The organism is Mesorhizobium sp. B2-3-7, from assembly GCF_006442695.1.
Taxonomy (GTDB): Bacteria; Pseudomonadota; Alphaproteobacteria; order Rhizobiales; family Rhizobiaceae; genus Mesorhizobium.
The window spans coordinates 277268-334938 of the sequence record NZ_VFVV01000007.1; the positions used below are offsets into that span (position 1 = coordinate 277268).

Genomic DNA, 57671 nt, shown 5'->3' on the forward strand with positions numbered 1-57671 from the left:
CGCGGTCAATTCGCTGTGGCCGATCTCGACCATCGATACCGCGGCGGTGCGCAATCTTCTGGGCGGCGCGACGGTGGCCGCGATGAGCCGTTCGCCCGAAATCATGGCCGATGCCGCGCATGCCATCTTCATGCGGCCATCACGCGAAGCGACCGGCAATTTCTACATCGACGAGGAAGTGCTGCGCGCCGAGGGGATCAGCGATTTTTCGGTGTATGCGCCGGGTGCGGCCGGGCCGCTGGCCGGCGACTTTTTTGTCCCGGACGAGGTGTTTGCCAATTCCGACACGAAGATCAGGACGGCTTTCTAAAGATGTATCGAGGCGCAAATTCCGGATGGAACTCGGTTTCAGACATTCCTGGAGTTGCTCTGAGCAAAAAGCCCCGCCGGAGAGGGCCGGCGGGGCTCAGTGCGTCCCGCTGGAGTCGGGACGGGGCAGGGAACGCCCGATCCTGAATCTGGGGTAGGCCATCTCGCGATTCAATGAGCGGGACCCGACGCCAGGACAATTCTTGTTGAACTTGGGCCGTTGCCGCGATCTCGCCCATCCCGGCGAAACCGGGATGGGCTTTTTACCGATCCGATTCCAGAAGCCTGCTCAAGCGCCTGGAAATGCAGACATTTGTGGACCATGATCTTTTCCGAAAGCCGGTTTCCGGCTCCCGGATCGTGGTCAGTTGTTGCTCGCCACCGGCGCCACCAGCGAGGTGATGCGGCGGATGGCGACACGCCGGTTCTCGCGATTGGGGCCTGAGGTGTCGACCTTCAGATATTCCTCGCCATAGCCCTGCGTGGTCAGGTTTTCAGGCGGTATGCCGAAGGCGTTGGTCAGCGCTTCGGCCACCGCTTCGGCGCGGCGGTCCGACAGAGCGAGGTTCGCCTCCGGTGTGCCGACAGCGTCCGTGTGGCCTTCGATAAGGAAGGTCTCGGCCGGGTTCTTCTTCAACAGCTTCTCCATGGCCGTGGCGACACCCTCGAGCTTCTGCACCTCGGCATCGGAGATCGAGGAAGAGCCGAATTCGAAGTTCAGCGTGTCAAGATCGATGCGTCGGGCAATGTCGCGCACCCGTGCGGAACGCTTGACCTCGTTGATCGAATAGAGGCGCTGCACCTTCTCCACCGGCGGTTGCTCGAGGAAGGTGTAGTAGTCGTCCGGGCTTTCGACCTCTTCGGAGTCAAGGATGTAGTCCCGGCGCGGAATGGTCAGCCGCATCGGTGGTAGGTCGTCGCCCGGATCGCGCCAATCATTATCGTCGTCGTAGCTTCGTTCGTCGACATAGCTCAACACATACTCATGACCGTCGGGCATGATGCGCGACCGCTGGATGATGTCGCCGTAGCGGTTGCGGATGGTGACGATCTGCACGCCGTTGTCGCGCTCGACTGTCTCGCGCGTGCGGCCTTGCGACAGATCCTCATAGTAGACATCCTTGGCGCCGCGGGTCAGGCGCGGGCGGTCACTGCTCTGAACGTATGTCTGATCGTTGAGCTGGATGATGACGCGATCGCCGATCTCCTTGAGCACGTCGACACCCTTGGGGCGGCGGCGGTCGCGGATGTTCTCGTCCGGTGCGCGCTCGAGGCGTTTGCCCTTCTCCTCGGTAACCGGGACGATTTTTTCCGGTTTGATCTCCTGCTGAGCAGCTCTATCGTCGGTCGGAGGCGGACCCTGGTCGACGGGAGCGACCGCGGGCTGGCGGCCCTGAGCACCGCCCTGCCGGGCGTTTTGCCCACCATTCTGCTGCTCGCCATTTTGCTGCTCGCCATTCTGGTTGGCGGGGTTCCTGCTGGCCTGGCCGTTCTCGCCGCGGCCGCGGCGTCGGGCATCCTTCTGGCTGTCGAGAATGGGGGCAGCGTTCTTGTCGGCGGGCGTCTCGGCCTGCTCGGGGTTTTGCCCCTGGACAGGCGCGGCCTTGCCGGCACTGGGCTGTTCACCCGTGGCCGGCTGCTCGCCCGTTGCAGGCTGCCTGCCGGTTTGCTGTTGTTCGCCATTGGCCGGCTGCTGTTCGCCATTGGCCGGCTGCTCGCTAGCCGGTTGTCTGGCGTTCTTTTTCCTCTTGTCCTGGGGTTGTTCGCCCTGGGCTGCCGGCCTCTCGCCTGAGGGTGCCGGTTCTGCCTTGGGTGCTTCTGCGGCAGGTGCTTCCTTCGGTGTCGGCACGGCGCTGGGCTCGGCCTGCTGCTCCTGTTTGCGCTTCTTGCGCTGGTTGTCGTTGGCAGGTTCCGTTTGGCCCGCCGGTGCCTGTTCGGTCTGCTGTTGTTGGTCGCGCTTCTTCCTGCGCGGCTGCTGTTCCTCGGTGGCGGGTGCTGCCTCACTGGCTGGCGCCTGCTCGGTCTGCTGCTGCTGGTCGCGCTTCTTCCTGCGCGGCTGCTGTTCCTCGACAGCGGGCGCGGCTTCACCGGCGGGCGCCTGCTCGACCTGCTGCTGGTCGCGCTTCTTCCTGCGTGGCTGTTGTTCCTCGGCAGCTGGTGCGGCCTGCTGCGCGGGGGCCTGTTCGGTCTGCTGTTGCTGATCGCGCTTCTTCCTGCGCGGTTGTTGTTCCTCGACGGCGGGCGCGGCTTCACCAGCGGGCGCCTGCTCGACCTGCTGCTGATCGCGCTTCTTCCTGCGTGGCTGTTGTTCCTCGGCGGCTGGCGCGGGCTGCTGTGCGGGTGCCTGTTCGGTCTGCTGTTGTTGCTGATCGCGCTTCTTCTTGCGTAGCAGTTCCTGGTCGCTCTGCTGTGCATCGTCAGTCTGGGTGTCCTGGGCCAGGACCAGCGGCATTGCGCTGTCTCGCATGGGGCCGAACGCGGCACTTCCCTGAAGCGGGGATGCGCCCAACGGCGCGGATGCCATCAGCAGGCCGAGTGCGGTGCCTGCCAGAATCCGTGGTTGGCGTTTCATCGAAATTCTCCTTGTGGGGTCCCATCCTTGCCGAAACCGATTTTAACGAAATTGGTTCCGGCGGCTCATGGTTAGGGACCGTACGGGGCGATTGGCCGGCCTTTTGAAGGCAACTTCATGTCTTTCGACGGGGGTGCCGCCCCATTCCAGCCTTTGCCCTGCTTGACCTTCGCGGCGGCTGGGGCCACATGCCGGAGATGGAAACGCCGTTCTGGAAAACAAAGACGCTGGAAGCAATGAGCCCGGCCGAGTGGGAATCGCTCTGCGACGGCTGCGGCAAATGCTGCCTGTCGAAGCTCGAGGACGAGGATACTGGCGACATCTACTGGACCAGCGTCGGCTGCCGCCTGTTCGACGCGCAGACATGCCGCTGTTCGGACTATCACAACCGGCTGGCGCGCGTTCCCGATTGCGTCGGGCTGACGCCGCAAAATGTACGCACCATCAGTTGGCTGCCCAGCACCTGCGCCTACCGGCTGGTCGCGGAGGGGCACGATCTCTACTGGTGGCACCGTCTGGTGTCGGGCAGTGCCGAGACGGTGCATGAGGCCGGCATGTCGATGCGCGGCCGGGTCAAGGCCAACGAGACGGATCTGGCCGAGCCGGAGGATTATTTCGACTATATGCTTGACGACGAGCCATAAGCTCGCATCGGGACGAGGAACCATAGCTCGCATCGGGATGACGAGCCCTGAGGCCGGTGTCCGCAAGGGCGCGCAGGAACCAGGAACCATGCGAGACGTTTGGGGCACATTGTTGGAAAACCGGCAGAAGCTTCCTTTTTCCGCCACATGAACCGCGGATGAACGGCGGGTTCGTAAATAGTTCAGACAGGCGGGTGCATTCTCCCATCATCGATTTCAAGAGGACGGGCGAGAGCCCGCAACAAGGAGAGAAGACCATGTTCAACACGGTGAAAACGGCAGCCCTTTCGGCCCTCGTCGGCCTCGGTACGCTGGCGGCCGTTCCCGCCCATGCCGACAGCCTTTACCTGGGCTTCGGCAACAACAACGATCCGCGCTTCGGCGTCTATGCCGGGGATGACGGCTATCGCCACCGCCGTGATGAACGCCGCGACGACTGGCGCCGCGGCTGTTCGCCCGACTGGGCCCTGAACAAGGCCGAACGCATGGGGCTGCACCGTGCCCGCATCGTCGACGTCAGCCGCCGCACGGTCAAGGTGATGGGCCGCCAGTATGGCGACCGCGTCGTCATCGTGTTCGCCAACGAGCGTGGTTGCCCTATCATCAACCGCTGAGCCTCTTAAGGCGCGACCTTCTGCGAGGGTTGGTAGCGACATGATCCTCTGCGGGATCAGTCGCAGACACCACCCTCTGCGAAGATCCGTCTGGAGACATGATCCTTTCAGGATCAGTCTGGAGACACGACCTTCTGCGAAGGTCGGTCTGGAGTAGTGGAGCCGCTTTCCTTCGGGAAGAATGCGGCTCAAAAAACCCGCGGGAGCGATCCCGCGGGTTTTTCATGCACCACGGCGGACGGTTCAGGGTCGGGCTCGGCCATGGACCATCGAAGACGCTTATTTCAGTTCGAAGGTAACGGTGACCTGGACATTGTAGGCGTTCTCGCCGGCCTGCACCGGAGCAGCACCGACGGCCGCGTCGAAGGCCTTGGCGTTGATCGGCATCGGTGGCGGCGCGATGTTCTGGTCAGTGATTTCGATCACCCGGCCTATACTGACGCCGGCTGCTTCCGCCAGCGTCTTGGCCTTGGCCATGGCATCGGCCACCGCCTTTTTGCGCGCTTCGGTGACGGTGGCAGCCGGATTGTCGTTGGTGAAGACGATGCCGCCGCCCTGGTTGACGCCCAGCGACACCGCCTTGTCGAGGATCTCACCGGTCTTGTCGACGTCGCGCACGCGCACCGACAGTGTGTTGGTTACCTGGTAAGCAATCAATTCGGCCTCCTGGCCGCCGTCGGGCTTGTTTGTGTAGTTATAGCGCGGATTGATCTGGATGCCCGCGGTCTGGAGGTCGCGGTCCTTGATGCCGGCCGACTTCATCGCGGCGATCACGGCCGCCATGGCGTCGTTGTTGGCATCCAGTGCGGCGCGCGCCGTCTTGGCTTCGCGCATGACGCTGAGCGTCAGGACCGCCAGGTCGGGCGCTACAGTCGCCGCCCCTTCGCCCGAAACCACGATACGGGGCGGTGTCGGCGACTCAGCGGCCGCGGCCAGCGTCGGAAAGGCGATGGCGGCGGCGAGTGCGAGGGGCAAAAGAGGTCTGGTCATGAAATCTCCTCGGGTAAGCATATCCGCGCCCAGCGGGCGCACGCGGCTCCTTATGGCGCGATTATGGGCTGATTTGGACGATTGTGACCAGCGGTCCCGGAAAGCCTTGTGCCGCGATGCGAAAAACATTAATCCAGCCCGCGTGGGGCCTGTAGCTCAATGGTTAGAGCCGGCGGCTCATAACCGCTTGGTTGGGGGTTCGAGTCCCTCCGGGCCCACCATCGTCCTCTAGACCCCTTGTAAATCCTACAAACTGCTGTTTCCAAGCGCTTTCCGCCCTGTATGGTTCCAACATTGGCTCCAACATTTGGGTGGTTTTGGGTGGCAAAAGTCGCTGGTCTGATAAGAAAGAAGAGCGCCTATTTTTACGTGCGCAGGATATCCTTGTGTTGAAGCCGCTAACCGCGCGGCGGGAAGGGATCGTTGCCGTAAGAGTTCGAGTCGCGGATCTGCCCGTTGGGGCGATGGAACACCACCTCGCTGTGCTGGTTGATGGCGATGTCTCTTGCCGAGGCGAACGCACCGGCTTGGGTCGGATGAAGCGAAGTGGCGCGGTTATTGCCGGCGCCGAGCACCGCCCACTGACCGTCGCGAGGTACGACATGCTGATTTTTGCCCATGAAAGTCTCCGTTAAGGTTCGTTTGTCCGTCGGCAGGCAGCAGCGGTGCGCCATCATGTGCTCGGAAACGCTTTGGTGGCGCTGCCACAGGAGAATCGTCGCGAATTATCTGATCAGTCGTGGCGAGTCCGCGCCGCCGCGGCATCGGAGACGCGCAAGGTCGGGTGTGTGAGGCGGATGTTCGGCTTGCGCCGGGTTTTGTGCAGTCCTGCATTTGAATAGACGTGCTTTGCCTGCACCAGCCGCCCATCAGGGTGCGGAACTGAGCCAATTCATGAAACCTTGCTGGAAGCGCCGAGGCACTTCGGCCTCTGGCACGTTCCACGAATTGAAGAGACGCTTGCCTGCTTCGGGTCACTGCACGAGCATGCTCGCATCGGTGTGGAGGTCCGATCGACCAGCCGGGCATACTACCAACCGATGCTAGGGATAGCGTCCAAAAAAGCGCCTAAGTTCGAAGTGCTACTGCATCTCTCCACTTCCGCGACTATGTGAGAAGGATTCAATCTCCTCCAAGTCAATCCTGCCATCGCCGTTCTCGTCGACGACGTCAAATATCCTCCCGATCACATCCTGGATCTCGCTCTGCGAAAGTGCTCCATCGCCGTCGGCGTCCATTATCGCAAACATTATTTTCATCCTGGCCGCGTGCATCATGCGAGGCCCCATGCGATCAGGCTTTCGAGCTATCCTGTCCCCATCGTGCGGCCCTTGCCCTATGTCCCGGTGCCAATCTTGCCGATGCGGAGGCCTTTCTTCGGGGCCGCGATCTCCCTGCAGCTTGTCCTGTAACATCTCGTCCATCATCTGCCGCATCATCTCACGCGTCTGGTCTTCTGTCTGTTTGTTAGGGCCTGGCAGTGGTGTGGATCCAGACTGCTGCGGCGGCGGCTTAAGCTCCGGTGTCCCACTCGTCTGGGCCAGCGCCGGCAAGCTTAACATGACCAAAGCAGCGGCAGCTGCCGTCGTCCCACATTGTACTTTCATCGGATTCTCCTTCCTTGAATGGCCATGCCAAACTTCGGCATTCACGGCCAAACTTGCTCCTCAGACTTTGGTTCCGGATGCAAGCTGCACAATAGAAGCTCAAATCGTGAGGTTCGGCAGCTGAAGTACGATGCAGCGATGTCGAGCGACAACATCTTCGGTCATTTGATGGCCGCCTCGCTCACGGCTGCGGGGTACTCACCGTTTGGCGGGCGCCGACGACGCAAACCGCCGCCGAACTGGAAGCGATTGCATCTTCACACGGCTGGACGCCCGAACCCGTGTTGAGGAACTGTCGGCTTCGGAGACTGTCAGTGGCGCGGCCATCAGACGATTTCCAGACTGCCGACCTTCGCTTGGGTGAGACGCGTAAAGGCTATCGAACGCGCAATCGAGGAACACAAACCACGGTGATCGTTGCTGCCGAAATGGTGAGATAGAGAATGCTCGCAGGCTGCTCCTAAAAAGATGATCGAACGCCGCTTGGAATGGAACATGCGCTCCCACCACTGCTTGGCGCTCCGCCGGCATGCATTGTAGAGCTTGGCACAACGGGAACCTGCGTTGCAGTCGAAAGTTCTTGATGCTGGCAACTCGCCCGATCACGAGCGTGCTCACCTCAATTGGCACGTTGACCTCTCGGCCGGCAGCATTCCTGGTGCTGCTGGCTTACGCGGCCCTTTGGCTATTTCTCGACAGGGCGAGTTTGAACTGGCACGGCGCGGCGACCCTGTTCACCTGGGCCATGACACTGTTCATTCAACGCGCAGAACATCGCGACACGCAGGCGATCCATGCCAAGCTGGATGAGATGTTGCGAACGAATAGCTCGGCATCGAACATCACCAGAATCGATGATGAGGAACCAGAGGAAATCGAAAAGCATCGCACTCGTAAACAGCAGGGCGATTGAGATGTGCCATGCGGACTCGCGGCGCTACGGGCGGGTGCGGACCCAGTGAGGTTTGGCGTAAACCGGGGAAGGCTGCTTAAGAGCCTCAAATACGTGGCCCTTGCCGTCATCGCCAGCCTGATCACTTTGCTGAGCATAAACTTGGCACCAGAGCCACGCATTTTGCGAACGCTTGTCCCGCACCGATTCGACGCGTCGGATCCCGAATTTGCAAGGAGCATGAGCAGTTATTCACAAGGACAGCTGTTCGATTCAAACTCGGTACAAACCCTTGTCAACGGAGATGAGATCTTCCCTTCAATGCTGCAGGCAATCCATGCGGCTCGGTCTACAATTGATTTCGAGACCTATATCTATTGGTCGGGGGTCGTCGGTTATGAGTTCGCGACCGCGTTGGCAACCAAAGCCCGGGAGGGTGTCGAGGTCCGTGTGCTCGTTGACTGGGTCGGCAGCCTGCCGTTCGATGAAGACCTGATCGAGATCATGACAAGCGCCGGTGTGCGGTTCCAGCGCTATAGACCTATTCATTGGTATACGTTGGATCGTGTAAACAACCGGACCCATCGCAAGCTGCTCATCGTTGACGGGCTGGTCGCGTTCACCGGCGGCGTCGGTATTGCCGACAACTGGCTCGGAAACGCCCGCAATCCAGATGAGTGGCGCGACACGCACTATCAAGTCAAAGGACCCGCAGTGTCTGCCTTCCAGGCGGCATTCGCGGAAAACTGGTTGGAGACGGCCGGCGAGACATTGCAAGGTGAGAAGTTCTACCCACCCTCCGAACCTGCGGGGTCGCTTAGCGCTCAGCTGATCCTGTCATCGCAGCCAAATGGCTCGGAGAACATGGAACTGATGATGCTGGCGGCGATCGCTGCCGCCAGGGATCATCTTCGCATCGGAATGGCCTATTTCGTGCCTGACGATATTGCCCTGCAGCAGATCTTGGACGCCAGGAAACGAGGGGTAGCAGTCGACGTGATCGTGCCCAACTGGCTCACAGACGTGCCCCTGGTCCGAAAGGGCTCGCGGTACTTCTGGGGCGACTTGCTCAAAGCTGGGGTCCGGATCTTCGAGTTCCAGCCAACGATGTATCATCCCAAACTCCTGATCGTCGACGACGTCTGGACGAGCTTTGGCTCTGCCAACCTGGACGAGCGCTCTTTGCGACTGAACGACGAAGCCACGCTGAATGTCTACGGCCGAGATTTTGCCAAAACGCAGATCGACCTGTTCAGCCAGGATCTTGCGCGATCAAGGCAGATCAGTTTGGGCGAATGGGAAGCGCGCCCCCTGACCGAAAAAATATCGGACTGGCTGGCCAGCAGACTACACTCGCAACTCTAGAGCCTCTTGGTGGGCGAGTCCTCGCAAACCGGCATCTGCGCCCGTCAAATGGCTAATATGGTGCGCCACGCGCAAGAATGGGAGCAACCCCGCAATAACACCGAGCGGATTGCTCAACACGCGTCCTGCAACTTCATCGGTCGATGCATCCCCACCTCGTCGGTCACGTGGGCCCTTTGCGATCATGACAGTGAGACCCGAAAGTGCTCTCAACGATGGTGTATTAAGGTCCGCGCATGGGCGGCTGGAAGCCTGAGCGATCAGAGGCACCGGCATGTCTTAATGAGGACGAATACGCCCACTTGCGTAAGGCAGCGCCAAAAGCCTCAGGGCGACCCAGAAGCCGGGCTCAGCCATTGCGGCGAGATCTGACAGAAGTCGCTTCATGTTGCCCCACCCCTGCCCTGACGAATCCGCGGCCGATCATAAACTCGAGACAAGAGTCCGCTCTTGTGGGAGGAGAAGCGGGGTCTTAGCTGCGACTAAGACCCAGCGGCCGGCGCAAGAGCCGCCCAGCGGACCCGATCGCCAGAAAAAAAGTCCGCCCGCGCCATTTGGGCGTCACCGTTTCGCGGCATCGCTGTCGGCCGCGGCGCGAGACAGGAACATCTGCGTCGTCTCGGCGAGGTGGCTCTTGAGCCAATCCGCCATCGCTTCCTCTTCGCGCAGATTGCTCGAAAGTATAGCTGGCGAGCGAGCCCTTCATCACCTCGTCGCCGGCAAACACGCCGCTGATCGACTGGGCCATGGCGGTGAGCTTGCCGCCTGCGTCTTTCATCGCGGAGGATCCCTCTCCGATCCGGTCAAGACAGCTTTTGAGGCGCGAGGCCTGCTGCCGCGTCTCGTCGAGATGCTGACGGATGTGGTCGCCGAGTTCCGGATAGCTTTCGAGGCGTGACAGTTGCCCGGAGAGCATCGTCTCGGCCTGCTCCTCCATGGCGTGAGCGTCTCTCAGCCACTGTATCAACCAGTCGCGCGATTGTGTCATGAAGCTCTCCCTTTGGGTTGCTCGCCCAAACCGCGAGCGGAGAGGATGGCTCCGCCCGGGCTATGGCAGGCTCGGCCAGAGGGCTGTCGACGCGCGGATTAACCACCGACGCGACTTCGAGCAGCGAGCCTCAACTGGCAGAGGGCCGGAGCCTGTAGCTTCTTTAGACCTCGGATAGGTTTTGGCGGTATCTATCGGGAAAAGGAGCGGGAAAGTTATGACCGAGTTCTGGCAGTCACTCCTCGCCAATCTTGCCCTGGTCTCCATCCTCGTGGTCGCCTGGGATCTTGTGGCGGACTTCACTGGGCGTCTGTCGACGCGGATGCAGTCGCTGGTTCTTGGTGTGGTCATGTGCATGGGCGCGATCATTTCCATGGCGACGGGCTTATCCGTCTCCGGCTTCGTCGTCGATCTCCGCGCCGCCTTCATTGCGGCTGCCGCGTTCTTCGGTGGATGGCCGGCGATGTTCATCGCTACTGCCGGCTCCATTGCCTATCGCATCTATCTCGGTGGACAGGGCGCGAGCGTCGGTGTCGTGGGGATCCTCATCACCGCTATAGTCGGTATTGCGTGGCACCACATCGTTACTGCCCGGTCTCGCACCATGTTCGACATATTCGGACTCGGCGTGTCGGTAGCTTTCGCCGGGCTGATCACGCTCCTGATCATCCCCTCGCAAGTCGTTGCCGACCTGGTGCAGCAGAGCACACTCCCATCACTCGTGTTCCGCTTCCTCAGCACCGTCCTCATAAGCGTTCTGCTGGACCGGCAGCAGCGGCGGCGCGATCTTGCGATGTCCAACATGATCTACCGGGCCATGGTCCGCGAACTCCCGGATTGCCTGAACATTAAGGATGTCGACGGCCGGTTCATCGCCGCCAATCCCGCCACTGCCGAAATGATGCGCGCCGCTTCGGTCGAACAGCTTATCGGCAAGACGGATTTCGATTTCTACTCTAAGGACGTGGCCGAGCGCTTCCGGCAGGATGAGATGGGCGCTCTGGAAGCCGGGCAGACGCTGCGCATCGACCAGCCGGCGGTTTTCCCGGACGGCAGACAAGGCTGGCTCTACACGCTGAAGGCACCGTTCCGCGACGAGACCGGCAAGATCAGCGGCGTCATCACCTACAATCGCGACATCACCGAGCAAAAGCGAAATGCCCAGCTGAAGAACGATTTCATCTCGACGGTCAGCCACGAATTGCGCACCCCACTGACCTCCATCCGCGGCTCACTTGGTTTGATCGCGGCCGGCGTCGCCGGCGAACTGCCGCCCAAGGCCGCCAATCTCGTCAACATCGCCCACACCAACAGTGAAAGGCTGGTTCTTCTCATCAACGACATCCTTGATATGGAGAAGATCGAATCTGGCGTGATCACCTTCAAGATCAGGCAGATGGCTGTCCGCCCGGTCCTGGAACAGGCGATTGCCGCCAGCACCAACTACATGGCCGACAGCCGAATCAGGATCGTCTTGGTCGACGATGCCCCGCGCGCCGAAGCCAACATAGATCCGGATCGCCTGCATCAGGTGATGGCCAACCTGCTGTCGAATGCGATCAAGTTCTCGCACACTGATGGCATCGTCACGGTGAAACTCCATCGTCGTGCCCCCGATATGCTGCGCATCTCGGTCGTGGACCAGGGCGCTGGCATCCCCGAGGCGTTCCGCAGTCGCATATTCGGGAAGTTCGAGCAGGCGGACGCCTCCAGCACTCGCAAGATAGGCGGTACTGGCCTGGGCTTGAGCATCGTCAAGGCCATCACTGAAAAGCTGGGCGGCGGCATCTCCTTCGAAACCGAGGAAGGCAAGGGAACCTCGTTTCACATTGACCTCCCCGAAGCGCACAGGCAGACCGAGAAGCCGGTTTCGGTCGAGCGCCGGGCGCGCAAGCGCGATGGCCGCCTGCGTGTCCTCATCTGCGAGGACGAGCCTGACATTGCTGTGGTGATCGCAGCACTTCTCGATGCAGAAGGCTTTGCCAGCGACGTCGCGCCCGATATCGACACCGCCAAAGCGCTGCTGAGCTCGCGCGACTACGTGGCGCTGACGCTCGACATCAAGCTGGCGGGGGAATCCGGAATCAAGCTCTTCCACGACATACGGGCATCACCGGTGAATTCCGACATTGCGGTCATCGTCATCTCCGCCGTCGCCGACGAGGCCAGGCGCTCGCTGAACGGCAGCGCCGTCGGCATCGTCGACTGGCTGGAGAAGCCGGTGGATTCGAAACGGCTTCACGCCGCTCTTGCCAAGATCGTCGGCCGTAGGGTCGAGCCGAAGCCACAAATCCTGCATGTCGAAGACGATGAGGGCGTGCTTGCGGTGATGTCAGAAGGGCTGGGTTCGGGCGTCTCGATCACCTCGGCGAAGACACTAAAGCAGGCCCAGGAGGCGATCGCCCGCTATCGCTTCGACCTAGTCATCCTGGATATCGCGCTTCCCGACGGATCGGGCCTCGACCTCCTGACCGATCTGCCGCTCGAGACTGCGGTCATCGTGTTCTCGGCGGCGGAACTCGACCAGAAGCTCGGCGATCGGGTGCAGGCGATCATGACCAAGACCAGAGCGTCGGAAATCGATGTGGCAAAGTTGGTACGGAACATGTTGGTTTCGTCCCGCAATGGCACTCGGCCTGCCGCGCACGCCAAGGAGTGATGCTAATGCCCGCAAGGATCCTCTATGTAGACGACGAGGACGATATCCGCGAAATCGCCCAGATGTCGCTGGAGCTCGAGCCGGAATTCGAGGTGCGATCCTGTTCTTCGGGCATGCAGGCGCTGGCCGATGCCGCCGAATGGCGGCCCGACCTCATCCTGCTCGATGTGATGATGCCGGACTTGGACGGACCGGAGACGCTGAGGCGCCTGGCCGAGTCCCGGCCGACGGCGTCGATACCCGTGGTGTTCATCACCGCGCGCACCCAGACGCATGAGGTCGAACGCTATCTGGCTATGGGGGCGGTGGGGGTGATCGCCAAACCTTTCGACCCGCTTGCGCTTGCCGGTGAAGTCAAAAGATTGCTTCTATCGCGCACCTGAGCCGACGTATGGCTTGGCCACCGAGCGCAGTTTGTCTGCACACTGTGCGATGCCGTTCAGGGCTCCTATACCATGTCGCCTTATTCATCTACTGATTGTGCCGAGGTGCAGGCGCAGCGAATCAGGTTGTCTATAATCGCGTGGCATCGGCGGACGTCGATGAGAGAGTCGAGACGAATATTTCTGTCTGCATGGACCGCATTGGCGGATGTCGGTTCATGGGATCACTCCGGGGGGCGACGGAACCGGAGCAAGGCTGGTGAACGGAGCGAAGGCAAGAGTTCTGATTTGCGATGACGATCCCTTGTTGATCGAGCTGATGGAATTCAGGCTCAGGGCAAAGGGATATGAGGTCATCAAAGCAGTAGACGGGGCGGAAGCGCTCTCGAAGGCAGAGCATGAGGCGCCGGACATCATCGTGCTCGACGCGATGATGCCCAAGGCCGACGGCCTGGAGGTCCTTGCCCGCATCAAGGGCGATCCGGCTTTGTCCGAAACCCCGGTCGTCATGCTGACCGCCCGCAAGGGCGAAAGGGACATCGTCTCGGCCCTCGAAAAAGGAGCCGACGACTACCTTGTGAAGCCATTCATCCCCGAGGAGCTTCTGGCTCGGTTGGCGCGTCTGCTCGCGCGAAAGAGCGGGAAACGCTGATGCGGCGCTGCCGGTGCGTAGCCCTTGGCGCATGTCTGATCCTGGCGATCGCTGCGCCCCAGGGCGCGGTGCTGGCGCAGACGGTGGATGAGCTTTACGAGTTCGGCGTCAAGGCCAGGCAAGCGCAGCATTTTGACGAGGCGGTGGAGTTTTTACGGCGCGCCCTTGCGCTTAAACCCGATAACGCCGACGCCTTGGTGCAACTCGGTTTTGCCGAACTCGGCCGCGACAATCTGTCGGCGGCGCGCGACGCTTTTTCCAATGCCCTGTCCTTGGCCCCAACCTATCGGGACGCCAGCTTTGGCATGGCTGAGGTCGAGTTCCGCTCGGGCAATCTGGATGCCGCGCTTCCGCTAGCCGAAACGGCCCTGCGGGCCGAGCCCAGCAACGCTGACGCCGCCACGCTTATCGCGAATATCCAGAAGGCGAAGCAAGCCGCCGGCAGTGAGGTGAGACGGTCTCCCGCGGTTCCGGCGCCGACAAAGAAACCGACTAGCCGGCGGCGCGATCCCGTCGCCGGTCTGATGGAGCAGGGCAGACGCCTGCGAGCGGCGGGAAAGCTGCCCGAGGCGGAGAAAGTCTATCGCCGGGCACTGGGACTAGCGCCGAAGAACACCGACATCCTCGTCGCCCTTGGCCTGGTCGTCGGCTCCAGCCAAAGCTTCGACGAGGCGGGGCTTTTCTTCGACCGCGCGCTTGCGATCAAGCCGGGCCTTCTCGACGCGCGGCTCGGCAAGGTGCGCCTGGCGATCTGGCGGGGCGACGCGCCGAGCGCCCGCCACTTGGTCGATGGCGTGCTGGCCTCAGTGCCAGGCAATGTCGAGGCGCTCGAGCTGGATGCGAGAGTGGCTTTGCTCGAGGCCGATTACACGCGGGCCGGGCAGTCGTTCCAGCGCGTGCTTGCGGCCGATCCGCGCAATGCCGAGGCGCTGGTCGGGCTCGGCGATGTGCGCCGCGCCGAGGGTAAAGAGGAGGACGCGCGGGATGCCTACAGCCAAGCGCTCGCCGTCGAGCCTGGCTCTTTCGATATCGAGCAAAGGCTGGCCGTGCCGCCGCCGCGCAAATGGCGGCTCGACCTCGGCAGCGAGGTGAGCGATCTCACCAGCGGGCTCGGCGACTGGACCGACAGTTCGGCTGGCCTTTCCTATCGGCTGTCGCCGCGCACCACGATTTCCGGTCGCACCCGGCTGGCCACACGCTTCGGCCGCACCGACGTCCAGATCGAAGGTCGTATCGACCAGGCCTTCTCGCCGGCGTTCTCTGCCTATGCTCTGGCGGCGGCAACGCCGGACGCTGATTTCCTCGCGCGCTATTCGATCGGCGCCGGGGCTTCGTGGCAGGTCATGGCGCCGGCAAAGGCGTTCGGCCCGCTTTCGCTCAACATCGACGCCCGCTACGACAATTTCGCCGACACAAATGTCACCAGCATCTCGCCATGGGTGCAGACCTCTATCCTAGACGGCCGCCTGGGGCTTTCCGCCCGCTGGGTTCATGCGCAGGATGATATCGGCACGGGCGCAGACGGTTATGTGCTTCGCGTCGACCTTGCTGCGACACCGCACTTCAACGTGTTCGGCGGTTATGCCGACGCTCCCGAAATCTCCGACGGCACGCTGGTGCCGACGCGCACGGTCTTTGGTGGTGTTTCCTGGGACATCAGCGATCCGCTGACGTTGCGCGCCAGCATCGCGCATGAAGAACGACCGAGATTCGACCGGAATACATTCGGTCTCGGCCTGACCGCGCGGTTCTGACCATGTGGTACATCTGGGATCTCTCCATACTGCTCAGCGCTCTTTCGCTGGTGATCATGCTGTTCCTGATCGCGAGACGCGTCCTGCAGGAGCGCCGGAGCAAGGCTGCGGCCGACCAGCGGCGTCAGCTTCTGACTGCGCTGATCGCCTTCACCGAGAACCGAGACCGCGAGGTGTTGAAAACGACCATTCTTTCGGTATCGGCAGGCGTGGCGATCAATACCGGCTTCGAGTTCATTTCGCTTTTGCGCGGCGAGGAGCACGACGATGTCCTTGCTGCTTTCAAGGAATGTGGCCTGCCGGCCCTTGTCGGCAGGCAACTGGAAAAGGGCAACGGCGCCGAACGCATCCATGCGGCCGAGATGCTGGCGGCGCTGCGCTCGGAAGGTGCGGTGGCAAGCCTGCTTTCCGCGCTCAACCACGACCGCTCGCGCGAGGTCAGGATCGCCGTCGCCATAGCGCTCTGCGATCTGAACAGCCTGCCGCCGCTCGGCATTGCGCTGCGCAAGATCGGCGTGGCCGGGCAGCGCTCGCGACGCCTGATCGAGCTGTTCAGGCGCTTTCCGCACGCGCGCCTGGAGGAACTGGCGGACCATGCCGCGCGCGCCGACGCCGTGCCCTTCATAAGGGCGGCCGCGATCGACGCATTGGCCCGCGCCGGCGGCTTCCGCTTCGCCGATCTCTTCGCCCGCTTGGCCGACGACGCCTCGTCCGAGGTTGCCGCGGCGGCACTGCGGGCGCTCGGCCTCACCGGAAATGCCGACGCGCCGGCGATCCTCTCGACCGCGATGACAAAAGGCGACTGGGAGGTGCGCAGCGCGGCCGCCGATGCCGCCGGCCGCCTGGGCCTCGCCGAACTTGGCCGGCCGCTATCCAAGCTGATGGGCGACGAGGTGTGGAACGTGCGCTATGCCGCCGCCAACGCGCTGCGCTCCTTCGGCCAGCCGGGAGAGCGGTTGCTGCGCCAGATTGCCGACAGTGAGGTCTCGCGCAGCCAGCGCACCGCCTCGCTCATTCTTGCCGAGGGACCGGCCGTATGATCGCCGACTGGAGCGACGAGATCGTTCTTGCCGCCACCATCTTGTCTTGGTTCATCATCGGGGCCGGGCTGGCGCAGACGACGATATACCTCCTGCAGCTCATCGTCGCCGGCTATGCATTGTCCAAGCGCCCACCGGTCGCGCGCTCGGCGCTGCTTTGGCACCGCTATGGCGATGTCGCGCCGCCGATCGCGCTATTGGTGCCCGCCTACAACGAGGCCTTGAACGTGGTCGAGAGCGTCCATTCCATGCTGGCGCTCGAATATCCCAATTTCGAGGTCATCGTCATCAACGACGGCTCGAAAGACGAGACCTTGCTGCGCCTCATCGAGGCGTTCAAGCTGGTAAAGTTCCATCGGCCCTATGAGGAGGCGCTCGCGCACAATCCAATCCGCGGCCTCTATTCGTCACCGACGACCGAGCGGCTGTTCGTCGTCGACAAGGAGAACGGCGGCAAGGCCGACGCCCAGAACGCCGGCATCAATGTCTGTCGCGCGCCGCTCTTTTGTGTCATCGACGGCGACTCTATCCTTGAGCCCGACGCGCTGATGCGTGCCGCCCAGCCATTCATCGACGACCCCGAGCGCACCATTGCCGTCGGCGGCACGATCCGCATCGCCAACGGCTCCAGGATCGAGGCAGGCAGGGTGCGCGAAGTCCGTCTGCCACGCCGTCTGTTGCCACTGCTCCAGGTGGTCGAATACCTGCGCGCCTTCCTGATGGCGCGGCTTGCCTGGAGCCGCATCAACACACTGATGCTGGTCTCCGGCGCTTTTGGCATGTTTCGCCGGGCCGAAGTGGTGGCGGTCGGCGGCTTCACCAAGGGTTCGATGGGCGAGGACCTCGACCTCGTCATCAAGCTGCACCGCTATATGCGGGATAAAAAGCGCAAATACCGCATCCAGTTCATTCCGGAGCCGGTGTGCTGGACCGAGGCGCCGGAATCGCTGAGCGTCCTTGCCCGGCAGCGCACGCGCTGGCAGCGCGGCTCGCTCGAATGCTTCTTCCGCTACCGCTCCATGCTCTTCAACCCGCGCTATGGCCGCGTCGGCTTTCTCGGCTTCGGCCACATCTTCATTGTCGACGTTCTGGGACCGGTGGCGGAGGTGCTGGGCTATATCCTCATCCCCGCCTTCTGGCTGCTCGGTGTCCTTTCGGCCGAATATCTTCTGGCCTTCACCTCGCTCATCTTCACCTATGGCGTCTGCGTGAGCGTATGCTCTCTCGTTCTCGAAGAGGCCGAGTTGCAGCGTTTTCCCCGCGCCAGGGACCTCGCGGTATTGACGGCGGTCGCCGTGATCGAGAATTTCGGCTACCGCCAGCTCAACAATTTCTGGCGCGTGAAGGGCTGGTGGCAATTTCTTCGGGCCGACCAGAGCTGGGGTGAGATGACCAGGACCGGCCTGGGCGGCGCGAAGAAGTGAGCCCCGTCTGCTGAGTCACTTCAGCGTCCGCTCGATCTCCGTGATAAGCGCATCGAGTGCGACGTGCGAGGCCCCATCGTCCGCCTGCTCGATCAGCAATGTCTCCAACGCCGATGCCCGCGCGCTGATCTCCGCAAACCCGAATGTCCCCGCGGCCCCGGCGAGCGAGTGCGCGGTGGGAATCAGGGTGTCGTTGGAGCCCACTGACGGGCCTCTCTGACGCGCCGCCCTCAACTCCGCGAGTTGAGTGGCGCACCGAGCCAGGAAACGCTGTCGTAAGGGGGCGAAGGGATCATTCAGAATGGAAGGGGCCTCCATGGATGGCTTTAAAGGTATTCAAGCAGAAAACTCGGTGGAGTGGAACGAACTGCTTGCGGTCCACGCTCCTGTCAGAGCAGAACTGCGGCGCCCGCTTCAGCCAAATGCAATGGCGATGAGTTTTTGATGTCCAACCGCGGAATGAGCGAGCTGGTCGGCATAGACCTTCTTGAAGGCCGGCGAGCGGGGTGCATTCAACGTATTTTCAAATGTTTGGAGCCTGCTGCGGTATTCGGATAGGCCGACAGGTCGGCGGCCGCAGCACGTCCGCTATCATGCAATTGGTGAAAGTGTACCATCCTGCCGCCATGAGCTCACGACCGGCAATACGGCTTGCATGGCCCAACAGTTTGCCTAGCCACTCGTCAAGCGCGGGACATCTGAAGCGCAACACGATTTCGTCCTTCCGATTTGGCACGAAAAAGAGCCAGATCGGCGGCATTGACGAAATCCTTCGGCGTTTCGTTCTCGGTGGGCACCGCTGTTGCGACGCCAACGCTGATGGTCACGCGATCCGAGCCGTGGGGTATGTTCAGCTCCCGCACGCTCTGGACGAGCTGCTCTGCGATCGCACTGGATTGTTCCAGTAAAGTGTCGACCAGCACGATGACGAACTCTTCGCCTCCGTACCGCGCAGCGAGATCGGTGGAACGGCCGGAACCGCTCTGGATTACGCGGGCGATTTGCTTGAGCACCTCGTCGCCGGCCATATGGCCATAGGTATCATTGTATCGTTTGAAGTTGTCGGCATCGATCATCAACAGCGACAATGGGGATTGTGCGCGAAAAGCACGCTTCCATTCAGACGCCAGATATTCGTCAAAATAGCGCCTGTTGCCGAGGCCCGTCAGGCCATCGATCCGCGTCAGACGTTCAAGCTCGAGATTAGCACTGATCAGCTGTCGCTGGCTTTCCCTTAGCGCTCGGTATGCAGCTTCTCGCTGGACGTGATCCAGATAGGCCCGCGTGTGATATCGAACGCGTGCAATCAGCTCGATACGATCCGGAAGCTTTACGAGATAATCGTTCGCTCCCGCAGCGAACGCTTCGCCCTTGGTGGCTGGGTCTTCCTTGCTCGACAGCACAATGACTGGTACCGCGCGTGTCGAAGCATGCTTCCGGAATTCTCGCACCAGATGCAGCCCATCGACCCCGGGCATGACGAGATCCTGCAGGATGACGGTTGGCTTTACCTCGTCGGCGACCGTGATCGCTCTCAATGGGTCGGTGCAGAAGTGTAAGGAGATATCAGGCTCGCTGGCTAGAGCGCGCCTGACCGCCTCGCAAACCATGATCTGGTCATCGATGAGCAGAACCATGGATGAATAGTTATCTGCAAGTGGTGGGACCAGCTGTGGTTCTAGCGTCATCGGACGAACCCTTTCACCTGGAGCGCTGAAAGGGCTTCGATTATGCGTGAGCCGATCGCACTCAAAGGAAGAATATCAACAGCCGCGCCGACGTCGGCGGCGGCCTTCGGCATGCCGTAGACGGCGCTGGTTGCTCTATCCTGCGCGATTGTGAGATGCCCCTTGTCGCGGAGCTGTCTCAACCCGTGCGCACCATCCCTGCCCATGCCTGTGAGCAGGACTCCAATCACCGAGCCAGGCCACCATTGCGCGGCACTTTCGAAGAACACATCTACGGACGGCCGATAAACGCTGTCCTCGGGGCTAGGCGTATAGCCAAGTTGCTGAGCTGACTTGAAAACCAGATGATCCGCGGAACTGGCAATGAGAACGGTGCCCGCTTGAGGACTATCGTTTTCCCGCGCTGGACGGATCGGGAGAGGCGTATGCTGGCCGAGCCAATCAGCAAGGCCTGGAACGAATTGGGCATCGAGATGCTGTACGAGCACGATGGCGGCGGCGAAATCAACGGGAAACGCGCTCAGGACTGCGGCAACGGCGGCCGGCCCGCCAGCAGAGGCACCGATTGCAATTAGCCGTCGAGTTGTCGGCTCAGCCGCACGGGACATCCTCCTTCTTGCCTTGCCCGGCGCATCGCCGATCAGCTTGCCGATCGTTGCTATCTTGTTGGTCAACAGCCGTGCGGATTGCGAGGACGCATCACCTTCGATGCCTACTGAGGGAATATCGACGGCGTCGAGCGCGCCATGCCCCATCGCTTCGTAGACGCCGGCGACGTTGGCTTCGATACTGGCGGTCACCAGCAAGATTGAACATGGGGTTTCCGCCATGATTCTGCGGGTCGCTTCCACCCCGTCCATCTCTGGCATCGCTAGATCCATGAGTATCAGATCCGGCAGATCACGTCTGCAGACCTCGACCGCCTCACGCCCATTGGTCGCAATCCATGCGACTTGGTGTTCGCCGGTCGACATGACCAGCCGGCGCAGAAGTTCAACCGCCATCGGCATGTCGTTGACTACGCCAATTCTCATTCGTTGGTCGCCAATTTCGATCTCATTCAGTCGCCTCGCCGATCATGTCCACGACGGCATGGATCAGCGCCTCGTCCTGAAAGGTACTCTTGGTCAGATAATAGTCGGCACCGGCGTCAAGCCCGCGCGAGCGGTCTTCTTCCCGATCCTTGTATGAAACGATCATGATGGGTGTGTTCCTGAGATGGACGTCCTTTCTGATCAGGCTCACCAGTTCGATACCATCCATGCGCGGCATGTCTATGTCAGTGACGACGAGATCAAAAGGACCAGATCGGACGGCATTCCACCCGTCCATACCGTCGACTGCCACTTCGACGTCATAACCGTGATTGCCCAGCATCTTGCGCTGGAGTTCGCGAACCGTGAGTGAATCGTCAATCACCAGCACGCGCTTGCGTCTGCTCGGTCCGGGACCGCCCGCGGCTCGCCGAAGGGCTCGAAATCCGCTGGACGACGCAAGCTTTTCCACCGATCGAACCAGATCATCGACGTCGAAGATCAGAACAGGCGAACCGTCCTCCATCAGGGCCGCTGCGCTGATGTCCTTGATCTTGGCAAACCGGGAATCGAGAGGTCTGATCACCAGTTCGCGTTCCCCGAGAAAACGGTCGACGATTACGCCGTAGGCGTCCCCCCGACCCGTTTCCACCACGACGACCGAGAGTTCCTCTGGTTCGGACGCAGACTCTCCTCGATCCAGCACCTCGCGCGCTGTCACCAACCCGATCTGTCGATCGTTCAAGCGAAAATGCGGGCGGCCCTGCAGGAGGTTGATCTCCACCCGCTGCAATTTCATTGTCTTGGAGATGGCAGCGAGTGGAAACGCATAGGGCTCCCCATCGACTTCGACGAGTAAGGTGCGCAGGACTGACAACGTCAGCGGCAGTTGCAGTTGAAACCGGGTTCCTCGACCAAATTCCGAGGAGACGCTCGTGATTCCGCGGACCTCCTTCGTCATCGCCTGCACTGCGTCGAGTCCCACGCCACGGCCGGAGACGTCGGACAGGCCAACTTTCATCGAAAAGCCGGGCAGAAAAAGGAATGCCAGCAATTCCGTTTCGCTGAGCGCGTCGGCGCTTTCCCTGGTTGCAAACTGCCGGGCGACGACAGTCTCGCGCAGCTTCGAGAGCTCGATCCCTCTGCCGTCGTCCACCACGGCTATTTGCAGCAGTCCGGCATTGTGCCTCGCTTCGAGCCTGATGAGTCCCTCTTCGGGTTTGCCGGTTGCGAGGCGCTCATCAGGCGGTTCAAGCCCATGGTCTACCGCGTTGCGCAGAAGATGCCCCAAGGGGGCATCCAGCTGCTCGAGGATATCGCGGTCGATGCCGGTCGAGCCGCCTACGATCTCCAGTCGCACCCGCTTCCCAAGTGTACGACCGAGGTCGCGGACCGTTCTTGCGTAGTGTCTCACCCCGTCTTCAAAAGGTCGCATCCGGCTCGCCAACGTCTCCTCGTACAATCGGTTGGCAAGATCGGTGGCTTTCCGATCGACTGAATCCAACTCATCGAGACGCTCCGCCAAGAAGGCTTGGCTCAACCGAAGCTTTCGCTGCGTTTCAACCAGCGCTTCCACCACAGCCGCATCTTTTGCGACCGGCAGCAGCACTGCATCAAGATTGTCGAACGCACTTGCGATGTCTGATTGAAGGTGCTTCAGCCGCAGCAGCCCGTCAGCGAATGGCCTGAGCCGCCGAGCTTCCATCAGCGACTCGCCGGCCAAACCGAGCAATCGGTTCAGGCTTTCTGCCGTCACCCGAACCATTCTATCTGAGCCGATGCTCCCTCGGGCTTGAGCTTTCGGCTCGACAAGGGGGTTCGCTGACGAGGTTGCCGCCGGCTCCTTTCGGCTATGCTCTGGCGTTGCGAAATCAGCTGCCGAATCTTGGGGTGCGGGCTCGGGGAGGGACAGTTCCTCGAACTTCGCCAGAAAGCTTTCGACTTCCGGGTTGACGCTCTCGTTCGATGATCCCGATGCGATCAATTTCAGAAGGTCAGAGCCTTGCAGAAGCGCATCTATATGCTCCTTGCGTACCCTCAGATGCCCACGTTGCGCGGCGACCAAGCAATCTTCCATTGCATTTGCAACTTTGACGGCGGGCGTCAGATCGATGATGCGGGCTGCTCCTTTCAGCGAATGCGCGGCCCGCATGCATTCTTCCAGTGCGTCGGTGGCGACAGGATCGCGTTCGAGCGCCAGAAGGCCGGAGGTCAAAGCCTGTGATTGCGTCTCCAGTTCGGCCTGGAAAAGGCTCAACATCGAAACCTGGCTGAAGTCCTCATCTGTCATGCCATGCTCCGATCCATCATCGTGAGCAGTTGTCCCGGGTCGAGACAGCCAACAGCCCGTTCCCGCCAGGGCAAAACGGCAACAGTAGCCGCCGACAGCGTCTTGCCGATCGTAGCTGGCACAGCGAGAGTGTCGCGTGCCCGGTAGCGATGTAAGCCGTGGACCTCATCAACCGTGAAAGCAACCCGCTTGTCCCGCTCGCCCACCACGACGAGGCGGCGAAATATCTTGGCTCGTCTGCCTTGTTCCTCCTCCTTGGGTTCGTCGATCCCGAGCAATTCAGCGAGCGACAGGCAAATCAGCAATTCGCCCCGGACATTGGCGATGCCGAGCACTGCACTATTCCTGCGGTGTGGAAGGGAATGAACGGGACGGGATTCAGCCACTTCATGAAAAATGCCAGCTGGAAGCGCCAGCCATTCGTGCCCCAACCGGAAGAGAACGGCCGTCTGCGGCGCTTCATCGTCCGCCGAAACGACCGCTGCACGACCAGCGTCATCAGGCCATTCGCCGCGATATGCCGAGGGCGCCGCACGATCAAGGAGGCGCCGTGCAATCTTCCTATAGGTCGGGCAATTCCGGCAGTGGAGATGCTGCTCCAGTTGGGGACAGGACTTGTCACCCCGAACGCCTATCCGCCGCCAGCAGTCGTCGATTTCAATCTGCTCCACTGGCAGAGCGATCCTTGTCGAAGCCGGCATCAGGTGCCGCTCCTTTTCTGGACCCGGACCAGCCTTCCGGCCAGCGCCTCGGCGCCGCTGTGGTCGCCTTGCTTGCGAAGCAGCAAAGCCAGGTGGACCAGAGCCTCTCGATGATTTGGCGCGAGATAGAGTGCCTTGCGATAGCTTTGCGCGGCCTTGGATGCAGCGCCATCCGCATCCTGAACGAGGCCCAGCAGATAGAAGATTTGCGCGGAAGGACCGAATTTCTCGAGATGGGCGAGGGCGACCTCCTGTGCCTCCTTTACCCGACCCGCATTGGCGATCCGTTCAACCGCGACTAGGCTTTCCGAGACCTGATCAACGGGCTTGGCCAGGGCCGGCGCACTGTTTTCCTTGCCGACGGTCAGTCGTGGCGGAAGAACGGGCTTGCTCTTGTTGAGCTTCGGGGTTGATGTCCGCACCGGGATAGCAGTTGTCGGCGCCGCGGCCTTGATGGGCTCCGATTCCAGGAAGGCAAAGGCCAAGGGCCATTCAGCGGAAATAAAGCCATGCAGCCTTGGAAGTGCTGCTTCCGCGGGACCGACCAGAAGAAGTCCGTCCGTGGCCAAGAGATCTTTCAGGCGGGTCAATGCGCGATCCTGCAGTTCGCGATTGAAATAGATCAGCAAATTCCGACAGAGTAGGATGTCATAGACCTCTTGCCCAAAAATTGCGCGAGTACCGAATAGGTTGCCGACCCTGAAGCGAACCTGTTTCAGCACCGCAGCACTGGGCCGCAACCCACCCTCGACCGCTTCGAAATAGCGGTCCCTGAATTCGAGATAGCTGCCGCGAAAGGAATTGCGCCCGTAGACGGCACGTTCAGCCAACGCGATATTGCGGGTACTGACGTCCACCGCATCGATGTTGAACTCGTGCGCTTCAAAGCCGGCATCGAACATGGCCATTGCGACCGAATAGGCCTCTTCACCGGTTGAACATGGCAGGCTCAAGACTTTTGTCGGCTGAGCACGCTTGTGCACGCGCGCATGCCGCGCCAACATCGTGAACGCTTCTCGGTCGCGAAAGAACCAAGTCTCCGGGATCACCACCGCATTGATCAGCTCCTGCAGCTCCTGCGGGGAACCGGTCAAGTGTTCCCTATAGGCCTGAGGATTGGCAATCCGGCACGCTGCCATCCGGTCTCTGACCGCCTGACGGACCACTGTCGGGCCAACGCTGGCACTGTCCAGTCCAATGGTTTCCATCAGGAGCTTTTCTATTGCGCCGGTCATTAAACACTCATCGCGGCCTGGCGGAGCAATGCGGTACGAATCTCTTCCGAAAGCAGCGCTTCCGCTTTGACCCACTGAATGATCTCCGTGCCATCCGAAGCCACCGGACCAAGATAAGACGGCGTTTCTGGCTCGAGGCCGAACGGCGCGAAGTCGGCAGGGTCTCGCTCGACCGTATCCGTCACCCGTTCCGCGACCAACCCAAGCAGGCGTTGCTCGCCATCTCGCGCCGGGTAGCGCGTAACAACGATCCGGGTGCTCAATAGGCGCTCCGATGGCCGGCCAAGCGCAAGAAGAGTAACATCGATGAGAGGGATGGGTATTCCGTTATAACTGACCAGACCGACCACACCGGTTGGCGCACCCGGCAGAACTTTCACATCGATATAGGGCAGCACCTCTTCAATTTGGTGGACATCGATCAAGTAGCGATCCGAACCCATACTGAAGGCGAGGAATAGCATTATCACCTCCTACTGCCGGCCCGCTATGCTCTCAGCTTGAACCTTGAAATGCTGCTTCGCATGCTACCTGAGACTTGATTGAGCTCGTCGATCGCGAGCGTCGATTGCTGAAGGGACTCGACTGTTTGCTGAGCTGCCTCGCTTAGCTGGGTTAGCGTGTCGCTTATCTGTCCCGCGCCGATCGCCTGTGCTTGCATGCCTTCATTGGCGACTTCGAAACGTGGCACCAACCCCTGGACCTGCTGGATGATGTCGAAGAGTTGCCCGCCGACCTGCTGGATTTCGTGCATGCCCCGGCGGACCTGCTCGGAAAACTTGTCCATGCCCATCACACCGGCAGCAACTGCCGACTGGATGTCTTTGACCATCTGCTCGATATCGTAAGTGGAGACGGCCGTCTGGTCCGCAAGCCTTCGGATCTCTGTCGCCACCACTGCAAAGCCCCGGCCATATTGGCCGGCCTTCTCAGCCTCGATGGAAGCGTTGAGCGACAACAGGTTCGTCTGATCGGCCACTTTGGTGATGGTGGTCACCACCTGATTGATGCTGCCAGCTTTCTCGCTGAGGATTGCGAGTTTGGAATTGATCGCACCCGCCGCGTCCATGACCTGCTGCATGGTTCCTTCCATGCGGGTCAGCCCCTCTTGCCCTCCGCCCGCGACGGCAGCCGTTTGCTCGGCAACTGTCGAGACCTCGTTCATCGTGCGAACCAGCTCGTTTGAAGTGGCGGAAATTTCCTTGGCTGTCGCGCGGATCTCAGTCGTGGTCGCGGCGATTTCAGTCGCTGTTGCCTGCTGCTGCTTGGAGGTTGCAGCAATCTCAGTTATCGACGTGCCGACCTGTATGCTGGACCTTTGTACCTGACCAATGAGAGTTGTGAGATCGTCTGCCATTGCGTTGAAGCCGTCGGCAAGCACGCTGAATTCGTCCCGGCGCCTCAGATCGAGGCGTTCGCTGAAGTCGCCTTGCCGTATCATTTGAACCGCGTCGACCAAACGTGTGAGCGGAGCTGTGACAGCGCGAAACAGCTGGTAACCCAAAAGAAGGGCTAGTCCGAGGGCTATCAACAAGCCCACGCTCAAACCGACTTCCGCCGTGCTAACGATTGAGCTGATTCGCTGCGTCGCGCTGTTTGCCTCGCCTCTGTGATCCTCGAGCATGGCTTGCAGAGCGGACTGCAATTTCACAAAGATCGGCTCTACCGTGTTCTTGATGACCGGACTTTCATTGGGAGTTTCACCTTTCGACAAGGCAGCTCGGCTCGTGTCCAGCACAGCAGTTTCCGCCAGCCGAAATTGGTTGGCGAGTTCTTTGACGACTGCGTAATTCTGCTTGTCGATGTCGGAGACGATCGTTGCTTCATACTCGTCCATCAACCGCCGCACTTGGTCGCGATTGGTCGCGATCGTGCTTTCAAGCGTGCTTTTATCCGACGGGTTGTCCTGGAGGGCATATTCCTGAAGCAGGCTATGTGCCTTCATCTGCCCCATCATGATCTCGGTGCTGTGATAGAGGTCTGGAAGGATGCCCTTCTCGACCTCAGTTGCCTCCCGCTCCGCCTGAAGAAACCAGGCGTACGCGATAACGGCGATCACGGACATAACCACCAGAACGGCAGCGAAACTGACGAGGATGCGGTGGCGTATTGTCAGACTCGTCATGGAACCGGTTCACCTATGGGGGCATCGAGGCCTGCGCGAAAAGCGCTCGTTCCGACGTTTCGAAAAGGTGCGTCGAAAAGCAGCAGTCTTATGCAGAATGGTTTCTTTTCCGTTCCATCGCTAATGATGGCAAAGCGGCTCGCCAGTCGGCGCCCCCAATAAGCGTGGTCAAAGGCATGTCTCGCCGTCGACATAGATAAATCCGACATCGGCTGGGGCGGCACGCACCGTCAAGTGGAGCGTGCATGAGCTGCTTGAGGCCAGGAGTTGAATGACTGCTTAGTCCGCTTGATGCCGAAAGCCGACCTCTCGCTTGCGTCCACTAATTTCACCTTGAATCCAACGCAAAGTAAAAAAGGGCCGAGCTGAGACACATATGGTGTGCGCGCCGAGCGGACTTTGCGCTGCCGCCCGAGAACCATCTTGGAACGAAGCCAAACGTTCTCTAATTGCAGATGCTGGTGACTTGGAAGGACGCGCACAACGGAAATCCAAGGAATTTTCGACGCACTCGCAACATCCAAGCATGAGCGGTGGAGAGAAGTTCTATACTCACCTGTTCGACCCGGGGCCTGATGACCGTCCCATGCCGGGGTTGATCCATATGGCGTGGCGTCGCAGGCGCGAACCTTCAAATTTTCCGTGATAAAGAGAATGCTGGATTCAGTAGGCTGACAATTGTAGTGCCGAGAATAGATGAGGCCCGCAATCGCTTGAAGAAATTGGAGTGAAGCTGGCCGCTGAACCGGAGGCTGACTGCGGAAGGATCGCTACGAGTTCATCTGCAAGGCGTGGGCGTCACAGCCGGAACGCTTCAGACTCAATCCGCTCCAGCAAATGCCGGGACCAAACATTTAGGCGATCAACCGGGGTGGGCAAGATGTGCCGCGTGCGCAGATATCAGGGCCCTGAATCTGCCGCTCAACAGGCACCTCGCCGCTGGCCAATCGCTCGCCGCTGGAAAACGCGGCCGCGCTGGCTGAGGAAAAACATCTTCGGCTGGGCCGGCGACTCTATGCCATGAAGCCTCCGGCAGGCTTGGACCGCGCGAAAAAAGGCGGCGTCGCCCGGCTGGGTCTGTCACACTACACCACGACGGACGAGGTCGACCAAGCCATAGAGGCCGTTGCCCGGCTCGCGGTCCGACGGGGGGCATTAAGTAGGCAAAAAGGGGACCGGCTGTGGCTGCTGTGGATAATGGGTCCTGGTGTCTTGCTGATTGGGCCAGCTAGCGCGCACTCTCACAGCTATGGTGGCAGAGCATGTCGAATTGGCCTTGTTTGAGCAGTCACTCGGCAACATCGAAGGCCTCAATCGACCGTTCTGTGATCGTGTGGCGGACGCTGCGGAAAAAACCGAAGGGTCGGTTCTGTTCGATGTCCGCGTTGACGGCGATACCTGGGTTCAGCGGATAGCTGCGATTGGGTATGGCGTGATAGGTACAGCCATAATCGTGATGGGGAAGAACGGACAACTTAGATGCGCATCGGTAGACGGGGATATCGCTCTTTTGGTGGCAGAATTGGCTGCCTGGAATGCGTCTCCGCTTGGTGAGCAAGCGAAGATTGATCAACGCGGAGCAGCCAACATCCTGCTGGCGACGCTCCGTAGTTCAGGTCACTTCGGCAGTGGTGGCTGGCGTTCCTGAGCGAGGCTTGTGCAGCCTTCTGGCTAACCACCAGCGGGATAGTCGAGTTCCAACGATCCAGATTTCCAGGGCGGCAAATTGCTTGCCCTGTGACGTCCCGTGACTGACGGTCAGGTCTCCCTGCCTGGGCGGGTTGGCTACAATACCGGCTTCGCCAAAGCGGTCGATCTTGCTGGAAGCTTGCTGCCGCGGTCACGGGTTGGGCCATGCCGCATGGCAGCTACGTACAGGCAGCCTTACAGCAGCAGAATGAAAACCGACCGTCCTATTCCCGCCTGTACGGCACGCCCAGCATAGCCGGTGCGCTGGTCCGCGAGCGACGGATCATCAACGCAACGATCGCCGCAACATAAGGCATCATCAACATATATTGGTAGGGAATGGCGATACCGACGCCCTGGATTTGCAATTGCAGCGCGTCGAGGAAGGAGAACACCAGAGCCGCCACGCAAATCGGGTAGGGGCGCCATAGGCCGGCGATGACGATGATGATGGCCAGCCAGCCGCGCCCGTTGGTCATGTCCGGCACGAAACGCGCCGCCTGGCCGACGGAGAGAAACGCGCCGGCAACGCCCGCCATCAGGCCACCGAAGAGCACGGCGGCATATTGCACCGGCGCGACCTTTACCCCCTTAACATCGAGGGCCTTGGGATTGTCGCCGGCGCAGCGCACGATCAGTCCATAACGCGTCCGGAACAGGAAGAGCCATACCGCCGGCACCATCAGAAAGGCTATGTAGGTCAGCACCCGCTGGTCAAACAGGATGGGGCCCAGCACGGGAATATCGCTCAGCCCCGGCACCGGCACATCGGCGAAGAAGGGGATGGTCGGCGTCTTGCCGTCGCCAGCGAAAGCGGAACGCAACCAGTATGTGGAAAGGCCGGCGCCGAGCAGGTTGACGGCAAGACCGGTGACGATCTGCTCTACTTTCAGCGTGATCACCAGCACGGCAAAGACGAGAGCCATCAGCGCGCCGGTAAATCCGGCAGCGAGGACGCCCAGCCATAACGCCCCGCTTTCATAGGCGGCGAGATAGCCGGTGAAGGCTCCCATCAGCATCATGCCCTCAAGACCCATATTGTAGACGCCGCTGCGCTCGGCGATAAGTTCTCCAAGTGCGGCGAGCAGGAGCGGGGTGCTGATGCGGATGGTGGCCGCCGCCACACTGACCAGGATTGAGGTTTGAAAGAGTGCGTCAAGCACGGCCGACCCTCCGCAGGCGGAAATTGCACGCTGCCCAGCCAGCTAGGAAGAACAAAAGCAGGATCGCCTGGATGGCGTATATCAGCGCCGAGGGCACGCCGGTCTTGATCTGCATGAGCGTAGCGCCGTTGAGCAACGCTCCGAACAGCACCGAGGAAACGACGACGCCAAGCGGATGCAATTGGCCGAGGATGGCCACGATGATGCCGCTGTAGCCGTAACCTGCTATTACGCCTGCCTTCAGGCGGTAATGGACGCCGTAGACTTCCGTGATCCCCGCGAGCCCCGCAAGCGCGCCGGAAACCAGAAGCACAACTATGACCAGCCTTCGAGTATTGGTGCCCTGTACATCGAGCGCGCGCATGTTGGACCCGGCAGCCTTGATCTCATAGCCCAGCGGTGTGCGCGTCAACAGCATGTGAACCAAGCCAGCCGCCACAATCGCCAGCAGGAAGCCGGAATGCAGGCGTGAACCGGAAAACAGCAACGGAAGCACCGAGCCCGGATCGACCTTCGGCGTCTGTTCGAAGAAGGCGCCCGCCTCGCTCCATGGGCCGCGCAGCAGCAGCAGCGAAAGGACATAGACGATGATGTAGTTGAGCATGACGGTCGAGATCACCTCATCGACCGAGAAGCGGGTCTTCAGCACGCCCGCAAGGCCGGCATAGAGTGCGCCGCCGACAATGCCACCGACTATAACCACAGGAATTTGGATGAAAGGCGAAAAGCCGGTGAGATTGTGCTGCGCCCAATAAGCGAACATGGCGCCGGCAAAAACCTGGCCTTCGGCGCCAATGTTCCAGATACGCGCGCGGAAGGCGACACAGGCAGCAAGACCGGTGAAGATCAGGGGCGTTGCCTTGACCAGCGTTTCGCCGGCGGCGCGCAACGAGCCAAAGCTGCCTTTCAGGAGAGCCGTGAAGGCGGCACCCGGGCTGGCGCCCGCGGCGGCGAAAAGCAGACTGCAAACCAAAACCGCCGCGATCGCCGCCAAAGCAAGTGCAACGATGCGCGCGGTCGGCCGCGGTTCCAGCCGGCGCTCGAGGCGCCACTCCACGAGGTTGAAACCGGTCACGCCGCAGCCTCGCTCCCATGGCCGGCCATCAGGCTGCCGATTTCGTCATAGGTGGTTTTTTCCGTATCGAGCACCGCAAGGACGCGGCCGCGAAACATCACACATATACGACTGCTGAGAGCGAAAAGATCCTCCAGTTCCTCGCTCGCAAGCAGGATGGCGCAGCCTTCGTCGCGCTTGTGCAGGAGTTGTCGGTAGACGAATTCGATGGCGCCGACATCGAGGCCGCGCGTCGGCTGGTTGCACAGCAGAAGCCGCTTCGCTTTGGCGAACTCGCGGGCGAGGATGACCTTCTGCGCGTTGCCGCCAGACAATTTGCGAGAGGGTGACGACGGCCCGGTTGCGGCAATCGAATAGGCAGCGATGACCATGCGTGCATTTGCGTCGAGCGCCGCGGTGTCGATAAATGGCCCATTGCGCCAGCGCGTTTGCCATTGTTGGCCGAGTACAAGATTCTCGCCGATATCGAGATCGGCAACGAGCCCGTCGCGGAAGCGGTCGCTGGGCACGTAGCCAATGCCTTTCGCAGCAATCGTCGCCGGTGAGTACGCCTGCAGAGTTTCGCCATCGAGCAAGACCGTGCCGCCGTCGGGCGCGGCGAGGCCTGCGAGGCACTCGAACAGCTCATCTTGGCCATTCCCGGAAACGCCGGCGATGCCGACGATCTCGCCGGCTGCGATGTCGAGCGATGCGTTGTCCAGCACGGGCCTTCCATCGCGCAGGTGCGTGAGCCCACGCACCGAAAGCACCGTCTCGCCGGTCGCTTTCGCATCTGCGGCGCGCGCCGGCGCCGCAACGGAGCGGCCGACCATCATGGTGGTGAGTTGGTCGCGGCTGACGTTCGAGGTTACGACCGTTCCGACCAGTCTGCCCTTGCGAAGCACGCTGACCCGGTCGGATTGCATCACTTCCGACATCTTATGGCTGATCAGCACGACCGACAGATCTTCACTGGTGAGCCGCCGCACGATCGCAAACAGGCGGCGCGATTCCTCGGGCGTCAGCACCGCCGTCGGTTCGTCGAGGATAAGCAGTCTGGCGCCAGTGTAGAGCGCCTTGACAATCTCGACCCATTGCTGTTCGCCGACGGAAAGGTCGCCGACGTGCCGGTGTGGGTTGAGCGAGATGCCGTAGGTGGAGCAGATCGTCTCGATCCTGGACAGAGCCTCAGCCCGGCCGAGCCGCCAGCCGGAGCCCGTGCCTACCGCCACATTCTCCAGCACAGTGAAGCTGGGCACTAAGACGAAATGCTGGTGCACCATGCCGATGCCGGCGCGGATGGCTTCGCCCGGCGAGCCTAGCTGGACGGTCTTGCCGTCCACCCGAATTTCGCCGGCGTCTGGCTGGTAGAGCCCATAAAGGCAGGACGACAGTGTCGACTTGCCTGCGCCATTCTCCCCCAACAAGCAATGCAATTCTCCGGGCATGACGTCGAGCGAGACGTCGTCATTGGCGGCAAGCGCAGCGAAACGCTTCGTCAGGTGCCGAACCGACAGGCGCGGTATCTTGCTCATCTCGGATCGGCCCGGCTTGGCACCACCTCCGGCGTCAGTCCGATTTCGGCTCGTTCACATTGAGCTCGATTTTCTTCTCGCCGCTCTGGATGGCCTTGGCCGTTTCAGCCGCAAGCGCCTTTACGTCATCGGGCATTTTGGCTTCCCAAGCAGGATTGAGGATGAGGTCGCCCGAACCCTGCTGCCAGCTGAACCACCTTGGTTCCTTCGGCGCGTCGAATTTGGCGTTCATGGTCTTTGCCTTCCACCATTCATCGATGATCCAATTAATGTGCGGATCCCATTTGACGATGGTGGAGGCGACGATCGACTTCGGCGCCACTTTCGACATGTCCACATAATTGCCGAAGCAGCCTATGCCGCGCTCCTCACAAACCTCGAAGGCGCCCGACATCTGGTAGATCATGTCCGCGCCGGCGGCGATCTGCGCCGAGGTCGCCTCGTTCGATTTAGCCGGATCGAACCAGGACTGGATGAAGGTGATCTTCTGTTTCACCTTTGGGTTCGCTTCCTTGGCGCCGGTGAAGAAGGCATTGATCTGATCGTTGGTATCTTCGGCCGGGAAGGTGGAGATGGCGCCGATGACATTCGACTTCGTGAGTTTGCCGGCCAGTTGCCCCATCACGTAGGCAGGCTCGTGCGCGTGGACGAATATCCAATAGGCATTGCCGCCGAGTCCGCGATTGCCCGAACCGCTCATGACGAACATCGTATCGGGGAATTCGTCCTTCAGCTTCTCGATCGCATCTGCATAGGCGGTGTCGCCGAACAAGATGTCGTAGTCGCCGGTCTCAGCATAGGTGCGGAACACCTGCTCGGCATTGTCGTAAACGTTCTCGGTATAATTGACCTCGATGTCGAGGCCGTGGGGCTTGGCGGCGATGATCCGGTCCATGGAACTCACGAAGGATGATTCCCACGGTGCTTCCTTGCCCGCCGAAAGAATGCCGGCGATCCTGAGCTTGGTCGGCTCTTCGGCTTGTACGCGGCCGCCCCACAGCCACGTCGCGGCCACGAGCGAAACAGCGACAACAAGGTTTTTCAGCATGGTTCCCTCCCTTTTCTAGCGTTCCCAGTCATGAAGCCGGCTTAACGGATCGACCACCGTCAGGTTTATGCAATCGATCAGGCCGAGATCGGTTATCGCGAAATCGGGAATCGCGGTGATCTGCAGCACGAACATGTACATGAAAGGCCATGGCAGCCTACAGCCGAGCGCGCGCGCGGCCGCGTCGAGCTCCTGCTCTTTCTTCGCCATCTCTGGAGGATCAATGTCCGATACGATTCCGCCGATCGGCAGGGGCAGGAATGACACGATCCGACCGCCGTCCGCCACCGCCTGGCCGCCATTGTTCTCGATAATGTGGTTGATTGCCAACGACATGTCGTGGGGATTGGTGCCCACACAAACGATGTTGTTATCATCAGGCGCCGTCGAAGTGGCGAGTGCGCCGGAGCGCAGTCCGAAGCCTGAAGCGAACGCGACCGGCCGATGGGAAGTGCGGCCGTAGCGTTCGACGACGGTGAGATACTGCACGTCCTGTGATGGATCCGCGTCTATATAGCCGTCGCGGACCGGGAGCACGACATCACGTCGCGTGCGTACGAATATTCTCTCGGGCGTAACGGCGATCGCCAGCACGGCCGCCTTGTCGCCCGCTCCGGGCGCGCGCACCAATAGGTCTTTCTGTGAAACCGGCGCTACCTTGAATGTGTTGGTGACAACGGCGCTGCGGGCAGGCGGCGCAAGATCGTCCACGAGCTTGCCGTCGCGAGCGGCCAGCTTGCCTTTCGCGATGACACCTGAGACATGGAAGTCCGCGATATCCTTGACCAGCAGGATATCGGCGGCGAGCCCGGGCGAGATCGAGCCGACCTTCTGGCCGATGCGCAGCGCCTCGGCGCCGTTGATGGTCGCCATCTGGATGGCGGTGAGCGGCGGAACTCCCATCGCGACCGCCATGCGGATCATGTTGTCGAGGTGGCCGCGGGCCAGGATATCCGAGGCGACCACGTCATCGGTGCAGAAGCTGACCCGGCTCGTCGCGGCTATTCCCATCTCGGTGACCATCCGCAGGTTCTCTTCGAGAAAATGGGAGATCGAAGATTCGCGAATGACGACATGCATGCCTTTGCGCAGCTTCTCCAGCATCTCGTCCGCCGTGTAGCTCTCGTGGTCGGAGCGCACTCCGGCCTGCAGGTAGCTGTTCAATCGATTGCCGCGACACATCGGCGAGCAGCCGAGGATCGGCAGACGGCTCTTTTCGGCGATCTCGACCGCCTGCAGAACGTGCTCATCCATCGTGTCGACGAACTCGCGCACCGTCTCCCATATGCCGACGCATTCCGGCCAGGAATGGGTGGCGCGGTGATCGTCCGGTCCGAAATAATAGCCGACGTTGGAGCGAGGCAGTGTGTAGGGCGTCTTGCATGGTGCGCCCCAGAAGATCTTGAGAGGGGTTGCCTTGGCCTCGTCGAGGAATTCGCGGGCGCCTTCCAGGCCGGACACCACGAGGATCTGGTCCAGGCCCGACACAATCGAAGTGGTGCCGAGCGGCACCACCGCCTTGGCGAAGCTAGTTACCGACATCTTGGAACATTCAACGTGGAGGTGGCCGTCTATCAGGCCAGGGCAGAGGAAATAACCAGTAGCATCGATCATCTCGGTCTCGGGGCCGCGGTACTCCGAGACGTCTCCGACAGCGACGATGCGATCCTTGTAGACGGCGACGTCGGCCGGATAGATCTCACCCGAAGCGACGTTGACTAGTGTGCCGCCGGTGACGATGAGAGTCGATTTATGCTCGGCGCGACCAGCACGGATGAATTCGCGTATGTCGGACAAATTCATCTCCGCTCGTGTGGCCTCGCTCGGGCTTGGGACCAAGCTTGTCTGCGCCAAAAATCCCACCTTGCGCGCTCTGATCCTGTCGTATTAGGGTCGTCCATGCAAATGGCAGTTTCTGGCTAGTTCTGGACGCACCGTTCAAATTCTTGGACGATCGATGGATTTTGAAGCGATCGATTATTTTATCAAAGTGGCGGAGGCGCAGTCGCTCTCGCACGCCGCGAAACTGTATGGACTGCCCAAGTCCAGCCTCAGTCACAAAGTGCGCGCGTTAGAGGATTCGCTCGGTGTCGCACTGTTTGTGCGCGACGGTCGGGAATTGCATTTGAGCGATGCCGGGGCCGAGTTCCTCGACCATGCGCAACGCATCAAGGAAAGTTGCGAAGGAGCCAAGGCGGCGATCGCCGAGGCGGGCCACGATATCGCCGGCACGCTGACGATCGGCTCGACCGGCGAGTTCGGCACTTCCTTCACCTCGGAACTGCTGTTCGCCTTCCGTCAACAGTATCCGCAGGTGAATGTCGACGTGATCTTCCTTTCGCTCGGCTATTTCCTGGCGCCCGAAAAGCACCAGCCTTTCGACGGCATATTCCATTGGGGCGAGCCGGCGAACTCAGACTACATCGCTCGCAAGCTCGGGGAGGCTTCCTTCTGTCTCTACGCCAGCCCGCGCTACATTGAGCAATTCGGGGAACCGTCGACGCCCGCAGACTTGGCGGGCCATGGGGCCGTCGCCTTCCGCCGCCCGAGCGGCGTGCAATCCTGGCACCTCGAGCGCGGCGCGGAAACGGTCGACTTCATGCCGACCGCGCAGTGCATGGCGAACGACTACTGGATGCTGAAATACTTCGCCGTAGCCGGCGAGGGTATCGTCTATCTGCCAGCCTTCTTCACCGAGATCGAGTGCAAGAACGGCGATCTGGTGCCGGTGCTCCCGCAATGGCGCTCGCCACTGGTTCCAATCAATCTGCTCTACATGCGACGCCGGTATGTGTCGCGTAAGTTCGCCGCTTTCCTTGATTTCTGCCTGGACTATTACCGCCAGCGCGCCGCTTACAGTTCGCCAAGATATTGCGTCGAGGTCGTGCGGCCCTTTGCGGGCGCGCGCGCCGGGGGAGAAAACAACAGATGATCCAGAGCTGGTTCGAATGCGCGCCGCAGTTGGTTGATGTCGCCATGGGACGCACGCCGGCCGACATGGTGGTCCGGAACGTGCGCTGGGTGAATGTCCATTCGGGCGAGATCATCCCCGCGACGGACATTGCCATCGCGGTCGGCCGCTTCGCCTTCGTCGGCCCGAATGCCGACCATGCCGTGGGCCCCGAGACGCAGATTATCGACGGAGAGGGCCGCTACGCGCTGCCGGGGCTGTGCGATGCGCATATGCATGTCGAGAGCGGCATGGTTACCGTTACCGAGTTCGCGCGTGCGGTCATCCCGCATGGCACCACCTCGATGTTCATCGACCCGCACGAGATCGCCAACGTCCTAGGCATGCCGGGCGTCAAGCTGATGCACGACGAGGCTGCCGGACTGCCGATCAATGTGTTCGTGCAAATGCCGAGCTGCGTGCCGAGCGCTCCGGGCCTCGAGAACGCGGGTGCCAGCCTCGGTCCCGCCGACGTGCGTGAGGCGATGTCGTGGCCGAACATCGTCGGCCTCGGCGAGATGATGAACTTTCCTGGGGTGGTCGCCGGAAATGGCGACATGCTGGCCGAGATCGCTGCCACTCAGGCGGCAGGCAAGACGGTGGGCGGCCACTATGCCTCGAAGGATCTCGGTCTGCCCTTCCATGCCTATGTCGCCGCCGGTCCGTCCGACGATCACGAAGGCACCAGCCTGGCCGACTGCGTTGCGCGGGTGCGCCAGGGCATGCGCGCCATGTTACGGCTTGGCTCCGCCTGGTACGACGTCGCCGCGCAGATCAAGGCGCTGACCGAGCTCAGCCTGGACTCGCGCAATTTCGTGCTGTGTACCGACGACAGCCATTCCGGCACACTAGTCAATGACGGCCATATGAACCGCGTTGTGCGCCATGCCATCGCCCAGGGATTAAAGCCGATCACCGCGATTCAGATGGCCACCCTGAATACTGCTCAGCATTTCGGCATGGAGCGTGAGCTTGGCTCGATAACGCCCGGGCGGCGCGCCGACCTGGTTTTGACCTCCGATCTCACCGAACTCCCGGTCGAAACCGTCATCGCACGCGGCTGTGTGGTGTCGAACGACGGCAAGCTCGTCGCCGACATCACGCCCTACGACTATCCCGCCTCGACCAAGAACACGGTTCGCTTGGGCAAGAAGCTCTCAGCGGCGGACTTCGACATCGTGGCGCCCGAGGGTGCGAACCAGGTCATGGCGCGGGTCATCGGCGTGCTCGAGAACCAGGCACCGACCCGTGCCCTGGAGGCTTCGCTCGGCGTCTTGAATGGTATCGTTCAGATGGATCGGACCGGTGACGTCTGCCAGATCGCGCTGGTGGAACGGCATCACGGCACGGGAAAGGTCATCAACGCGTTTGTTTCCGGCTTCGGTTACGACAAACCATGCGCCATCGCCAGCACCGTCGCCCATGACAGTCATCACATGATCGTGGTGGGTACCAACAAGGACGACATGACGCTGGCGGCGAATCGGCTGGGACAGGTCGGCGGCGGCGTCGTGCTGTTCAGCGAAGGACGCGAACTTGCGCTTGTCAGGCTGCCGATCGCCGGACTGATGTCTGACCAGCGCGCCGAGATCGTGGCAGAAGAAGCCAATGGCCTGATCGCGGCGATGCTTGCCTGCGGATGCGCCCTCAATAATGCCTATATGCAGCACTCTCTGCTGGCGCTTGTCGTCATCCCGGAATTGCGCATCTCCGACATCGGACTGATCGATGTGTTGAAGTTCCAGCCGACCGAAGTGCTGGTCGCCACGACCACATGAGGAGGCGGATTTAACCTGACATCACCTTCGTCCTGATTATTTTCGGGTCGCTCCTCGTCTCTTCGGCATTCATCCAATAAATCAGAGCCCTTCCTCCCGCGCATAGGCAGCAAGAAGGTCCGGAAAGTCATTTTCGGGTTTCGCTTTCAGCAGTGCACGTGTGGTGATTGCATCAATATGATGGTCCATCAAGGCAGCCGCCTTGTTCCGGTCGGCCGCGGCCAGGGCGGCAATGATCTCGTGATGCTCGGATACGGCGCAGTCGGACGAATGCGGCCGTCCGTAGAGCGACAGGATGAGCGATGAACGCGAAACGAGTTCCGTGACATAGCGCAGCAACAGTTCGTTTCCGGTCAGCGAGGCAAGCAGCACATGAAATTCGCCGGCCAACTGAATCGACGACGCGGCATTGTTGGCTTTGGCCATCTCTTCCGCGTCGACATGAGCTTCGAGCTGTTTAATCTTTTGCGGCGTCAGCTTGCCGATTAGCGTGTCGACCACCAGCGCTTCAAGCGCCCGCCGCACCTCGAATATATTGTGGCCTTCCTCCAGGCTCGGCTGCGCGACGCAGGCGCCCTTGTGCGGGCGCAATTCGACCAGGCCTTCGCCGTTCAGTCTTGCCAGCGCCTGCCTGACAATGGTGCGGCTGACGCCCAGCCGCTCGCCGATCGAATCCTCAGGCAGCTTTGTTCCCGCGGTCAGCGCCTGGTCGAGTATGACGCGCTTCAACGTGCGATAGACCGCGTCGGACTTGGATACGGCGGATTTCGGATTTTTATTGCGAATGTTGATTGTCATGACCGATCCTGAAAATTCATATCCAAGCACACAAGAAGAAAAGCATCCGCAAAGCCGGAGTTTAGAGATGCAAACGGCCCGGCGTCGAGGGCCAATGCCGTCGGCTCGCGTGCCATCAAGGTTTATTCCAATCGTTGTGTGTCGTTTCTGGAGCCCTCATGCCATGAACATCCGATAGCTGGGAGGGAAAATCTCGGCGACCGTCGGATGTCGCCAGGTGCGTTGCGGATAACGCTGGACAAGCCGTTCGAACTGGGCCTGTGCGCGCTGGTGGGCTGCATCGAGATCGAAACCCGGAATGGTTCGGGCGCTCATCACGGTGCGCCCGTCAATGATGACCGTGTGCACATCGCGTCCGCTTGCGGACGTCGTCAGGCAGGCGATCGGATCGAGGACCTGTCCCAGATGGTTGCCGGACAGGTCGAACACGACGATGTCGGCGGCTGCTCCCGCCTGCAGACGTCCCAGGTCCGACCGGCCGAGCGCGTCGGCGCCGCCAATCGTGGCCGCGTCATAGAGATCGGCTGATTTCGGCGTCTCCAGATTGCCCGCCATGACGCGGCCGAGCATCAGGCCGACCTGCATGTTCTGCACCATGTCGGGTGGCCAGGTGTCCGTGCCCATGCCGATGCGCAGACCCTGGCCGCGAAGGCGGGCGAAATTGTCGAGCGCCGCGCCATGCCGCGCCATCACCAGCGGGCAATGCACCAATGTGGCACCCGAACCGGCGATGATTTCGAGATCATCGCCGTCGGCGTGGGTGCCATGCGGCAACAACGCTCTTTCGCTGAGAAAGCCGATGTCCTGGAGCCAGCGGGCGGATGTCGTGCCGAACCGGCGACGCACTGTCTCGATCTCGAATGAAGACTGGCAGCAATGCAGACGGACCGGCACGCCGAGGTCTCGCGCGGCATTGGCGGTCCTGCGCAACAGGTCGGCGGTCCAGAACTCGACACGGTCCGGTGCAAGCATGGTTCGCACCAATCCGCCGAAGCGTCCTTCGTGCTCCAGGCAAAAGGCAACGGCATCGTCCAGACCCTCCGCGCCGCGCTCTTCGTCCACCTCGACGACGATGCCGCCATCCGCTTCGATGACGGAATGGCCGGCGCGAAAGGCAGGCCCGAGATAGACGCGAAGGCCCAACTCTGCGGCGCTTTCGGCGGCGGATGCGAATTCGTCCGATGTCTCGTTCCATGCACGATAAAACAGCGATGCGATCGGCAATGCAGTAGTGATGCCGTTGCGGATGAGTTGCGCGAAGGCATAGTGTTTTTGAAACGCCAGCTCCTCGCGCGCCAGCATTTCTACCGGCCCGGCTTCCACATAGTCGCGCGGCCAGACGCGGCCCTTCTTCCAGCCGGGTTGATGATCGAGGCCGAGCACGCCCGTATCCAGGTCCGAAAGCGCATCCAGATCGATGAAACCCGGGCCGATCAGCGCCCTGCCATGATCGATCCGCCGCTTTACAGGCCCGCCGTAGCGATGGCCGACGAAGACGATCCTGCCGTTCTCATGGACGACCTCGCCATTCTCCAGAAGGATATGGCGCCCGTCCCGGTGGCCGACAACCCATCGTGCGGTGAGCAGGACGGGTCCGTCGTCACGCTGGTTCGTCCGACGACTATGCGACATCGGGCAGATCTCCGGCCAGCGCACCGTCACGCACGAGCACGCGGCCGCCGCGGATGACCGTGCGCTTCCGTGGGGTCAGGGCCACGGCTTCCGCCAGGGTCCGCGCGCAAACCAGCACGACATCGCCGTGGCAACCGGGCGAAAGCCCATAATCCGTCAGGCCGATACCTTGCGCGCCGCCAAAGGTGCAAACGCGCGCCGTCTCTTCCAGATCGGCATCGTTGGTCATGCCGTTGCGCTGCGCAAGATATTTGGCCCGCTCCAGCATGTCGCCATTGCCCCATGGCTCCCAGGTGCCCTGGATGCCGTCGGAACCGGATGCCACGACGAGGCCGGACTGGCGCATCATGCGCAGCGGAACCGCCGGCGCGGATGGGCTGCCGACCGTCATGACGGCGATGTCTTCAGCCGCCAGCGCGTCGATCAACGTGTGCTGCCTATGCGTGTCCAGCATGCCGAGACAATAGGCATGGCTCACCATGACGCGGCCCTGAAGGGAGAGCGCCTTGGTCCGTTCGACGATCAGCTCAAGGCAGAAGGCGCCCAATTCTCCCGGTTCGTGCAGATGAATGTCGACCGGCTTGCCGTATCGATCCGCGAGCGCGAAGATTGCATCCAGGTGGCGAACCGGATCCCGCTCGATCGTTGCCGGGTCGATGCCGCCGACAATATCGGCCCCCGCCTTCAATGCGTCCTCCATCAGCGCCTGCGTGCCTTCGCGTCCCAGCATGCCGCTTTGCGGGAAGGCGACGACCTGCACGTCGACCAATCCCTTGAAGGCTTCGCGCGTTGCAACGACACCCTCGATGTTGGTAATGCCGATTTCCGTATCCACATCGACATGGCTGCGGATATGCGTCACGCCGAAAGCCAGCGTCTGCACGATCTGACGCGCCGATTGCCTGCGCGCATCGATGCCGAGTTCCCGCTTGGCCTTCCTGTCGGCCAGGATCCTGTCGTTGCGCGTGGGTCCCACACGGTTCTGAAACCAGTCCATGCCGACAAGCGTCTTATCGAGATGCGTGTGCGCCTCGACCAGGCCGGGCAGGGCAACCTGTCCAAGCCCGTCGATTTCATGCGCCGCTTTCCCGCTGGTTGCGTGCGCGAACCGACCGTCGCGAATGTAGAGGTCCGTGACAGCGCCGCCCAAGGGCCTGACATCGCGAATGAGAAGGTCTTCGGTCATCTGGGTCTCCCTGTTTGCGCCCCGGAACTCGGCCTATGCCAGCCCGGCGCGTTTCATCATCAGATGGAAGGCTCCTTCGGCGCGATCCAGAATGGCGTCTTCATCGTGATCGACGAGGCGGCGTCCGCGCATGAGGACACGCCCGTCGACGATCGTCGTGTCAACATCCGCGCCGTTGGCGAAGCGTGCCAGCCGCTGCGCGGGGTGCGCCGGCGGCCACAGATGCGGCTGGCGCATGTTGACCAGGATGATGTCGGCGCGCTTGCCCGGTTCCAGCGAGCCGATTTCGTTCTCCATCGACAGGGCACGCGCGCCCTCGATGGTCGCCATCTCCAGCAATTGCATCGGCGGCAGGACCGCATCGTTCCTGAAGTGCCGGGCATGATAGCGGTGCGCCTGGAACATGTTGCGGAACATGTCGAAAGAGCGATCGGGCGCCGCCGCGTCGGTGCCGAGCGACACGGTGACACCCCTTTCCATCAGTTCCGTCGCCGGACAACGGCCCGAGACCGACATCAGAGCACTTGGATTATGCGCCACCTTGGCGTGGCTGCGTTTCAGCGCGGCGATGTCTGCCTCGGTCAGTTCGATGCAGTGCGCCAGCAGCGAATGCTCGTCGAACAGATCCAGCCGTTCCGCATTGGCGGCGATGGAACCGTCGCGATGGCCATCCTGGATGAACAGCACGTTTTTTGCGCGAGCAAGGTCGCGAGCATTGCGGGACAGATTGTATACCGTTTGTTCGTCAAGTTCGCGCCGAGTGAACACCGGGAGAGAGACCGCAATCCGCACGCGGCCATCGCGACCAGCCCAATCATCGATGATTTCCGCGCACACTGCCAACTGGGTTTCCGGCGAAATGGTGATTTCGACAGACGGAACGTATGCGTGGTCCCGATAGACATGGGACGAGGTCGGCCGGTTCGGCCCGACGGCGAGTATCTCGCGCACTCCCATTTCGGCGATGGCGGCAAGATGTGCCCGTGCTGCCCCCGGCGCCTCGGTGCGCATGATGTCCGGCCCGCCGCCAAACAGCAGGGCAGCGGTGGTCGTTCCGCATTTTATGCGCTCAAGGGCCGACAATGTGGCCTCGGCTGCCCAGAATTCCGTATCCGACGCCTCTGCATAGATACGCCCCGCGATAGTCATCCAGGCTTCGGAATCGTCTCCCAGGCCTTTGGTCAGCATGTGACCCGCATGCGCGTGCGTGTCGACGAGACCCGGCATGACAACCATTCCCGAAGCATCGATGCGCGCCACCTTCTGATCTGTGGCGGGGGCCGCGCCGTCGCCGGCGGTGACGATCCGGCCATCCTCCACCAGGACATAACCCCTCGAGAAAATCCGGCGCCCCGCATCCATGGTGACGATGACACCGTTTTCTATCAGCAAGGCCTGGGTCATTCGGAATCCCTTTTCGGAACGGTCACTTGAGCGGTTTTGCACATCAGAAACGAAATCGAACATGCCTGCCTTGATATTGTGCACAATGTGTGTACGATATCAATGGGGATAAATGGTATCCAATGGATCTGAAATTTCGTATACAAGTGGGAGAAGAAAATGAGAAAATGCGTTAGGGTCCTGCTCGCCGGACTTGCGATGGTGATGTCGGTGACAGCGCCTTCGCTTGCACAGACACTGCGCTGGTCATCGGCCGGCGACGTCATTTCGTACGATCCGAATGCCCAGGTCGACAGTTTTACCCAGAGCGTCCAGAACATGGTGTTCGACGGGCTGGTGCGCCGCAACAAGGAAATGGCTATCGAGCCTGCGCTTGCGACCTCCTGGGAGATCGTCTCGCCGACGCGCTGGCGCTTCAAGCTGCGGCAGGGCGTCAAGTTCCACGAAGGTCAACCCTTCAATGCCGACGATGTCGTCGCCACCATCCAACGTCAGATCGATCCCGGCGCGCGCAACCGAGAAAACCTCTCCGCCGTAACCGGCGTCGAGAAGGTCGACGACTACACGGTCGACCTGATCCTGCGCGGACCCTATCCGCTGCTCCTGAACGATCTCGTCGCCATCTACATGATGAGCAAGCCATGGATGGAGGAGCACAATGCCCTCAAGCCCGGCAATGCCTCAACGGGGGTCGTCACCTACGCCAGCAATCATGCCAATGGCACCGGCGCGTTCAAGCTGGTCAGCTACGAGCCGGACTCGCGCTCGGTCTTCGCCATCAACAAGGAATGGTGGGACAAGCCGCAGCACAATCTGACGGGGGTGGAATTCCGCCCGATCGCTTCGAACGCCACGCGCGTCGCGGCGCTGCTTTCGGGCGAACTCGACATGATCGCGCCGGTCCCGTTGCAGGACATCGACCGGGTCGCCAACACCGCCGGCCTGAAGGTTGTCGAGAACCCGTCGCTGCGCGAGATCTTTCTCGGCTTCAGCTTCCGGCCGGAGCTTCATGCAGCGCCCGGCAAGCCCAATCCGCTGCTGAACGTGAAAGTGCGCCAGGCGCTTTGGCACGCGGTCGACCTGAACACGATCCAGAAGCGTTTGATGCGCGGAAAGTCGCGCACCTCCGGCACACTGGTCGCGCCACAGGTCACCGGCTACGATCAGTCGATCGACGTAGCGCTGGACTATGATGTCGCGAAGGCGAAATCCATGCTGGCGGAAGCCGGCTATCCCGACGGCTTCAAGGTTGGACTGGCCTGTTCCAACGACCGCTACATCGCCGACGAACAGATCTGCCTGGCAATCGCGTCGATGTGGGCCAAGATCGGCGTCGAGGCCGACGTGCACGTCGAAAGCAAGACGACCTATTTCCCTCGAATGGATAAGGGCGATCTCGATATCTATATGCTCGGATGGGCCTCGCTACCGCCGATGGATGGCTACAGCGTGCTGCAAGCCTTGCTGGCGACCAATGACGGCAATTATGGCGGCAGCAACCCCAACGGGCTTTCCAACGCCAAGATCGACGAATTGGCCCGTTCGGCATCGACCGAACTCGACGAGGCCAAGCGGGTGGATATGCTGAAGGCGGCCTTCAAGATCACGCATGATGAGGCCCTCTATCTGCCGCTGCACCAGCAGCCGGTCGCCTGGGCGATGAGCGACAAGGTCGACATGCCGCAATTCCCCGACGAGTATGTGCGTCCCTGGTTCGCGCATATGAACTAGGAAAATACGCCGGTAAGGCGTGCCCGCGCTTGCGAGGGAGCTTTCGCGGACACGCCTGACTCGGTTGGAGCGCCTGCTATCCGTGGTGGATCGCGAGCTGCTCCAGCGGTGGCGCAAGCCCCGCCTGTCTCGATCCGCGCTTCTTGAAAGGTTTTTCCTGATGATCCGGATTCTATCGGTGCGGCTGTTGCAGGCCATCCTCGTGATGGTTGCCGTAACCGCCATCGCCTTCATCATGTTCCGTTTCGTCGGCGATCCGGTCGCCACGATGGTGCGCGAAGGCGCGAGCCAGGCTGAGAAGGATGCCTTGCGCGTCGCTCTCGGACTCGACAGGCCACTTTTCGTACAGTTCCTCGAATTCGTCGGGCGCGCGCTTCATGGCGACCTCGGCACCAGCTTTCGCTACCAGGAGCCTGTCGTCAGCCTGCTGTTGACCAGGCTTCCCGCAACGCTGGAACTGGTCGTGGTCGCGACCCTCCTGTCGCTGTTCATCGGCATCCCGACGGGGGTTCTCTGCGCCCTGAAGCCGAACGGCTTTCTGTCGCGGCTGATCCAGTCGCTGACCCTCGTCGGGATATCCATGCCGACATTCGTCACCGGCCTGCTGCTCATCCTGATCTTCGCCGTCAGTCTGCGCTGGCTGCCGTCCTCGGGGCGTGGCGAGCTTGTCGATCTCGGCTTCTGGAAGACAGGCTTCCTGACGGCCTCCGGCCTCAAATCGCTGATCCTGCCTTCGATCACACTGGCGCTGTTCCAGTTGACGCTGATCATGCGCCTCGTGCGCTCCGAGATGATCGACGTGCTCTCTTCGGACTATGTCCGCTTCGCCTTCGCGCGCGGTCTGCCCCGCCGCTACATCTACGGCCGTCTGGCGCTGCGCAATGCCTTGATGCCGGTCGTGACCGTCACCGGGCTGCAGATCGGACAACTCATCGCCTTCGCCATTGTCACCGAAACCGTCTTTCAGTGGCCGGGCATGGGGCTGCTTTTCACCAACGCCGTCGGCTATCCGGACATCCCCGTCCTCGCGGCCTATCTGCTGTTCGTCGGCTTCCTGTTCGTCGTGATCAACATGGTCGTCGACATGCTCTACGCATTGATCGATCCGCGGCTGAGGACAAAATGATGGCAACGCAGGTATCTCTGTCGCGCAGGCTTCCTCCCATCTCGGTCATGATCGCTGGCTTGATCCTGGTGACCATGCTGGTGCTGGTGATCTTCGCTCCGTTGATTGCACCCATCGATCCGCGCGATGTCTCCTCATATTCGCTGATCGACATGGAAATCCCGCCCGTGTTCATGGACGGTGGCGATCCGCGCTTCCTGCTGGGCACCGACAATCAGGGACGCGATCTGGTCTCGGTCATCCTCTTCGGCCTGCGCATATCGATGCTGATCGGCGCCGGGGCGGTATTGTTGGCCGCTGCCATAGGCGTCACGCTGGGATCGATAGCCGGCTATTTCGGCGGTATCATCGACAGCATCGTGATGCGGATCGCCGATGTTCTGGTGAGCTTTCCGACGATCCTCGTCGCGCTTCTGATCAGCGGCATAGCCCGCGCGCAATTGAGCGCCGATACGGTCTCGAGCTGGGCCCCGGTCATCCTGATCTTCGCGATCGCCGTCAACGAATGGGTGCAATATGCCCGCACCGTGCGGGCCTCCAGCATGGTGGAAATCTCCCGCGACTATGTACGGGCCGCCAAGGTCATCGGTCTTCCGTCCCGCCGCATCATGATGCGGCACATCCTGCCCAACGTGATGAGCTCCGTCATGGTGATCGCCACCATCAATCTGGCGGGCGCGATCCTGACCGAGGCGACCCTCTCGTTCCTCGGCGCCGGCATGCCGGCCACCTATCCCTCGCTCGGCACGCTGATCCGCATCGGCAACGAGTTCCTGTTCTCTGGCCTGTGGTGGATCGCCGTTATGCCCGCCGTCGTGCTGGTCGTCCTGGTTCTGGCAGTCAACATAATCGGCGATTACCTGCGCGATCGCTTCAACCCCAAACTGATGGCGAACTGATGGAAAACACAACGCCACACGCACTCGATATCAGGAACCTGCGGGTCGAATATCCGCTTGCCAACGGCAGCATTCTCGCTGCCGTCGACAACATCGACCTGACGATCCGGCCCGGCGAGATACATGCACTGGTGGGAGAATCCGGTGCGGGAAAAACCACCGTCGGCAATGCGCTGATGGGCTTGTTGCAGGCTCCCGGCAGGATTGCTTCCGGCACCATCACCATAGCGGGCAAGCCGATCGACATCCGAACCGGTCGCACCAAGGGGATCATTCCAGGCCGTGACGTCGGCGCGATCTTTCAGGATCCCATGACAAGCCTGAACCCGCTTTTCACCGTGGAAAGCCAGTTGTGCGAAGGCATGCTGGCGCATCTGAAGATCGGGCGCCGCGAAGCCAGGGCCCGCGCGCTCGAATTGATGAGAGCCGTCGGCATTCCCGAGCCGGAACGCCGGCTGGGCAACTATCCGCATCAATTGTCGGGCGGCCAACGCCAGCGTGTCGTCATCGCCACCGCACTTGCCTGCGACCCAAGGCTGATCGTCGCCGACGAGCCGACGACGGCGCTCGACGTGTCGGTGCAAGCGCAAATCCTCAAGTTGATCCGCGAACTTGCCGATGATCGCCGCGTCGGCGTCCTGCTGGTTACCCACAATATGGGCGTGGTTGCGGAAATTGCCGACCGGGTCACGATCATGCAGAACGGTTGCGTGGTCGAGAGTGGATTGACACGCGATGTGCTGACGGCGCCCAAGGCGCCTTACGCGCGCACGCTGATCGCCGCCGTTCCGCCGATCGACATTCGCCTTGACCGTCTGCCGGTCCCAAGCGAGGAAACGAAGACGACACTGGAGGCGCGCGAAGCCGTGCGCTCCAAGAACACCGGCACCGCTGCGGGGAGCAACGGCGAAGCCGCGCTGACTGTACGCAATCTTTGCGTGGAATACGGCCAGCGCTCGTTCATCCCGGGCCGCAAGGCATCGGTCTTCAAGGCCGTGAAGGACGTCTCCTTCGAGGTGCGCCGCGGCGAAATCTTCGGGCTTGTCGGCGAGTCCGGTTGCGGCAAGACCACGGTCGCCAACACCATTGCCGGTCTCGTGACGCAGAGTTCGGGAACCATAGAGTTTCAGGGCACGGCATTGGCCGCCCGTCGCGACAAGACCGTGCGCCAGTCACTCCAGATGGTGTTCCAGGACCCGTATTCGGCCCTCAATCCAAGGCTGCGGATCAATTCGGCGATCGCGGAGCCAATCCTGTTCTACAAGCTTGCCTCCAGCGCGGCGGAAGCGCGGCTGGACGCCGAGACATTGCTCGAGGCGGTGGGCCTGCCGGCGCAGGCCGGCTCTCGGTTCGCCCATGCCTTTTCAGGCGGCCAGCGCCAGCGCATCGCGATTGCGAGGGCGCTCGGCCCCCGGCCATCGCTGCTGATCTGCGACGAGCCGACCTCGGCGCTCGACGTGTCGGTGCAGGCGCAAATTCTCAACCTGTTGAAGGACCTACGAGATCTTGCCGGGCTGTCGATGCTGTTCATCAGCCACGACCTCGCGGTGATACGGCAGATGTGCGACCGGGTCGCCGTGATGAAAGGCGGCGAGATCGTCGAACTCGCGGATACCGAAACATTGTTCTCCGCGCCCACTCACGAATACACGCGCGAACTCCTGCGCCTCGCGCCTTCGCTCGACCGCATCCTTTGCAGCGAAAAAAGAGAAGCGAGCCTGTGATGGCAGACATTCTGATCAGAAACGGCACCGTCATTGCTGTCGATCCCGATCGGCGGATCATTCCCGATGGCGCCGTAGCCATCGAGGGAGACCGCATCGTGGCCGTCGGCGCTTCGCAAGACGTGGCGCGGGACCATCCGGCGCGCGAGACGATCGACGCCCGCGGCATGGCCGTCATGCCAGGCTTCGTCGACAGCCACGCCCATGCCGGGCACGGGCTGATCAAGACGATGGGCGGCGGCCGCAGCGACCTCTGGTACAGGGCATGCCAAGGTGCCTATACGGTGGGTTCGACGCCGGAATTCTGGCATGCGGAGGCGCAGCTTGCCGCGCTGGAACGCCTGCGTTTCGGCGTGACGACCGGCGTGTCCTTGCTGGGCGGCGGCGATTCGGTCATGCGCACCGACGATCCGGCCTATGGCAACGCCCATATGGAAGGCGTGCTTGGCATCGGCACGCGCTCAGTGGTCGCCGTCGGCACCACGCGCCCGCCGCACCCCCTGACTTATGCACGTTGGAAGGGCGCCAGCCGTACCGATTATCCGGTGTCGTTCGACCAGCAGCTTGCCACCTCGCAAAAGCTGGCCGACCGCTGGCACGGCACCCACGAGGATCGTCTGCATCTCGCCCTGCTGACGCCGACCATGCATCAGGAACATCTTGATGGTCCCGGGGCAGGGGACGCCATCGCGCAATCGCGCAAGGTCAGGCAGATCGCCGAACAGCGCGGCCTGATCTTCACCCAGGATGGTCATACCAAGGGCAGCGTGAAGATCGCCGGGGAGATCGGCATTCTGGGGCCGCGCACACTGCTGTCGCATGCGACCGCCCTGACTGACGAAGAAATAGCGATCTGCGCCGAAACCGGCACGAGCATCGTGCACAATCCGAGCGCCGTGGCCGCCATTCTCGCGCGCTGCCCGGTCACGGAACTTCTCGACGCTGGCGTCGTGGTGGCCATCGGCTCCGATGCGACCGCGCCGGACCGCTCCGCGGACATGTTCCGTCACATGCAGCAATGCATGCACTATCATCGCACTCATTTCCACGATCCGAGCTGGCTTCCGCCGGGCAAGGCCCTGGAGATGTGCACCATCGACGGCGCGCGTGTCCTGGGCCTCGACCATCAGGTCGGATCGCTGGAGCCCGGCAAGAAGGCCGACGTCATTCTTGTCGACCTGCGGCGCCCGCATCTCTACCCGGCCAACATGCCGGAATTCCGTGTCACCTATTTTGCCAACGGCAACGACGTCCACACCGTGCTGGTCGGCGGACGCGTGCTGTTGCGCGACCGCAAGCCGGTTCATGTCGATCAGGATGCCGTGCTCGATGCTGCGCAACGGGAGACGGAACTGATGATTGAGCGGCTGGGCTTGCGCGATCTGCTCAGGACCCCGGACCGGTTCTGGCGGCACAGCCGCGACACGGATCTGATCGAATAGGCTTCAATATCGAGACAGGCCACCGGTGATGCGGAACGGCAGCGATGCACGTTCGGCCGGGCGGCGGCTTCAGGAATTTTTCCCATGGTACGCATCGGCATCATCAATCCCAATTCGTCCGCGTCGATGACGGGATCCATCGCCGTCGCGGCGCGGCGAACCGCGCAGGCGGGCACCGAAATCATCGCCATGCAGAACGACAGCGGCCCGGCTTCTATCGAAGGCGCGATCGATGGCGCGAAGGCGGTCCCAGGTCTTCTCGACCGTATCGAAGGGGCCGAGCGCAGTGACGCCGTGGACGCCTATATCATCGCCTGCTTCGACGATACCGGACTCGACGCCGCGCGGATGCTGACGCGCAAGCCGGTCATCGGCATAGGCGAGGCTGCCGCCCGTGTCGCCAGCATCGTGGCGAGGCGCTTCACGGTGATTACCACCTTGCCGGTTTCCGTTCCCATTCTCGAGGACAATCTGGTTCGCTACGGCCTTTCGCCATTCGCCACCGTGCGGGCGAGCGGCATTCCCGTCCTGGCGCTGGAAGCTAATGGCGAGGCGGCCTTGTCGATCATCAGCGAAGAAATCCAGGAGGCGCTGCGGGTCGATCGCGCCGACGCCATCGTGCTTGGCTGCGCCGGCATGTCGGATATGGCGCGGCGACTGGCCAGCCTTCACGGTGTCCCGGTCGTCGAAGGAGTGTCGGCGGCTGTCAGGCTCGCGGAATTGCTCGTCGGCCTGGAACTTCATCCCAGGCAGGATGCTTTCGCCACCTCTCGGCGGAGCATGACGGCTTCGCTCGCCGCAGCAACCCGCTCGGCTTCCACGCACAGCGTGTCGGGGGGCTGATGCCGATGGTCAAGCGCAGACTTTTGCTGGGCGTCATCGTCGCCTGCATTCCATTGATAGCGTTGGGGCAGAACATGAATGAGACAAGGCTTCACTCGGCTGCGGCAAATGACGATGTCTCCATGATCAAGATGCTTGTTTCCGAGGGGGCCCGGATCGACGCGCGCGACGAGAACGGCCGCACGGCTCTTCTCGTCGCGACCCACGGCAACAAGGTCAGCGCTGCCAGGACTCTCATCGAGGCTGGCGCGGACGTCAACGCCAAGGACGATATCCAGGATAGTCCATATCTCTACGCCGGCGCACGCGGGCATCTCGAAATCCTGAAGATGACGCTTGCGCACGGCGCCGACCTCAAGAGCACCAATCGCTATGGCGGCACCGCGCTCATTCCGGCCGCCGAACGCGGACATGTCGAGACCGTCGGCGCGCTGATCGATGCCGGTGTCGATGTCGATCACGTCAACAAGCTCGGCTGGACCGCGTTGCTGGAGGCCATCATCCTCGGCGATGGCGGGCAGCGTCATGTCGAGATCGTGAGGCGGCTGATCGAGGCCGGCGCCAACGTCAATCTCGCCGACAAGGACGGGGCGACACCGCTGCGGCACGCGCGCAGGAACGGCTATGCGCAGATGATAACCCTGCTGGTGCAAGCGGGCGCCAGATGAACAGCGCGAAAATGTCGATGACCGCGCAACCTGCAACCGACAGGCAATGGACCCTGCTTGCCCTCGTCGTGCTAATCGGGATCAACCTGCGTCCCTTCCTGACGGCCCCGGGACCGATATTGGCTGATATCGTGGCCGACACCGGGATGGGCTATGGCAGCCTGGCCATGCTGACGCTGTTGCCGATGCTGCTGATGGGCCTCGGTGCGTTCGTTGCACCGGGCATCCAGGCGGCCGTCGGAACGCGCCGGGGCCTGCTCGCGGCGCTAATGGTGCTGACAGCGGGCTCGCTGCTCAGGCTTGTCGTGCCCGGCGGCCTGTCGTTGATCCTGACGGCGGCACTTTGCGGGGCGGGGGTGGCCTTCATCCAGGCCGCGTTTCCGGGGATCATCAAGGCAAAGTTCCCGACCAGCACACCCGCCGTGACCGGCCTCTATTCCTGCATGATCATGGGCGGTGGGGCGCTTGGCGCACGTCTGGCGCCCCTGCTCGTCAACAACGGATACGACTGGCGGGCAGCCCTTGCCTGGCTCGCGGCTCCCGCCGCCATCGCGCTGTGCGCCGCATTCCGCGTTCTGTCCGACGCCAAGGCTTCAAGACCCGATCGCGCCTTGACTGGCTTTCTGCTTCGCCGTCCACGGACCTGGGTCCTGATGGCGGCCTTCGGCCTGGTCAACTCCGGTTATTCATCTATGGTCGCCTGGCTTGCGCCCTACTACCAGGCGCAAGGATGGAGCAGTGCCGCCAGCGGCAATCTTGTGGCCGTGATGGCCATTTGCCAGGCGGCTTCGGCCCTGGTGCTGCCTGTCCTGGCGCGCCGGGGCATCGACCGCCGTCCCTGGCTCTGGCTGACCCTGCTGTTGCAGGCTGCGGGCTTTGCCGGACTTGCGGTTTTTCCCGCACTGTCGCCCGTTCTGTGGGTGGGGATATGCGGGGCCGGTCTTGGCGGAAGCTTCTCGCTTGCAATCGTCACGGCGCTCGATCATCTGCCGCGCCCGGAGCAGGCGGGCGCGCTGGCTGCGCTGATGCAGGGCGGCGGTTTTCTGATCGCCGCGCTTGGTCCATTCGCCACCGCGCTCCTGCATGGCTGGAGCGGGAGCTTCAGCAGCGGATGGATCATGCATCTCGGCTGCGTGACCGTCACAGCGTTTCTCTATCTGCACTTCAACCCAAAACGGTACGCCGACGTCATGAGGGGCTCGGAACAAGAGCAGTGCGAAATGGTAGTTTAACGAAGCGGAATGCAAGTTCTGAACTCAATGACGACGTACGTCTCCGCGGGGTGAGCAGCAGGCGCTTGCGCCGCATCTCGGCCGTGGAGATCGGCTCTGCCGGATCATCGGGGCCGGGCTGGCGCAGACGACGATATACCTCCTGCAGCTCATCGTCGCCGGCTATGCGCTGTCCAAGCGCCCGCCGGTCGCGCGCTCTGTACTTCCCCTCCTCGGCCGACAGTTCTCCATCCGCCAAATCGCAATTGGGGTTGCAGGCGCCCAGACAACAGCCGGGCCGATAAAGTCACACGCCATCGTTGCGAAACTACACAAACATCATCACGATGATCGCTCCGATAACTATCAGGACAAGCCCACCGATAAGCATCGGCAGCAGAGTGTTGTCCGGGTCGATATCAGAATCAATGTCCTTTGTGACCTGTTGATCATTCTTCTTTGGTTCAGCCATGGCCCATCTCACATCCGAGCAAAAACAGCGCGCGTCGAAGCCGCGCAACATTATACGGTCTTGCGTGTCGCCCCGGTGCGAACGGGTGGTATCTGACCGCCGAGGAAGTCTTCGGGCATCAGTGTGATGTCGGCGAGCGTGTAGCGGTCAAGGACGTTCAGGAAGGAGGCTGTCGCTTCGTCAAACATGCCTGAAAGCTTGCAGGAGGCGGTTAGCACACACCGGTTTCCGGTCGCGAAACATTCGACCAGCGCGAAATCCGGCTCGGTTAACCGCACGACATCGCCAATCCGGATCATCTCAGGCCGGCGCCCGAGAATGAGACCACCGGAACGGCCGCGGATTGCCTTCATATAGCCGCCACGGGTCAGGGTGTTGGCGACCTTGTTCAGATGCGTCTTCGACACGTTGAAGGTGCGGGCAACCTCCTCGATCGTTATAAGCCGGCTACCGGCGGCGGCAGTGTACATCAGCATCCGCAATGCATAATCCGAAAAGCTGGTCAGCCGCATGAATCACGGCTTCCTGTTGATCGCTGTGCATTGTAGGAACCACTCACAAACCGGTCGTGCATCACAAGTCTCTCTCGACGATAGGTTCGATGCCGATCGTGGTCTCGCCGCGGTTGAAGGCGATCGCGAGACGGAAACTGTGAGCAATTCGCAGCGCGCGATCCATAAAAAGCGTCGCCACCTCGGCCGGGCAAATGCGACGCACCGTTGTCCGAAACAATATTAGCCAGCGACGGAAATGCGCCGCGCCGAGGCCAGCTATGACCAGGTGCGGCGGCAGTGGCCTGCCGTCGTATCGGGATGTCCGAAGTAGAGTAGCGGACCAGAAGTCACACATCTTCGCCAGATGCTGCGGCCATTTATCTGGCTCGATCCGATCGTGGAAAATGGGACCGAGAAGGTCATCACGGCGAATTTCGTCATAAAACCCGTGGACTACACCGCGGATCATTGCCTCGTCGAGTATGTTGGGCAATGGCACGCCGTCGACCACGATTGTTCTCTTGCTTCGACCGTTCGCGGTCATTCCGAAGCTCCTGTTTTCTCCGATGCAAGCTGGCTGAAGCCTTGGTTCGCTCTTCGATGTGATCCTCTATATAAGATATATTATCAATCTATCTTATTGCGTGGCAAGACGCCGTGATGCCGCACCAGAAATGGGTCTGTCCGACCAAGCGGCGAATGACGAGCCCTTAATCCTAGGCATTTCCGAACTGCCTGGACATCACCCCAGGCCCGAGGCCGGAAGTATATAAATTGGCGGGGAATTCCCGATGTGGCTCAGTTTCGAGAGTCGCCAACGCCTCATCAGATGACCGTGCCAGCCGGAGTCGCTCCCGAACCTGAAGTGCGATCTACGACAACGGCAAATCCTTCACGACGGAAATCCTGGCGTCCTCAATTCGCACTCCACTCCATGTCAAACAGGCGGCGATCGCAGGCGCGGATGTCGCGACCGTACCACCAGCGATACTCAGAAACCTCGCCAGACATCCACTCACCGACAAGGGCCTCAAGTCGTTTCTTGCCGACTGGGGAAAGACTGGGCAGGCGATCTTGTAGTTGTGCGCAGTGGAATCGCGGAGGGAAAGCCATCATGAAAACTGCACTCAACTATCGATTAAATTCGTTTGCATGATGTCCGCGAGAGCGGGAGACTGCGGTCTGAGCCACTCAGCCCAGTACATGACGCAGTCGGAATGTCGGCGCGGATAATGCTGAGAATCTGAAGGCGCACTAGCCAGGCAGAAGGTACCCCGAAGCAGTGTGCCGCCTCGCCGCACGAGCGGTTTTGACACGGATCGCGAAGGACGAGAATATGGCTGAAGCTGATACCAAATCAAACGGACCGGATCTGGTCCAGGGGATCGCGCTGTCCGACCTTCCCGATGGCGGAAAGCTTGTCGGCCATTGCGGCGACGAGCAGGTGTTGCTGGTGCGCCGCGGGGCCGAGATCTTCGCCATCGGCGCGACATGCACACATTACGGCGGGCCGCTCGGTGACGGTCTTGTGGTGTCGGATTCCATTCGATGTCCGTGGCACCACGCTTGCTTCGATCTGCGCACAGGCGAGGCCTTGCGAGCGCCTGCCTTCAATCCACTCGCTTGCTGGTCGGTGGAACAGCGCGATGGGCGGATATTCGTGGGCGAGAAACTCAAACGGACGGCGCCGAAGCCGCGCGGCGGAAGCGCGGGCGGGGTCCCCGAGAAAGTCGTCATTGTCGGCGGCGGCGCGGCCGGTTTCGCGGCGGCCGAAATGCTGCGGCGAGAGCAGTACCAGGGCAGCATCGTCATGATCAGCGACGACCATGCGCCGCCCGTCGACCGGCCGAATCTCTCCAAGGACTACCTCGCAGGGAAGGCTCCGGAGGATTGGATTCCGCTGCGCGGCCAGAAATTCTATTCAAAAAACAACATCGACCTGCGTCTCGATACGAAGGCCGTCGATATCGACCTGCGTTCTCGCGAGGTCATTCTGGCTGACGGAAGCAGGATTCCTTACGATAGACTGTTACTTGCCACGGGGGCCGAACCGGTGCGCCTCTCCATCCCCGGCGCGGATCAGCCACATGTTCACACGCTGCGCTCGTTTGCAGATTGCAAGGTGATCATCGAGCGAGCCACGACTGCGCGCCGCGCCATCGTGCTTGGCGCCAGTTTCATTGGCTTGGAAGTTGCCGCAGCGCTGCGCGCGCGCAATATCGAAGTTCATGTCGTGGCGCCGGATAAACGACCCATGGAACGGGTCCTCGGTCCGCAAATGGGTGACTTCATCCGCGCACTCCATGAGGAACATGGAGTCGTGTTCCATCTCGAGGACACCGCGAGCAGCATCGACGGCAACAAAGTGAAACTAAGCAGTGGCAACATGTTGACGGCGGATTTCGTCGTCGCCGGCGTCGGCGTGCGTCCGCGGACCGGGCTTGCCGAAAGGGCGGGGCTCACTCTTGACCGCGGCGTCGCCGTAAATGCCTTTCTGGAGACGAGCGCACCGGACATATTCGCGGCCGGCGACATTGCGCGGTGGCCGGATCCTCACACTGGCGAGAACATTCGGGTCGAGCATTGGGTGGTTGCAGAGAGGCAGGGGCAAACCGCGGCCCTGAACATGCTCGGCCATCGCGAGAAATTCGCGGCCGTGCCGTTCTTCTGGAGCCAGCACTACGACGTTCCCATCAACTATGTCGGCCATGCCGGGCAATGGGACGAGATTGCTGTCGATGGAGACATCGGTGCCAGGGACTGCCTGCTGCGCTTCAAGCGCGAAGGGCGCACGCTGGCTGTCGCTTCGATCTTCCGTGACATCGAAAGTCTAGGGGCGGAGATGGAAATGGAGCGCCAAATGGCAAGGTAGCAAGCGCTCTTGGGCACCGCGATCCGTAGAGAGCGCAACCCGTATGGCGCAGCGGTGCGTCGCTGTGACTGAAAGGAGTTCGACTTATGTCCACAGTGCAACAGGAACCGAGCACCACCAACGGATTGGACGCGGTTCATTCAAAGATCGTCAAGTTCGCTACCGGTGTGGCCAGGGAAGCGTCCGATGAGGCGCCGACCTCGGTCGAAATCTTTTCGGACAGGGGCCGCTGGTACTGCAGGGTCCGTCGCGGCGATGAGAAGACTCGGCCAATGGGTCCCTATTCCAAACAACAGGCTGAGCGGATCCAAGAGGCTCGGAGACTGTTGATTGCCAAAAGAGGCACCGCTCGGATCATGTTCGAGTAGGGAGGACATTCACGATCACGTCGGCCGGCGTACTTCTCACCACAACCATCGTTCATCATCGACTTTTTTGAAACTGTGCAGGTAGACCTCCGGCTTTGAGGGTTGTCGCGTTGTGAAGCCGCGTTGCGCGGCAGGGTGTCTGTTGACGTTTTCCCCTTGGCCAAGCCGGCATCGTCGCAGCCTCGCCCGAGGGCGCCTCTTCTGGCAATTTTCATCGTTCCACCCACCTGGTAGCCTGATCCTCCAGGCAGGACGGCCTGTCTTCGTCGCCTCGACCAGCCAGGAAAATTTCCGCATCAACAAGATTCTTGTCGGATGGAAGGATAGGCGTGAAGCCAAGCGCGCGGTTACCGATGCCGTGCCCCTTTTTCAAATGGCTCAGGAGGCTGGTATAATCACGATCGAGGATGCCGCGACCGATGAAACCTGGAACAGCCTGAACAATATCGTCGCCTTCCTTTCGAGCCACGGCGTAAGGGCGAAGGCTGACGTGTTTCCGGAAAGATCTGATGGTGGATCAATCGCTGATGTGGCCGATGCGATGCATGCGGATCTGACCATATCCGGCGCCTACGGCCAGCAGGTTCAGGGAGTGGATCTTTGGCGGTGCTACCCGCT

General features: G+C 61.3%; 49 protein-coding genes, 1 tRNA gene and 4 pseudogenes (2 of these 54 running past the window's edge). 29 read left to right on the forward strand and 25 right to left on the reverse strand.

Going from position 1 to position 57671, the window contains the following annotated elements:
• Positions 1 to 310: the 3' portion of an NAD(P)-dependent oxidoreductase gene (locus FJ940_RS16285; RefSeq protein ID WP_140495895.1), read on the forward strand. Its footprint begins 557 nt before the window's first position; 310 of the gene's 867 nt are visible here — the last part of the coding sequence; its start codon lies off the left edge, out of view; its stop codon occupies positions 308 to 310.
• 363 nt (positions 311 to 673) lie between these two features.
• Here the strand turns inward: FJ940_RS16285 and FJ940_RS16290 are convergent, their stop codons facing one another.
• Entirely contained in the window at positions 674 to 2881 is a 2208-nt protein-coding gene (locus FJ940_RS16290) for an OmpA family protein (RefSeq protein WP_140581990.1), read from the reverse strand.
• A gap of 197 nt (positions 2882 to 3078) precedes the next feature.
• On the opposite strand from FJ940_RS16290, the gene FJ940_RS16295 reads away from it, so the two are divergent.
• Positions 3079 to 3525: a YcgN family cysteine cluster protein gene (locus FJ940_RS16295; RefSeq protein WP_140524949.1), complete on the forward strand. Its 447-nt coding sequence runs from the start codon at positions 3079 to 3081 to the stop codon at positions 3523 to 3525.
• Between the two features lie 257 nt (positions 3526 to 3782).
• A complete protein-coding gene (locus tag FJ940_RS16300; protein WP_140495893.1) occupies positions 3783 to 4139 on the forward strand; it encodes a hypothetical protein in 357 nt (118 codons plus the stop codon).
• Between the two features lie 279 nt (positions 4140 to 4418).
• Here FJ940_RS16300 and FJ940_RS16305 read toward each other — a convergent pair whose 3' ends face one another.
• Positions 4419 to 5129, reverse strand: coding sequence for an SIMPL domain-containing protein (locus FJ940_RS16305; protein ID WP_140495892.1), 711 nt, complete (start codon positions 5127 to 5129; stop codon positions 4419 to 4421).
• Positions 5130 to 5274: 145 nt separating this feature from the next.
• On the opposite strand from FJ940_RS16305, the gene FJ940_RS16310 reads away from it, so the two are divergent.
• Positions 5275 to 5350 (forward strand) — tRNA-Ile (locus tag FJ940_RS16310).
• Between the two features lie 177 nt (positions 5351 to 5527).
• Here the strand turns inward: FJ940_RS16310 and FJ940_RS16315 are convergent.
• Positions 5528 to 5749, reverse strand: a complete 222-nt coding sequence (locus FJ940_RS16315; protein ID WP_140581987.1) for a DUF2188 domain-containing protein — start codon at positions 5747 to 5749, stop codon at positions 5528 to 5530.
• 25 nt (positions 5750 to 5774) lie between these two features.
• Here FJ940_RS16315 and FJ940_RS28785 point away from each other — a divergent pair.
• Positions 5775 to 5879, forward strand: a pseudogene (locus FJ940_RS28785) (DUF488 family protein); the annotation flags it as partial.
• Positions 5880 to 6211: 332 nt separating this feature from the next.
• On the opposite strand, the gene FJ940_RS16325 reads toward FJ940_RS28785, so the two are convergent.
• Positions 6212 to 6736 carry an EF-hand domain-containing protein gene (locus tag FJ940_RS16325; RefSeq protein WP_140555960.1) on the reverse strand — a complete coding sequence of 175 codons (525 nt, stop codon included), beginning with the start codon at positions 6734 to 6736 and terminating at the stop codon, positions 6212 to 6214.
• A 221-nt stretch (positions 6737 to 6957) separates the two neighbouring features.
• Between FJ940_RS16325 and FJ940_RS28790 the strand changes: the two are divergent.
• The 3 genes and pseudogenes from FJ940_RS28790 to FJ940_RS16335 all read left to right on the forward strand — a co-directional run.
• A pseudogene (locus tag FJ940_RS28790) lies at positions 6958 to 7144 on the forward strand (serine/threonine protein kinase); the annotation flags it as partial.
• Positions 7145 to 7319: 175 nt separating this feature from the next.
• Positions 7320 to 7649, forward strand: a complete 330-nt coding sequence (locus FJ940_RS16330; RefSeq protein WP_181171775.1) for a low affinity iron permease family protein — start codon at positions 7320 to 7322, stop codon at positions 7647 to 7649.
• Between the two features lie 93 nt (positions 7650 to 7742).
• Complete coding sequence (locus FJ940_RS16335) at positions 7743 to 8993, forward strand: phospholipase D-like domain-containing protein (RefSeq protein WP_246672556.1); 1251 nt, start codon at positions 7743 to 7745, stop codon at positions 8991 to 8993.
• A gap of 561 nt (positions 8994 to 9554) precedes the next feature.
• On the opposite strand, the pseudogene FJ940_RS16340 reads toward FJ940_RS16335, so the two are convergent.
• Positions 9555 to 9981 (reverse strand): annotated as a pseudogene (locus FJ940_RS16340) (DUF892 family protein).
• A 217-nt stretch (positions 9982 to 10198) separates the two neighbouring features.
• On the opposite strand from FJ940_RS16340, the gene FJ940_RS16345 reads away from it, so the two are divergent.
• The 6 genes from FJ940_RS16345 to FJ940_RS16370 all read left to right on the forward strand — a co-directional run bounded on the left by FJ940_RS16345 (position 10199) and on the right by FJ940_RS16370 (position 17893).
• Positions 10199 to 12640 (forward strand): ATP-binding protein, encoded by a 2442-nt coding sequence (locus FJ940_RS16345; RefSeq protein WP_140500732.1) that lies wholly within the window; start codon positions 10199 to 10201, stop codon positions 12638 to 12640.
• Between the two features lie 5 nt (positions 12641 to 12645).
• On the forward strand, positions 12646 to 13023 hold the full coding sequence (locus tag FJ940_RS16350) for a response regulator (protein WP_140500731.1): 378 nt from the start codon (positions 12646 to 12648) through the stop codon (positions 13021 to 13023).
• 259 nt (positions 13024 to 13282) lie between these two features.
• Positions 13283 to 13675 (forward strand): response regulator, encoded by a 393-nt coding sequence (locus FJ940_RS16355; protein WP_140500730.1) that lies wholly within the window; start codon positions 13283 to 13285, stop codon positions 13673 to 13675.
• Complete coding sequence (locus tag FJ940_RS16360) at positions 13675 to 15429, forward strand: YaiO family outer membrane beta-barrel protein (RefSeq protein ID WP_140657135.1); 1755 nt, start codon at positions 13675 to 13677, stop codon at positions 15427 to 15429. The genes FJ940_RS16355 and FJ940_RS16360 overlap by 1 nt, the downstream gene beginning before the upstream one ends.
• 2 nt (positions 15430 to 15431) lie before the next feature.
• The gene (locus FJ940_RS16365) at positions 15432 to 16469 is read left to right on the forward strand and encodes a HEAT repeat domain-containing protein (RefSeq protein WP_140657137.1); all 1038 of its coding nucleotides are present in this window, start codon (positions 15432 to 15434) and stop codon (positions 16467 to 16469) included.
• Positions 16466 to 17893 carry a glycosyltransferase family 2 protein gene (locus FJ940_RS16370; RefSeq protein ID WP_181171776.1) on the forward strand — a complete coding sequence of 476 codons (1428 nt, stop codon included), beginning with the start codon at positions 16466 to 16468 and terminating at the stop codon, positions 17891 to 17893. Before FJ940_RS16365 ends, FJ940_RS16370 begins: the two co-directional genes overlap by 4 nt.
• A 15-nt stretch (positions 17894 to 17908) precedes the next feature.
• On the opposite strand, the gene FJ940_RS16375 is transcribed toward FJ940_RS16370, so the two are convergent.
• The gene (locus tag FJ940_RS16375; protein ID WP_246671100.1) at positions 17909 to 18211 is read right to left on the reverse strand and encodes an Hpt domain-containing protein; all 303 of its coding nucleotides are present in this window, start codon (positions 18209 to 18211) and stop codon (positions 17909 to 17911) included.
• Between FJ940_RS16375 and FJ940_RS29000 the strand changes: the two genes are divergently transcribed.
• Positions 18210 to 18338, forward strand: coding sequence for a hypothetical protein (locus FJ940_RS29000; protein WP_263483116.1), 129 nt, complete (start codon positions 18210 to 18212; stop codon positions 18336 to 18338). The genes FJ940_RS16375 and FJ940_RS29000 overlap by 2 nt on opposite strands.
• A 238-nt stretch (positions 18339 to 18576) precedes the next feature.
• Here the strand turns inward: FJ940_RS29000 and FJ940_RS16380 are convergent, their stop codons facing one another.
• The 7 genes from FJ940_RS16380 to FJ940_RS16410 are packed head-to-tail and all read right to left on the reverse strand — an operon-like array spanning position 18577 to position 26966.
• Positions 18577 to 19530 carry a PleD family two-component system response regulator gene (locus FJ940_RS16380; protein ID WP_281405891.1) on the reverse strand — a complete coding sequence of 318 codons (954 nt, stop codon included), beginning with the start codon at positions 19528 to 19530 and terminating at the stop codon, positions 18577 to 18579.
• 47 nt (positions 19531 to 19577) lie between these two features.
• On the reverse strand, positions 19578 to 20615 hold the full coding sequence (locus FJ940_RS16385; protein ID WP_140518210.1) for a chemotaxis response regulator protein-glutamate methylesterase: 1038 nt from the start codon (positions 20613 to 20615) through the stop codon (positions 19578 to 19580).
• A gap of 22 nt (positions 20616 to 20637) precedes the next feature.
• Positions 20638 to 22905: a hybrid sensor histidine kinase/response regulator gene (locus FJ940_RS16390; protein ID WP_140657141.1), complete on the reverse strand. Its 2268-nt coding sequence runs from the start codon at positions 22903 to 22905 to the stop codon at positions 20638 to 20640.
• Entirely contained in the window at positions 22902 to 23606 is a 705-nt protein-coding gene (locus FJ940_RS16395; protein ID WP_140622663.1) for a chemotaxis protein CheW, read from the reverse strand. Before FJ940_RS16395 ends, FJ940_RS16390 begins: the two co-directional genes overlap by 4 nt.
• Complete coding sequence (locus FJ940_RS16400; protein ID WP_140500723.1) at positions 23606 to 24841, reverse strand: protein-glutamate O-methyltransferase CheR; 1236 nt, start codon at positions 24839 to 24841, stop codon at positions 23606 to 23608. The genes FJ940_RS16395 and FJ940_RS16400 overlap by 1 nt, the downstream gene beginning before the upstream one ends.
• Entirely contained in the window at positions 24841 to 25305 is a 465-nt protein-coding gene (locus FJ940_RS16405; RefSeq protein ID WP_140500722.1) for a chemotaxis protein CheW, read from the reverse strand. Before FJ940_RS16405 ends, FJ940_RS16400 begins: the two co-directional genes overlap by 1 nt.
• 23 nt (positions 25306 to 25328) lie before the next feature.
• Complete coding sequence (locus FJ940_RS16410) at positions 25329 to 26966, reverse strand: methyl-accepting chemotaxis protein (RefSeq protein ID WP_140500721.1); 1638 nt, start codon at positions 26964 to 26966, stop codon at positions 25329 to 25331.
• Positions 26967 to 28236: 1270 nt separating this feature from the next.
• On the opposite strand from FJ940_RS16410, the gene FJ940_RS16420 reads away from it, so the two are divergent.
• Positions 28237 to 28614: a hypothetical protein gene (locus FJ940_RS16420; RefSeq protein WP_246671101.1), complete on the forward strand. Its 378-nt coding sequence runs from the start codon at positions 28237 to 28239 to the stop codon at positions 28612 to 28614.
• A 265-nt stretch (positions 28615 to 28879) separates the two neighbouring features.
• Here FJ940_RS16420 and FJ940_RS16425 read toward each other — a convergent pair whose 3' ends face one another.
• The 5 genes from FJ940_RS16425 to FJ940_RS16445 are packed head-to-tail and all read right to left on the reverse strand — an operon-like array spanning position 28880 to position 35252.
• Positions 28880 to 29818 (reverse strand): ABC transporter permease, encoded by a 939-nt coding sequence (locus tag FJ940_RS16425; protein WP_140657143.1) that lies wholly within the window; start codon positions 29816 to 29818, stop codon positions 28880 to 28882.
• Positions 29811 to 30893: an ABC transporter permease gene (locus tag FJ940_RS16430; protein ID WP_224619929.1), complete on the reverse strand. Its 1083-nt coding sequence runs from the start codon at positions 30891 to 30893 to the stop codon at positions 29811 to 29813. Before FJ940_RS16430 ends, FJ940_RS16425 begins: the two co-directional genes overlap by 8 nt.
• On the reverse strand, positions 30890 to 32407 hold the full coding sequence (locus FJ940_RS16435; RefSeq protein ID WP_140560695.1) for an ABC transporter ATP-binding protein: 1518 nt from the start codon (positions 32405 to 32407) through the stop codon (positions 30890 to 30892). The genes FJ940_RS16430 and FJ940_RS16435 overlap by 4 nt, the downstream gene beginning before the upstream one ends.
• A gap of 34 nt (positions 32408 to 32441) precedes the next feature.
• Positions 32442 to 33455, reverse strand: a complete 1014-nt coding sequence (locus tag FJ940_RS16440; protein WP_140560696.1) for a BMP family protein — start codon at positions 33453 to 33455, stop codon at positions 32442 to 32444.
• A gap of 15 nt (positions 33456 to 33470) precedes the next feature.
• Positions 33471 to 35252 (reverse strand): adenine deaminase, encoded by a 1782-nt coding sequence (locus FJ940_RS16445; protein WP_140500717.1) that lies wholly within the window; start codon positions 35250 to 35252, stop codon positions 33471 to 33473.
• A 160-nt stretch (positions 35253 to 35412) separates the two neighbouring features.
• Here FJ940_RS16445 and FJ940_RS16450 point away from each other — a divergent pair, with 160 nt between their 5' ends.
• Positions 35413 to 36387 (forward strand): LysR family transcriptional regulator, encoded by a 975-nt coding sequence (locus FJ940_RS16450; RefSeq protein WP_140500716.1) that lies wholly within the window; start codon positions 35413 to 35415, stop codon positions 36385 to 36387.
• Entirely contained in the window at positions 36384 to 38183 is a 1800-nt protein-coding gene (gene ade / locus FJ940_RS16455) for an adenine deaminase (RefSeq protein ID WP_140657145.1), read from the forward strand. The genes FJ940_RS16450 and ade overlap by 4 nt, the downstream gene beginning before the upstream one ends.
• Before the next feature lie 81 nt (positions 38184 to 38264).
• On the opposite strand, the gene FJ940_RS16460 is transcribed toward ade, so the two are convergent.
• The 4 genes from FJ940_RS16460 to FJ940_RS16475 all read right to left on the reverse strand — a co-directional run bounded on the left by FJ940_RS16460 (position 38265) and on the right by FJ940_RS16475 (position 43203).
• Positions 38265 to 38981 (reverse strand): GntR family transcriptional regulator, encoded by a 717-nt coding sequence (locus FJ940_RS16460; RefSeq protein ID WP_140500714.1) that lies wholly within the window; start codon positions 38979 to 38981, stop codon positions 38265 to 38267.
• A gap of 156 nt (positions 38982 to 39137) precedes the next feature.
• The gene (locus tag FJ940_RS16465; protein ID WP_140525727.1) at positions 39138 to 40613 is read right to left on the reverse strand and encodes an amidohydrolase family protein; all 1476 of its coding nucleotides are present in this window, start codon (positions 40611 to 40613) and stop codon (positions 39138 to 39140) included.
• Positions 40603 to 41799, reverse strand: coding sequence for an amidohydrolase (locus FJ940_RS16470; RefSeq protein ID WP_140657146.1), 1197 nt, complete (start codon positions 41797 to 41799; stop codon positions 40603 to 40605). Before FJ940_RS16470 ends, FJ940_RS16465 begins: the two co-directional genes overlap by 11 nt.
• A gap of 33 nt (positions 41800 to 41832) precedes the next feature.
• A complete protein-coding gene (locus FJ940_RS16475; RefSeq protein WP_140560699.1) occupies positions 41833 to 43203 on the reverse strand; it encodes an amidohydrolase family protein in 1371 nt (456 codons plus the stop codon).
• A 159-nt stretch (positions 43204 to 43362) separates the two neighbouring features.
• Here FJ940_RS16475 and FJ940_RS16480 point away from each other — a divergent pair, with 159 nt between their 5' ends.
• From FJ940_RS16480 to FJ940_RS16515, 8 genes are all read left to right on the forward strand, one after another.
• The gene (locus FJ940_RS16480) at positions 43363 to 44934 is read left to right on the forward strand and encodes an ABC transporter substrate-binding protein (RefSeq protein ID WP_140657148.1); all 1572 of its coding nucleotides are present in this window, start codon (positions 43363 to 43365) and stop codon (positions 44932 to 44934) included.
• A gap of 160 nt (positions 44935 to 45094) precedes the next feature.
• Entirely contained in the window at positions 45095 to 46060 is a 966-nt protein-coding gene (locus FJ940_RS16485; RefSeq protein WP_140500709.1) for an ABC transporter permease, read from the forward strand.
• Positions 46060 to 46959: an ABC transporter permease gene (locus FJ940_RS16490; RefSeq protein ID WP_140518197.1), complete on the forward strand. Its 900-nt coding sequence runs from the start codon at positions 46060 to 46062 to the stop codon at positions 46957 to 46959. The genes FJ940_RS16485 and FJ940_RS16490 overlap by 1 nt, the downstream gene beginning before the upstream one ends.
• Complete coding sequence (locus tag FJ940_RS16495) at positions 46959 to 48683, forward strand: ABC transporter ATP-binding protein (protein ID WP_140567955.1); 1725 nt, start codon at positions 46959 to 46961, stop codon at positions 48681 to 48683. Before FJ940_RS16490 ends, FJ940_RS16495 begins: the two co-directional genes overlap by 1 nt.
• Positions 48683 to 50125 carry an amidohydrolase family protein gene (locus FJ940_RS16500; RefSeq protein ID WP_140500706.1) on the forward strand — a complete coding sequence of 481 codons (1443 nt, stop codon included), beginning with the start codon at positions 48683 to 48685 and terminating at the stop codon, positions 50123 to 50125. Before FJ940_RS16495 ends, FJ940_RS16500 begins: the two co-directional genes overlap by 1 nt.
• A gap of 84 nt (positions 50126 to 50209) precedes the next feature.
• Positions 50210 to 50968, forward strand: coding sequence for an aspartate/glutamate racemase family protein (locus FJ940_RS16505; RefSeq protein WP_140558783.1), 759 nt, complete (start codon positions 50210 to 50212; stop codon positions 50966 to 50968).
• 5 nt (positions 50969 to 50973) lie between these two features.
• Complete coding sequence (locus FJ940_RS16510; protein WP_140518194.1) at positions 50974 to 51636, forward strand: ankyrin repeat domain-containing protein; 663 nt, start codon at positions 50974 to 50976, stop codon at positions 51634 to 51636.
• Positions 51633 to 52868 carry a cyanate transporter gene (locus tag FJ940_RS16515; RefSeq protein WP_226880550.1) on the forward strand — a complete coding sequence of 412 codons (1236 nt, stop codon included), beginning with the start codon at positions 51633 to 51635 and terminating at the stop codon, positions 52866 to 52868. Before FJ940_RS16510 ends, FJ940_RS16515 begins: the two co-directional genes overlap by 4 nt.
• A 307-nt stretch (positions 52869 to 53175) precedes the next feature.
• Here FJ940_RS16515 and FJ940_RS28495 read toward each other — a convergent pair whose 3' ends face one another.
• The 3 genes from FJ940_RS28495 to FJ940_RS16525 all read right to left on the reverse strand — a co-directional run bounded on the left by FJ940_RS28495 (position 53176) and on the right by FJ940_RS16525 (position 54357).
• Positions 53176 to 53319: a hypothetical protein gene (locus FJ940_RS28495; protein ID WP_181165452.1), complete on the reverse strand. Its 144-nt coding sequence runs from the start codon at positions 53317 to 53319 to the stop codon at positions 53176 to 53178.
• A gap of 50 nt (positions 53320 to 53369) precedes the next feature.
• Positions 53370 to 53831 (reverse strand): Rrf2 family transcriptional regulator, encoded by a 462-nt coding sequence (locus FJ940_RS16520; protein ID WP_140518192.1) that lies wholly within the window; start codon positions 53829 to 53831, stop codon positions 53370 to 53372.
• 61 nt (positions 53832 to 53892) lie between these two features.
• Complete coding sequence (locus FJ940_RS16525; protein ID WP_140500702.1) at positions 53893 to 54357, reverse strand: group III truncated hemoglobin; 465 nt, start codon at positions 54355 to 54357, stop codon at positions 53893 to 53895.
• Between the two features lie 326 nt (positions 54358 to 54683).
• Here FJ940_RS16525 and FJ940_RS16530 point away from each other — a divergent pair.
• The 3 genes and pseudogenes from FJ940_RS16530 to FJ940_RS16540 all read left to right on the forward strand — a co-directional run.
• Positions 54684 to 54893, forward strand: a pseudogene (locus FJ940_RS16530) (transaldolase family protein); the annotation flags it as partial.
• A 256-nt stretch (positions 54894 to 55149) separates the two neighbouring features.
• Positions 55150 to 56685, forward strand: a complete 1536-nt coding sequence (locus tag FJ940_RS16535; RefSeq protein WP_140657150.1) for an FAD-dependent oxidoreductase — start codon at positions 55150 to 55152, stop codon at positions 56683 to 56685.
• 510 nt (positions 56686 to 57195) lie between these two features.
• A protein-coding gene (locus FJ940_RS16540) for a universal stress protein (RefSeq protein ID WP_140518188.1) crosses the window boundary here: on the forward strand, positions 57196 to 57671 show its 5' portion. 10 nt of this gene lie beyond the right edge of the window; 476 of the gene's 486 nt are visible here — the first part of the coding sequence; the start codon lies at positions 57196 to 57198; the stop codon falls past the right edge of the window.

Coding starts and splice junctions, on each gene's coding strand:
- FJ940_RS16465 (WP_140525727.1), bottom strand. CDS start 40,613: ATGTCGCATAGTCGTCGGACGAACCAGCGTGACGACGGACCCGTCCTG.
- FJ940_RS16390 (WP_140657141.1), bottom strand. CDS start 22,905: ATGACAGATGAGGACTTCAGCCAGGTTTCGATGTTGAGCCTTTTCCAG.
- FJ940_RS16400 (WP_140500723.1), bottom strand. CDS start 24,841: ATGACCGGCGCAATAGAAAAGCTCCTGATGGAAACCATTGGACTGGAC.
- FJ940_RS16485 (WP_140500709.1), top strand. CDS start 45,095: ATGATCCGGATTCTATCGGTGCGGCTGTTGCAGGCCATCCTCGTGATG.
- FJ940_RS16385 (WP_140518210.1), bottom strand. CDS start 20,615: ATGAGAATTGGCGTAGTCAACGACATGCCGATGGCGGTTGAACTTCTG.
- FJ940_RS16410 (WP_140500721.1), bottom strand. CDS start 26,966: ATGACGAGTCTGACAATACGCCACCGCATCCTCGTCAGTTTCGCTGCC.
- FJ940_RS16470 (WP_140657146.1), bottom strand. CDS start 41,799: ATGACCGAAGACCTTCTCATTCGCGATGTCAGGCCCTTGGGCGGCGCT.
- FJ940_RS16305 (WP_140495892.1), bottom strand. CDS start 5,129: ATGACCAGACCTCTTTTGCCCCTCGCACTCGCCGCCGCCATCGCCTTT.
- FJ940_RS16475 (WP_140560699.1), bottom strand. CDS start 43,203: ATGACCCAGGCCTTGCTGATAGAAAACGGTGTCATCGTCACCATGGAT.
- FJ940_RS16290 (WP_140581990.1), bottom strand. CDS start 2,881: ATGAAACGCCAACCACGGATTCTGGCAGGCACCGCACTCGGCCTGCTG.
- FJ940_RS16380 (WP_281405891.1), bottom strand. CDS start 19,530: ATGGTTCTGCTCATCGATGACCAGATCATGGTTTGCGAGGCGGTCAGG.
- FJ940_RS16515 (WP_226880550.1), top strand. CDS start 51,633: ATGAACAGCGCGAAAATGTCGATGACCGCGCAACCTGCAACCGACAGG.
- FJ940_RS16435 (WP_140560695.1), bottom strand. CDS start 32,407: ATGAGCAAGATACCGCGCCTGTCGGTTCGGCACCTGACGAAGCGTTTC.
- FJ940_RS16500 (WP_140500706.1), top strand. CDS start 48,683: ATGGCAGACATTCTGATCAGAAACGGCACCGTCATTGCTGTCGATCCC.
- FJ940_RS16495 (WP_140567955.1), top strand. CDS start 46,959: ATGGAAAACACAACGCCACACGCACTCGATATCAGGAACCTGCGGGTC.
- FJ940_RS29000 (WP_263483116.1), top strand. CDS start 18,210: ATGGATGGCTTTAAAGGTATTCAAGCAGAAAACTCGGTGGAGTGGAAC.
- FJ940_RS16325 (WP_140555960.1), bottom strand. CDS start 6,736: ATGAAAGTACAATGTGGGACGACGGCAGCTGCCGCTGCTTTGGTCATG.
- FJ940_RS16300 (WP_140495893.1), top strand. CDS start 3,783: ATGTTCAACACGGTGAAAACGGCAGCCCTTTCGGCCCTCGTCGGCCTC.
- FJ940_RS16525 (WP_140500702.1), bottom strand. CDS start 54,357: ATGACCGCGAACGGTCGAAGCAAGAGAACAATCGTGGTCGACGGCGTG.
- FJ940_RS16395 (WP_140622663.1), bottom strand. CDS start 23,606: ATGCCGGCTTCGACAAGGATCGCTCTGCCAGTGGAGCAGATTGAAATC.
- FJ940_RS16345 (WP_140500732.1), top strand. CDS start 10,199: ATGACCGAGTTCTGGCAGTCACTCCTCGCCAATCTTGCCCTGGTCTCC.
- FJ940_RS16490 (WP_140518197.1), top strand. CDS start 46,060: ATGGCAACGCAGGTATCTCTGTCGCGCAGGCTTCCTCCCATCTCGGTC.
- FJ940_RS16405 (WP_140500722.1), bottom strand. CDS start 25,305: ATGCTATTCCTCGCCTTCAGTATGGGTTCGGATCGCTACTTGATCGAT.
- FJ940_RS16480 (WP_140657148.1), top strand. CDS start 43,363: ATGAGAAAATGCGTTAGGGTCCTGCTCGCCGGACTTGCGATGGTGATG.
- FJ940_RS16535 (WP_140657150.1), top strand. CDS start 55,150: ATGGCTGAAGCTGATACCAAATCAAACGGACCGGATCTGGTCCAGGGG.
- FJ940_RS16365 (WP_140657137.1), top strand. CDS start 15,432: ATGTGGTACATCTGGGATCTCTCCATACTGCTCAGCGCTCTTTCGCTG.
- FJ940_RS16505 (WP_140558783.1), top strand. CDS start 50,210: ATGGTACGCATCGGCATCATCAATCCCAATTCGTCCGCGTCGATGACG.
- FJ940_RS16440 (WP_140560696.1), bottom strand. CDS start 33,455: ATGCTGAAAAACCTTGTTGTCGCTGTTTCGCTCGTGGCCGCGACGTGG.
- FJ940_RS16450 (WP_140500716.1), top strand. CDS start 35,413: ATGGATTTTGAAGCGATCGATTATTTTATCAAAGTGGCGGAGGCGCAG.
- FJ940_RS16350 (WP_140500731.1), top strand. CDS start 12,646: ATGCCCGCAAGGATCCTCTATGTAGACGACGAGGACGATATCCGCGAA.
- ade (WP_140657145.1), top strand. CDS start 36,384: ATGATCCAGAGCTGGTTCGAATGCGCGCCGCAGTTGGTTGATGTCGCC.
- FJ940_RS16510 (WP_140518194.1), top strand. CDS start 50,974: ATGGTCAAGCGCAGACTTTTGCTGGGCGTCATCGTCGCCTGCATTCCA.
- FJ940_RS16315 (WP_140581987.1), bottom strand. CDS start 5,749: ATGGGCAAAAATCAGCATGTCGTACCTCGCGACGGTCAGTGGGCGGTG.
- FJ940_RS28495 (WP_181165452.1), bottom strand. CDS start 53,319: ATGGCTGAACCAAAGAAGAATGATCAACAGGTCACAAAGGACATTGAT.
- FJ940_RS16360 (WP_140657135.1), top strand. CDS start 13,675: ATGCGGCGCTGCCGGTGCGTAGCCCTTGGCGCATGTCTGATCCTGGCG.
- FJ940_RS16460 (WP_140500714.1), bottom strand. CDS start 38,981: ATGACAATCAACATTCGCAATAAAAATCCGAAATCCGCCGTATCCAAG.
- FJ940_RS16520 (WP_140518192.1), bottom strand. CDS start 53,831: ATGCGGCTGACCAGCTTTTCGGATTATGCATTGCGGATGCTGATGTAC.
- FJ940_RS16330 (WP_181171775.1), top strand. CDS start 7,320: ATGCTGGCAACTCGCCCGATCACGAGCGTGCTCACCTCAATTGGCACG.
- FJ940_RS16370 (WP_181171776.1), top strand. CDS start 16,466: ATGATCGCCGACTGGAGCGACGAGATCGTTCTTGCCGCCACCATCTTG.
- FJ940_RS16295 (WP_140524949.1), top strand. CDS start 3,079: ATGGAAACGCCGTTCTGGAAAACAAAGACGCTGGAAGCAATGAGCCCG.
- FJ940_RS16375 (WP_246671100.1), bottom strand. CDS start 18,211: ATGGAGGCCCCTTCCATTCTGAATGATCCCTTCGCCCCCTTACGACAG.